51 protein-coding genes (2 of these 51 cut by a window edge) are annotated in these 57,671 nt (G+C 47.9%); 21 read left to right on the forward strand and 30 right to left on the reverse strand.

Annotation, left to right across the window (positions count from 1 at the left end):
- The 6 genes from FW415_RS00245 to FW415_RS00270 all read left to right on the forward strand — a co-directional run.
- On the forward strand, positions 1-250 hold the end of the coding sequence (locus tag FW415_RS00245) for an RNA polymerase sigma factor (protein ID WP_246858865.1). Its footprint begins 998 nt before the window's first position; only the last 250 of its 1,248 coding nucleotides appear in the window; the start codon falls outside the window, past its left edge; the stop codon is at positions 248-250.
- A gap of 318 nt (positions 251-568) precedes the next feature.
- Complete coding sequence (locus tag FW415_RS00250; RefSeq protein ID WP_246858866.1) at positions 569-2,467, forward strand: FG-GAP-like repeat-containing protein; 1,899 nt, start codon at positions 569-571, stop codon at positions 2,465-2,467.
- Between the two features lie 157 nt (positions 2,468-2,624).
- Positions 2,625-3,611 (forward strand): NAD(P)-dependent alcohol dehydrogenase, encoded by a 987-nt coding sequence (locus FW415_RS00255; RefSeq protein WP_148382313.1) that lies wholly within the window; start codon positions 2,625-2,627, stop codon positions 3,609-3,611.
- A 99-nt stretch (positions 3,612-3,710) separates the two neighbouring features.
- Complete coding sequence (locus FW415_RS00260; protein WP_148382314.1) at positions 3,711-4,163, forward strand: AraC family transcriptional regulator; 453 nt, start codon at positions 3,711-3,713, stop codon at positions 4,161-4,163.
- Positions 4,164-4,207: 44 nt separating this feature from the next.
- The gene (locus tag FW415_RS00265) at positions 4,208-4,621 is read left to right on the forward strand and encodes a VOC family protein (protein ID WP_148382315.1); all 414 of its coding nucleotides are present in this window, start codon (positions 4,208-4,210) and stop codon (positions 4,619-4,621) included.
- 5 nt (positions 4,622-4,626) lie between these two features.
- Positions 4,627-5,079 carry a DinB family protein gene (locus tag FW415_RS00270; protein ID WP_148382316.1) on the forward strand — a complete coding sequence of 151 codons (453 nt, stop codon included), beginning with the start codon at positions 4,627-4,629 and terminating at the stop codon, positions 5,077-5,079.
- Positions 5,080-5,099: 20 nt separating this feature from the next.
- On the opposite strand, the gene FW415_RS00275 is transcribed toward FW415_RS00270, so the two are convergent.
- Complete coding sequence (locus tag FW415_RS00275) at positions 5,100-6,092, reverse strand: GlxA family transcriptional regulator (protein WP_148382317.1); 993 nt, start codon at positions 6,090-6,092, stop codon at positions 5,100-5,102.
- A gap of 201 nt (positions 6,093-6,293) precedes the next feature.
- On the opposite strand from FW415_RS00275, the gene FW415_RS00280 reads away from it, so the two are divergent.
- Positions 6,294-6,776, forward strand: coding sequence for an SRPBCC domain-containing protein (locus FW415_RS00280; protein ID WP_148382318.1), 483 nt, complete (start codon positions 6,294-6,296; stop codon positions 6,774-6,776).
- Between the two features lie 10 nt (positions 6,777-6,786).
- Positions 6,787-7,143, forward strand: a complete 357-nt coding sequence (locus FW415_RS00285) for a nuclear transport factor 2 family protein (RefSeq protein WP_148382319.1) — start codon at positions 6,787-6,789, stop codon at positions 7,141-7,143.
- Between the two features lie 168 nt (positions 7,144-7,311).
- Here FW415_RS00285 and FW415_RS00290 read toward each other — a convergent pair whose 3' ends face one another.
- The 11 genes from FW415_RS00290 to FW415_RS00340 form a co-directional block, all read right to left on the reverse strand.
- Positions 7,312-8,838 (reverse strand): alpha/beta hydrolase-fold protein, encoded by a 1,527-nt coding sequence (locus FW415_RS00290; RefSeq protein ID WP_148382320.1) that lies wholly within the window; start codon positions 8,836-8,838, stop codon positions 7,312-7,314.
- Positions 8,839-8,925: 87 nt separating this feature from the next.
- Positions 8,926-9,780, reverse strand: a complete 855-nt coding sequence (locus FW415_RS00295) for an AraC family transcriptional regulator (protein ID WP_148382321.1) — start codon at positions 9,778-9,780, stop codon at positions 8,926-8,928.
- A 302-nt stretch (positions 9,781-10,082) separates the two neighbouring features.
- On the reverse strand, positions 10,083-12,275 hold the full coding sequence (locus tag FW415_RS00300) for a DPP IV N-terminal domain-containing protein (protein ID WP_148382322.1): 2,193 nt from the start codon (positions 12,273-12,275) through the stop codon (positions 10,083-10,085).
- Complete coding sequence (locus FW415_RS00305) at positions 12,256-13,344, reverse strand: thioredoxin family protein (RefSeq protein ID WP_148382323.1); 1,089 nt, start codon at positions 13,342-13,344, stop codon at positions 12,256-12,258. Before FW415_RS00305 ends, FW415_RS00300 begins: the two co-directional genes overlap by 20 nt.
- 2 nt (positions 13,345-13,346) lie before the next feature.
- Positions 13,347-15,623 (reverse strand): zinc-dependent metalloprotease, encoded by a 2,277-nt coding sequence (locus tag FW415_RS00310; protein ID WP_148382324.1) that lies wholly within the window; start codon positions 15,621-15,623, stop codon positions 13,347-13,349.
- Positions 15,624-15,641: 18 nt separating this feature from the next.
- Positions 15,642-18,107 carry a zinc-dependent metalloprotease gene (locus tag FW415_RS00315; RefSeq protein WP_148382325.1) on the reverse strand — a complete coding sequence of 822 codons (2,466 nt, stop codon included), beginning with the start codon at positions 18,105-18,107 and terminating at the stop codon, positions 15,642-15,644.
- Positions 18,108-18,186: 79 nt separating this feature from the next.
- Positions 18,187-19,125 (reverse strand): hypothetical protein, encoded by a 939-nt coding sequence (locus FW415_RS00320; protein WP_148382326.1) that lies wholly within the window; start codon positions 19,123-19,125, stop codon positions 18,187-18,189.
- A gap of 11 nt (positions 19,126-19,136) precedes the next feature.
- Positions 19,137-20,666 carry a RagB/SusD family nutrient uptake outer membrane protein gene (locus FW415_RS00325; RefSeq protein WP_148382327.1) on the reverse strand — a complete coding sequence of 510 codons (1,530 nt, stop codon included), beginning with the start codon at positions 20,664-20,666 and terminating at the stop codon, positions 19,137-19,139.
- Positions 20,667-20,687: 21 nt separating this feature from the next.
- Entirely contained in the window at positions 20,688-24,269 is a 3,582-nt protein-coding gene (locus FW415_RS00330; RefSeq protein WP_210420796.1) for a SusC/RagA family TonB-linked outer membrane protein, read from the reverse strand.
- A 250-nt stretch (positions 24,270-24,519) separates the two neighbouring features.
- Positions 24,520-25,716 carry a FecR family protein gene (locus FW415_RS00335; protein WP_148382328.1) on the reverse strand — a complete coding sequence of 399 codons (1,197 nt, stop codon included), beginning with the start codon at positions 25,714-25,716 and terminating at the stop codon, positions 24,520-24,522.
- 45 nt (positions 25,717-25,761) lie between these two features.
- On the reverse strand, positions 25,762-26,361 hold the full coding sequence (locus FW415_RS00340; RefSeq protein ID WP_148382329.1) for an RNA polymerase sigma factor: 600 nt from the start codon (positions 26,359-26,361) through the stop codon (positions 25,762-25,764).
- 185 nt (positions 26,362-26,546) lie between these two features.
- Here FW415_RS00340 and FW415_RS00345 point away from each other — a divergent pair, with 185 nt between their 5' ends.
- The 9 genes from FW415_RS00345 to FW415_RS00385 all read left to right on the forward strand — a co-directional run bounded on the left by FW415_RS00345 (position 26,547) and on the right by FW415_RS00385 (position 35,106).
- Positions 26,547-26,909: a DUF2200 domain-containing protein gene (locus FW415_RS00345; protein WP_148382330.1), complete on the forward strand. Its 363-nt coding sequence runs from the start codon at positions 26,547-26,549 to the stop codon at positions 26,907-26,909.
- Positions 26,910-26,979: 70 nt separating this feature from the next.
- Positions 26,980-27,609: an RNA polymerase sigma factor gene (locus FW415_RS00350; RefSeq protein WP_148382331.1), complete on the forward strand. Its 630-nt coding sequence runs from the start codon at positions 26,980-26,982 to the stop codon at positions 27,607-27,609.
- An 80-nt stretch (positions 27,610-27,689) separates the two neighbouring features.
- Positions 27,690-28,664 (forward strand): FecR family protein, encoded by a 975-nt coding sequence (locus tag FW415_RS00355; RefSeq protein WP_148382332.1) that lies wholly within the window; start codon positions 27,690-27,692, stop codon positions 28,662-28,664.
- A gap of 78 nt (positions 28,665-28,742) precedes the next feature.
- Positions 28,743-32,117 carry a TonB-dependent receptor gene (locus tag FW415_RS00360; protein WP_168208607.1) on the forward strand — a complete coding sequence of 1,125 codons (3,375 nt, stop codon included), beginning with the start codon at positions 28,743-28,745 and terminating at the stop codon, positions 32,115-32,117.
- 21 nt (positions 32,118-32,138) lie between these two features.
- Entirely contained in the window at positions 32,139-32,978 is an 840-nt protein-coding gene (locus FW415_RS00365; RefSeq protein WP_148382334.1) for a hypothetical protein, read from the forward strand.
- A gap of 216 nt (positions 32,979-33,194) precedes the next feature.
- A complete protein-coding gene (locus tag FW415_RS00370; protein WP_148382335.1) occupies positions 33,195-33,521 on the forward strand; it encodes a helix-turn-helix transcriptional regulator in 327 nt (108 codons plus the stop codon).
- A 4-nt stretch (positions 33,522-33,525) separates the two neighbouring features.
- A complete protein-coding gene (locus FW415_RS00375; RefSeq protein ID WP_148382336.1) occupies positions 33,526-34,011 on the forward strand; it encodes an SRPBCC domain-containing protein in 486 nt (161 codons plus the stop codon).
- An 87-nt stretch (positions 34,012-34,098) separates the two neighbouring features.
- Positions 34,099-34,668, forward strand: coding sequence for a dihydrofolate reductase family protein (locus FW415_RS00380; protein ID WP_148382337.1), 570 nt, complete (start codon positions 34,099-34,101; stop codon positions 34,666-34,668).
- Positions 34,669-34,839: 171 nt separating this feature from the next.
- Positions 34,840-35,106: a DUF86 domain-containing protein gene (locus FW415_RS00385; protein ID WP_148382338.1), complete on the forward strand. Its 267-nt coding sequence runs from the start codon at positions 34,840-34,842 to the stop codon at positions 35,104-35,106.
- 238 nt (positions 35,107-35,344) lie between these two features.
- On the opposite strand, the gene FW415_RS00390 is transcribed toward FW415_RS00385, so the two are convergent.
- Positions 35,345-36,271, reverse strand: a complete 927-nt coding sequence (locus tag FW415_RS00390) for an AraC family transcriptional regulator (protein WP_148382339.1) — start codon at positions 36,269-36,271, stop codon at positions 35,345-35,347.
- Positions 36,272-36,447: 176 nt separating this feature from the next.
- Positions 36,448-37,338: an SDR family oxidoreductase gene (locus FW415_RS00395; RefSeq protein WP_148382340.1), complete on the reverse strand. Its 891-nt coding sequence runs from the start codon at positions 37,336-37,338 to the stop codon at positions 36,448-36,450.
- Between the two features lie 1,174 nt (positions 37,339-38,512).
- Here FW415_RS00395 and FW415_RS00400 point away from each other — a divergent pair.
- The 4 genes from FW415_RS00400 (at position 38,513) to FW415_RS00415 (ending at position 44,290) form a co-directional block, all read left to right on the forward strand.
- The gene (locus tag FW415_RS00400; protein ID WP_148382341.1) at positions 38,513-39,742 is read left to right on the forward strand and encodes a Shedu immune nuclease family protein; all 1,230 of its coding nucleotides are present in this window, start codon (positions 38,513-38,515) and stop codon (positions 39,740-39,742) included.
- A 65-nt stretch (positions 39,743-39,807) separates the two neighbouring features.
- Positions 39,808-42,798, forward strand: coding sequence for a TrlF family AAA-like ATPase (locus tag FW415_RS00405; protein WP_148382342.1), 2,991 nt, complete (start codon positions 39,808-39,810; stop codon positions 42,796-42,798).
- A gap of 145 nt (positions 42,799-42,943) precedes the next feature.
- Positions 42,944-43,531, forward strand: coding sequence for a hypothetical protein (locus FW415_RS00410; protein WP_148382343.1), 588 nt, complete (start codon positions 42,944-42,946; stop codon positions 43,529-43,531).
- A gap of 12 nt (positions 43,532-43,543) precedes the next feature.
- A complete protein-coding gene (locus FW415_RS00415) occupies positions 43,544-44,290 on the forward strand; it encodes a hypothetical protein (protein ID WP_148382344.1) in 747 nt (248 codons plus the stop codon).
- 47 nt (positions 44,291-44,337) lie between these two features.
- On the opposite strand, the gene FW415_RS00420 is transcribed toward FW415_RS00415, so the two are convergent.
- From FW415_RS00420 to traM, 16 genes are all read right to left on the reverse strand, one after another.
- Complete coding sequence (locus FW415_RS00420) at positions 44,338-45,987, reverse strand: hypothetical protein (protein WP_148382345.1); 1,650 nt, start codon at positions 45,985-45,987, stop codon at positions 44,338-44,340.
- A gap of 297 nt (positions 45,988-46,284) precedes the next feature.
- Positions 46,285-46,683 carry a hypothetical protein gene (locus FW415_RS00425; protein ID WP_148382346.1) on the reverse strand — a complete coding sequence of 133 codons (399 nt, stop codon included), beginning with the start codon at positions 46,681-46,683 and terminating at the stop codon, positions 46,285-46,287.
- A gap of 18 nt (positions 46,684-46,701) precedes the next feature.
- A complete protein-coding gene (locus tag FW415_RS00430; protein ID WP_148382347.1) occupies positions 46,702-47,184 on the reverse strand; it encodes a hypothetical protein in 483 nt (160 codons plus the stop codon).
- 20 nt (positions 47,185-47,204) lie between these two features.
- The gene (locus tag FW415_RS00435; RefSeq protein WP_148382348.1) at positions 47,205-48,029 is read right to left on the reverse strand and encodes a PRTRC system ThiF family protein; all 825 of its coding nucleotides are present in this window, start codon (positions 48,027-48,029) and stop codon (positions 47,205-47,207) included.
- Entirely contained in the window at positions 48,026-48,733 is a 708-nt protein-coding gene (locus FW415_RS00440) for a PRTRC system protein B (protein WP_148382349.1), read from the reverse strand. The genes FW415_RS00435 and FW415_RS00440 overlap by 4 nt, the downstream gene beginning before the upstream one ends.
- Positions 48,730-49,830: a hypothetical protein gene (locus FW415_RS00445; RefSeq protein ID WP_148382350.1), complete on the reverse strand. Its 1,101-nt coding sequence runs from the start codon at positions 49,828-49,830 to the stop codon at positions 48,730-48,732. The genes FW415_RS00440 and FW415_RS00445 overlap by 4 nt, the downstream gene beginning before the upstream one ends.
- A 63-nt stretch (positions 49,831-49,893) precedes the next feature.
- Positions 49,894-50,115: a PRTRC system protein C gene (locus tag FW415_RS00450; protein ID WP_148382351.1), complete on the reverse strand. Its 222-nt coding sequence runs from the start codon at positions 50,113-50,115 to the stop codon at positions 49,894-49,896.
- Between the two features lie 21 nt (positions 50,116-50,136).
- Positions 50,137-50,643: a hypothetical protein gene (locus FW415_RS00455; protein WP_148382352.1), complete on the reverse strand. Its 507-nt coding sequence runs from the start codon at positions 50,641-50,643 to the stop codon at positions 50,137-50,139.
- A 103-nt stretch (positions 50,644-50,746) separates the two neighbouring features.
- Positions 50,747-51,130 (reverse strand): single-stranded DNA-binding protein, encoded by a 384-nt coding sequence (locus FW415_RS00460; RefSeq protein WP_148382353.1) that lies wholly within the window; start codon positions 51,128-51,130, stop codon positions 50,747-50,749.
- A gap of 50 nt (positions 51,131-51,180) precedes the next feature.
- Positions 51,181-51,654, reverse strand: a complete 474-nt coding sequence (locus tag FW415_RS00465; protein WP_148382354.1) for a hypothetical protein — start codon at positions 51,652-51,654, stop codon at positions 51,181-51,183.
- Between the two features lie 66 nt (positions 51,655-51,720).
- Positions 51,721-52,662 (reverse strand): ArdC family protein, encoded by a 942-nt coding sequence (locus FW415_RS00470; RefSeq protein ID WP_148382355.1) that lies wholly within the window; start codon positions 52,660-52,662, stop codon positions 51,721-51,723.
- Positions 52,663-53,140: 478 nt separating this feature from the next.
- Positions 53,141-53,641, reverse strand: a complete 501-nt coding sequence (locus FW415_RS00475) for a hypothetical protein (RefSeq protein ID WP_148382356.1) — start codon at positions 53,639-53,641, stop codon at positions 53,141-53,143.
- A 50-nt stretch (positions 53,642-53,691) separates the two neighbouring features.
- Entirely contained in the window at positions 53,692-56,031 is a 2,340-nt protein-coding gene (locus tag FW415_RS00480; RefSeq protein ID WP_148382357.1) for a hypothetical protein, read from the reverse strand.
- Between the two features lie 49 nt (positions 56,032-56,080).
- Entirely contained in the window at positions 56,081-56,680 is a 600-nt protein-coding gene (locus FW415_RS00485) for a hypothetical protein (protein ID WP_148382358.1), read from the reverse strand.
- Between the two features lie 24 nt (positions 56,681-56,704).
- A complete protein-coding gene (locus tag FW415_RS00490; RefSeq protein ID WP_168208608.1) occupies positions 56,705-57,541 on the reverse strand; it encodes a DUF4138 domain-containing protein in 837 nt (278 codons plus the stop codon).
- A 22-nt stretch (positions 57,542-57,563) separates the two neighbouring features.
- Positions 57,564-57,671 carry the 3' end of a conjugative transposon protein TraM gene (gene traM / locus FW415_RS00495; RefSeq protein WP_148382360.1) on the reverse strand. Its footprint extends 1,134 nt past the window's final position, so the window shows 108 of its 1,242 coding nt (coding positions 1,135-1,242); its start codon lies beyond the right edge, outside the window; the stop codon is at positions 57,564-57,566.

The following is a 57,671-nucleotide window of genomic DNA, read 5'->3' on the forward strand; positions in this document are numbered from 1 at the left end:
CGCATTGAACCGGACCTTTGCCTATGCCAAAGTGTACGGAAAGGCAGCTGCGCTCAGAGAAGCGCTGCAACTGCAGCTCGAAGACCTCAGCTATTATCATTCTCTTTTAGGCTACCTGTATACCGGTGATGATACCGGAAAAGCGCTCTCCCATTATGCCAAAGCCATCAGCCTGACAAGATCTCCCGCTGAAAAGAAAACCCTGCAGAAAGAAATGGAGCGGCTTCGCAAAGCCCAAAAAGGCGGGTAAACCTGCATTATCCTGCCGCATTCATCAATAGCTGTGCTTTATCCTCCGACATGCAAAAGACCCGTTGGCGCGTTATTAATTGATAATCAAATCAATAACCCGGAAATCCATGCCCAGATCATTAAATAATATTTAATTTTTTGTTACCTTATGTTTAATTTAGTTAAATAACCTTATTTTAATACTTTATAACACTTAAATTTCACGTTTTTACGGCCGATAGCCAGGATGTGCCGCCCCGAACATGCAAATCTGAAATACCCTGACCATCACGTCCCCGATCCTTCATGTAACCTTCAATTTTAAAACTGATCAAAAATGAAAAACACAAACTCAAAGCGCGGCAGCATGCTGATGTCATGCCGGCACCCATTCGTTGTAATCCTGGCGGCAGCGCTGACCCTTGCGGGATGCCGGGTAAAAGAGCTGAATGACCTGGAAAAGCCCCTGCGGCCGGACGCCCTCCTCTCCTCCGTATCCGCACAGGCATTACCACCGCTGAACGAGATCAAGGTAATGTCCTACAACGTCAGGAAGACCATTGCCGGTGATCCTTTTACGCTGGACCAGCGCAAAAGCTACATCATGCAGATCATTCTCGATGAGGATGTGGACATCTTCGGCATCCAGGAACTGGCGGAAAATGATATGGAAGCCTGGTTCAATGCAGAACTGGCAGCGGCCGGGTATGGCGTGTACAACTCTGGTCCGGCTAACGGCTCCCCCAAATCCATCTGGTACAAGAACTCCCGCTTCACCCGTACCAATGCCGGCTGGTTCACCATGAAAACGCCGGACTACCGCAGCGGCAAATGGGTGGTGCTGCAGGACAAGCTGGTGCCTTCCAACAGCTATTTCGTCTGCAACAGCCACTGGACCACCGAAAGCTCCGCGCAAAGGAATATGAATGCGGACAGTGTGATCGATGCGATCTCCACCAACAACACCCAGAACCTCCCGGTTATTTGTCTTGGTGATTTTAATGCCGTTCCCGGCACTTCCGAGATCAACAAATTGAAAGGCGCCTTCAGTATGGTAGATGCGCTGTTCGAGGGTTCCGGCGAGCCAACTTTCCATGGCTGGGACGGCATCGGCAACAGCAAGCTGGATTACATCATGAGCACCCGGGACCTGGCCTTCACCAGCTCCGATGTGATCACCACCAGCTTCAGCGTTGGCGGGCAAACCCTCTGGCCATCCGACCACTGGGCCATTGTAGCCTCCTACGTTCCCGCTATATTCGGCGGGCCGCATACCGACGCGAACGGCAAAAGCGCCAGCGCCAACACGAATTTCTATTTCGCTGATATCAACGGTGACGGGAAAAACGACAAGATCTACTGGAACCGTACGTTTGACGATGGGAAAACAAGGGTGTTCCTCTCCAATGGCAACGGCACCTTTGCCTCCGGCGCAGTGACCCATGCGGCAGGGGCCTCCACTGTATCCACTACCCGGTACTATTTCGCGGATGTAGACGGCGACGGCAAAGCAGACCAGATCCGCTGGGACCCCACACAAAACTCCGGCCGCACACAGGTGTACCTCGCCACAACGAACGGCAATTTCAGCGCCACCGCCGTCAGCAATCCGGAAGGCACCAGCCAGGGTTCCACCACCATATTCCATTTCGCGGATGTGAACGGCGATGGCAAGGCGGACAAGATCTACTGGAACTCCACCTTCGACAATGGCCATACCCGCGTGTACCTGGCTACTTCCGGCGGCAGCTTCAGCGGGTCCGTTGTGTCAGGCGCAGAGGGAGCCAGCACCACGGCCGGCACCACATTCTATTATGCCGACGTGAACGGAGACGGCAGGGCCGATAAAATACTCTGGCATCCCTCGCTGAACTCCGGCAAAACCATGGTGTACCTGTCCGACGGCGATGGTACGTTTACGGCCTCTTCCGCTTTCAGCAATTCCGGCGCCACCAGCGGCCTGAGCAGCACAAAATTCTATTTCGCGGACGTGAACGGCGATGGCCGGGCGGACAAGATCTACTGGAACCCCGGCAATTATCTGGGAGAGCCCAAGATCTACTATTCCGAAACAACGAATGCCTTTAAAGGTCCCATCTATTCACTGAGAGGTACTTCCCAGAGCGCCAATACGATCTACTATTACTCAGACATCAGCGGCGATGGCAAAGCGGACAAGATCCGCTGGAATTATGGCGAGTACACCGGGGAGCTGAGAAACTATTTCGGTAAATAACTGATCCGTAACACCTCATGCAGCAGCCCTCATTACCGGATATTAAATCTTCCCGGAATGGGGGCTTTTCCGGCCTTCCTGCCAAAGATTTCTTTACATTTAGACGGGCAGCCTGATAAGTGAAGAAAGGTCGCCGCTCACCTAAACGCTAAAGCAAATGAAAGCCGTAATTTGTACCGGATACGGATCTCCCGAAATGCTCCGGCTTACAACAATAGACAAGCCTGTACCGAAAGACAACGAAATATGCATTAAAATATATGCCACCACGGTAACGGCAGCGGACTTCAGGATACGCAGCTTCACCGTTCCGCCGGCATTCTGGCTCCCGGCAAGACTGGCACTGGGCATTATCAAACCCAGAAACCCCGTTTTAGGTGTAGAACTCGCGGGAGAAATTGAATCCACCGGGAAAAATGTGACGCGATTCAAAAAAGGTGACCAGGTCTTTGCCGCCACGCTGAAAAGCGCCGGCGGTTATGCTGACTACAAATGCATGCCTGAAGATGGGCCCATTGCCCTAAAACCGGTGAATGCCACCTTCGAAGAAGCTGCTGCCATTCCCATTGGTGCCAGAACAGCGCTGTACTTCCTCAAAAAAGGGAACATCGGCAAAGGGCAAAGAGTGCTGATCTATGGCGCTTCCGGAAGTGTTGGCACCTACGCCGTACAACTGGCCAAATACTTTGGCGCACATGTTACCGGCGTGTGCAGCAGCGCAAATATTGACCTGGTAGCGTCCCTCGGAGCAGACAAGGTGATAGATTACACAACAGGGGATCTCGCAGACAAACTGGAGACATATGACATGATCTTTCTGGCGGTGGACAAATGCCCCTTTGCTGTCTGCAACAAAGCCCTGGCGGATAATGGTGTGTATGTGAATATTACCTCCCCGCTTAAAACCCCGCAAATGCTCCGGGCCTCCATCACCGGCAAAAAGAAGTTCATCACAGGCGGAGGCCCTTCCGATTCCGCGGAAGACCTGGTAACACTGAAAGAGCTGGTGGAGGCTGGTGTATTGAAACCCGTCATTGACAGGAACTATCCATTGGACCAGATCGTTGCGGCACACCGGTATGTTGACCAGGGGCACAAAAAAGGGAATGTGACGATCACCGTACAAAGTCCCCCCTCAATTTGACGTATTACCCCCGCTTGTTTGTCGCGTTTTCCGAAGAAATTTGACCTGGTTGCGAAGGAGCCGGAGCGAATGCTTCCCCAAAGCATCAAAACGGAAAGTATGACAACAGCGCAATACCCGAAAGTCTATTTATACAGGAGAATTGTTCAGGCAAAGCTTTTCATCGATGCCAACTATGCGGACAAGATCGATCTGCACAACATATCCGGAGAAGCATGCTTCTCAAAATTTCATTTTATACGGCTGTTCAAAAGCATCTACGGAAAAACGCCGCACCAGTACCTGATCGCTGTAAGAATGGAAAAGGCCCTTCAACTGCTGCGGTCAGGCAAACCCGTTTCCGACGCCTGCTTCCTGGTAGGATTCGAAAGCCTGACCTCCTTCAGCGGGCTATTCAAGCGGACCGTCGGCATTTCCCCGTCAACCTACCTGTTCCGGCAACAACAAATAAGATCAGCCATCTCGGAAACTCCCCTTGCATTCGTTCCCGGTTGCTATGCGTATATGCACGGGTGGATGGAGAATAGCAACTTTGGAGAAACGAACGGCTGATCCATTGCCGAAATTTGCCTGTCAAACAACTAAACTGAAAAAATATGATCACAAAAATGAGTATCGCCAATATCCACGTCATTAACCAGGACAGTGCGTACGACTTCTACGTCAATAAACTGGGTTTCAAACTCGTTGATGATATTCCCATGGGGCCGGGCACCCGCTGGCTAACGGTTTCGCCGCCGGAGCAACCTGATCTTCAAATTGTATTGTTCCCCATTACCGTCAGCAAGATGTTTCCCAAAGAAACCGCTGAAACATTGATCGACCTGATAAAAAAAGGCACTTTCGGCTGCGGCGTTCTTCAATGCAACGACATCTTTGCGACCTATGAAGAACTGAAGGCCAAAGGCGTTGAATTCATCAAGCCGCCTACAAAAGAGTTCTATGCTACGGAAGCACTGTTCAAAGATGATTCAGGAAACTATTTTTCATTACAACCAAAAGAGCAATAGCAGTTATGAAAACGATATTTGACAAAGAGACGCGGGAAGACCTGATAAAAAGGATCAACAACCTCCCTGAGCACAATACCGCGCAGTGGGGAAAAATGAACATCTACCAAATGGTCAAACACAACTGCATCTGGAATGCATGGATATTAGGCAAAATTGATATGGGCAGCAAACAGGGCTTCCTGGGATATATCTTTGGCAAGAAGGCCCTGAAAAGCCTTATTGGAGATGAGCGCCCCATGAAGAAAAACATGCCGGCGGGCTCGCAATTCACGGTAAAAGAAAAAAGCGGTGACCTCACGCTGCAGAAAAAGATCTGGGCAGAGCTGCTGGAGGGCTATGAAAATTTCTCCAACCACGGTTTTGTGCATGATTTTTTCGGGAAGATGACAAAGGAAGAGATCGGCTTGCTGGCCTACAAACATACAGATCATCATTTGAGGCAGTTCAATGCCTGATACTGCGGGGTTACGCAGCGTTAGTGCATAGCGTTCATTTTATTGTACCGGCCTCTGTATTCCAGCGGAGACATTCCCGTGATCTTTCTGAACACCTCCCGGAATGCCTTCACATCGGAATACCCCACTTCATACATGACCTCGTTAACGGTTTTGCGGCTGGTTTCAAACGCCCGTTTCGCCACCTCGATCTTTACCCGCTGTGAATATTCAACCGGGGTATTCCCCGTGGCTTTAACGAATCTTCTGTCGAAGTTCCTTCTGCCTACGGAAAACCGGGAGGACAAATGGTCCACCGATATTTTTTCATGCAGCCGGCTTTCAATATAGGCCTGTGCTTCCTTTACCATTTCATCGCCATGCTGCTTCTGGCCGGTGAATATGGAAAAGGCAGACTGGCTCTGGCGGTCCATTTCTATCTGGAATATTTTCGCACAAAAAATAGCGGTCTGCCGGTCGTAATACTTTTCCACCAGATAGATCATCAGGTTCAGGAAAGAATAGGCGCCGCCATTGGTGTAAATCCCGTTCTCATCCGTGATCAGCTGGTCTGCCTGCAGATTGACCTTCGGGAACAGCTGCCTGAAAGTCTCCTCGGCGGACCAGTGCGTGGAACACATTTTACCGTCCAGCAAACCTGTTGAGGCCAGCATAAATGCGCCGGTGCATATACTGGCTATTTCCGCGCCGCCCTTATATTGTTCCTCCACCCATGCTATCAGCATTTTATTGCCGCTGACGGCTTCCCGGAACCCGCGGTTCAGCGAAGGGATAATAATGAGATCGGTTTTGGCGATAGCGGAAACATGGACCTGCGGTTTTACGGAAAACAGGCCATCATAGAAATCCGCTTTCTCCGAAATACCGGCCAGCTGAATCTTAAACAAGCCTCCTTCACCACTCTTCTCCCGGTATCCGTTGGCCTGCGTAAATATCTCATAAGCGCCTACGATGGAGGCTACGCTGCTCAGGTTGCTTTGTCCGTCCGGGACGATGATGGAAAGATGTTTCATGGCATATTATTTTAAATACTGTTTCGGCTGAACAGGCAGTTTTCCGGTGCGGCAAACCGTTATAACAAATATAGCGCATTAGCCTTGTCCGGATCAACCCATTATAAAGTCCATTTAGCACCCCGTATAATTCCGTTCAAGACAATAGTTTTGGTGAACAAAATATTCATTGTGAAAAACAAACACTTAATCCAGCATATTATGAACAACAATCTCAATTTCACCTGGGTCTTGGACCAGTCTCCAAAAGAGGTATTCGATGCCATCAATAATGTTCCGGCCTGGTGGTCGGATGACTTCAAAGGTGCTTCACAACAGCTGAACGATGAATTTGAAGTCCGCTTCAGGGACCTGCATATCTCCCGGCAAAAGCTGACGGAAGTGATCCCCGACCAGAAGATCGTTTGGCTGGTTACCGAGAGCCATCTGAGTTTTTTAGACGACAAGGATGAATGGACCGGAACAACGATCATTTTTGACATCACCCGGCAGGGCGGCAAGACGCAGCTTCACTTTACCCACATCGGGTTAACGCCCGAGGTGGAATGTTATGACGCCTGTACCAACGGATGGCTGCACTTTCTGCAATACAGCCTGTTCAGCCTGATCACTACCGGCAAGGGGCATCCCAATCTGCCTGAAGGGGAGATGGTCACCAACAGCACCCTTCATCTGTCCAATTAAATGTAAAGGTATGACGACACAGGAGATCGCAGCAAGATTCAACGCGCTTGCCCAACAGGAAAAATGGTTCGAGATACAGGACGAACTTTTTGCGGCCGATGTAAAGAGCATAGACCCTCAGGAGTCTCCTTATTTCGGCTACGCAGAGGGCAGAGCTGCTGTTCGCAAAAAGGGTGAGGACTGGGTAAAAAAGGTGCGGGAATTTCACGGCGCTTCCACAACCCGTCCGGTGGTAGCCGGCAATCATTTTGCGGTAGGGAGGAATGTGGACATTACGGTGGAAGGCTTCGGAAGGATACAAATGGATGAGATCATGCTCTATGAAGTGAAAGACGGGCAGATCATATCGGAGCAGTTCTTTTATTGAGATCATGCTTGTTCCGTATATGCATGGGGGAAGACCACCGCTCCCGGGCGAATGAACAATCGCCTGACCAGGGGAAATACGCCCCAGGTCAGGCAAACCTGTTTTTCTACTGGTGGAGCTATCAACCCGGACAGCCGCACCGGAATACTATGTAGCCGTGAATTGAATTCAGTCAAGCCCGTCTACCAGCTTCAAATATTCGTTTGCTACTGTATTTGTTTCATTTAGCGCCAGTGCTTTTCGAAGGTACAGGCGGGCATTAGCCATGTCTTTCAGGAGATAATAACCCTTTCCCAAACATGCGTAGATCTTCTCATGGCTCCAGTGAATTTCATCAATCGTATATTTTCGCATTTCCATATACCGTATCAGGTAGCCGATGCCCTCCTTCACATTATATCCTTTATCAATAAGATACCTTCCTGCGAGAAAGTATATATCCATATTTCTCCCGCCCTGACTATTTGGAACTTCGGCAAATTGAACAGCCTGCTGAAGGTTCTCCCATGCCCTTGCATGATTGTCCTGCGCTATCTCGGACGCGATTCTCCAGTAGCATTCAGACAGCACAAAATATTCCCATCCCTCCATTTCCGTTTTGGACAGAATATTCCCGATCGTCGAACGGTAATATTGTTCCGCACGTTCAACAAGGCCAATCTGGGCGCAATATGTTCCAAAACTCCGCGTATCATATCCCTTCAGCTTGCCAGTATCGAAATAGTTCAGGATTTTCAGCAGACTTGCAGTATCCTTCCGGCTGACAGCAAGCTGCGCGAATTTCCCGTACCAGGAATGATTCCTCTCTACCTCCATCCCGTAAATGTCCTTCACCCGGGACGCAACACCTTTGAAAGCCTCCCATGCATTCCTCTCCGGATCAACATCCATACCTGGATTAAAAAATTGTGAAATGAACTCCAGGCCGGGCTGAATGGCCAACGTTAGCATATTGGTATGGTTTCCCCGCGGAATACTGTCATATTTTGAGAAAAAATGAAGGCTGTCCAACCCTTTGAGTTGATCCAATATGTTGCGGGCATATAAGTGACGGCGGGCCATATCCTGCTCACCGACAGCGACATAATAAAAGGTATGGGCACGGCTGTAGTACCGGATACTGTGTTCATCAAGCGTAAAGGTAGGGACAGGAGACTGCCCCTCCAGAGACTTTGTGAAGTCCAGGCCAGCCATTTCCGGCGCCAGCAATATATACCCATTGAATATTCCAGGCTCATGCTGAACCAGATAATTTGCATAACTCGCCGCATAGGAATGTCCTATGTACGCATTAAATCCGGACGTGTGGTATTTGCGGGTTACCGTAGTGATGATCTCCTCTTTCAGGCAACGGAGGAATCGCCTGCCTGTTTCAGTAAGCTGCCCTGTTCGATATATAAACCCGATCCTGTCCATATCGGCCATGATCGTCACCACGATCATATTGGGTATTGCATACCGGGCGGTTTTGAAATAGCGGAGCTGCGACGCAATATATGGGCCATCGATCATACCATATTTAAGGGCATATAATACCGGCAGGTGTGTATCGGCATCCCAATTTTCAGGGAGCGTCACCTGATAATTTATTGAATCCTCAAGAAAAGCGGAATACAATTTTTCGGTGATTGGAACCTGCGCCGTAGCTGATACAACAGAGAACAACGCGGTGATGAATATAAACTGGCGGACCATAACCTGATAGTTTAAAAATCGGATGACATAAAATTCTCTGCAAAGAGACAGAATCTGCCTATCCGGAAATTGTACTTTTCGGACAGTTCACTGTAGATCTTTGATGAACTTGAATATTACATGATCATCCGCCAGCTTGTCGATGGAGCTGAAGAGCTTTCGGGGATTGTCTCCGGTCATCTCTTTGTAAATTCTGATAAAATAGGATTGGTCGGAAAAGTTGCTTTTATACCCAATTTCCGTGAGAGAGCGGAACCGGCTGGAGAACATCCTGTTTTGCATGGCGTGACGGAACCTTGCAATTTTCCGGAAGTTGGCGGGTGGGAGGCCCAGATTTTTATGGAAGAACCGGTGAAACGACCGGGGAGTCATGGAGATATGCTCCGCGATGAAAGGAATTGAATGTTCGCTGTCAAAATCCGTCAGCATCGCCAATGCCCGTAACAGCAAGTCTTCCCCCTCCAATGGCCGGTAGCGGGACAGCAGGTAGGTTTCCAGGATGTCGATCCGTTCATCTTCAGCACCTGTACTATAGAATGCATCCAGGAAGGCTTTACAACCAATATCGTCAGACCAGTCTGTAAAGACCTGCGAGGTATCCCGGGCGACTTCAGAGAAGGGGCGCGAGATAAACGGATTAAGTCCCAGGGGCTTAAACGCGATCGTAATCTTATCCAGAATGCCGGACAATTCAATACGCAACGGGCGGTCATACCGTCCCTGGAGGACCATCAGGTGCTTATTCGCAGAGCCCCCTCGCACAATAATGGAATCCACGTCAATTTCGCAAGTGACATCCCGGTGAATATTCAGGGAATGAAGCATATGGGGGAACGCATAGTACGAACTTCTGAAGTCAGCAGAACCCGTCTTCAGAAAATAGTAATACTCAATGTATTTCCTTAGCAGAGGATGCTTCGGATAATGCGTTTTTACCTCCATCTTGCCATAAAGTTACATGAATCTCCCAAAGACAGACCATGCAGATCAGGCGCGTAGCGTGCTGTTAGCGTTGAAATAAAAGCTATGACTATAAAAGTTCATTGAACATTATTCAGAAGAACCGGTCTGGAAAGCGAAGACAGGGAGAGCAGGCGAAAAAGCACAAGCCGGTCGATATAGAGCTGGTGGCTGCTTCCGAAGCACGCCCCTGCGTACATGTAGTCATCGGCAATTCCAAAAGAACGCTGCTTTCCAGATACCGCCGGATTAGTGGGCGTATTTGCAAAGAATGCTGCTTTCCCCTACAGATGCTCCTTAAAATAATTCCGCAACCGTTGCTGGAAGTAGCTTTTGAAATCCCCCTCATAAGTGTGGCTTTGCCCCGGCAATACGAGCATGTCAAACTCCTTTCCTTCATGGATCAACGCATTGACCAGCCGGTAGGTATTCCCCGGATGCACGTTCGCATCCACCTCGCCTGTGACCAGCAGCAAATGTCCCCTTAACCCCGCAGCCAGGTCCTGATTGAGTTGCACGTTAAAGCGGAACGCCGTGTCAATTCCCTGATAGGTCTCTCCCCATGTGCGGTTGTATATGCGGTTATCGTGATTACCGGAGGATGCTACCGCCACTTTATAAAAATCGGGGTACTTGCAAAGAGCGGCCACGGCCATCATTCCTCCGCCGGAATGCCCGAAGACGCCGATGCGGGTGGTATCCATGAACGCATACCTGGCTGCCAGCTGCCGCAGGCCTGCCTGGTCGTCCTCCAGCGCATAATCCCTCAGGTTGCCATAACCGTAAGTATAATACGCTTTGGACCGGTAAGGCGACCCTCCCCTGTGGCCCATGCATACCACCACAAAGCCGCATTGCGCGAGCGAGGTATTATTATACCGGTCCAATACGGTAAACTCCGACCAGACCGTTTCCGTCTGCGGGCCGGGATATACCTGCGAAATAACGGGATACTTTCTGGTACTATCAAAATCGAAAGGCTTCCACATCAACCCGTAAATATCTGTTACACCGTCCGCGGCTTTGACCCGGAACATCTCCGGCGCCTTCCAGCCGTAAGCGTATAACCTGCTCATATCCGGCTTCCAGGCCTCCATCACCTCCCGGCCGTCCGCCCGGCGCACAATAGTACGGGGAGGCATGTCAATGCGGGAATAGGTATCCACAAAACATGTTCCCCCGGGGGCCATGAATACGTGATGGGTGGCATTTTCCGGTGTCAGCAAAGTGAGCTTCTTCCCCGAAAACTGAACGCTGTAAACGAATGCATAGTAGGGATTGATCCCCGGCTGGCGACCATAACCATAGAAAAAAAGTTTCTCCGCGGTGGTATCAATCTTTACTATCCTGCCGGCTGTCCACTCCCCGCTGGTCACAGCTCCCTTCAGCTTGCCCGTTCCATCGTACAGGTAATAATGGCCCCACCCTGTACGGTCAGACCACCAGAGTATCCTGTTCCCATCCTGCAGGATGGATGCTTTAAAAAGGTCTTCGTTGATGAACGGCCTGCTTGTTTCATGGATCAGGTTTTTTACCTCCGCAGTGGCCGGATCAACGGAACACAATTCCATTTCATCGCAGGTACGTTTTTTACGAAGAAAGAATATTTTCCGGCCGGCATGCAATACGGTTATCTCCTGGTCTTTCCATTTTTCCGTATGGATGCGAACGAGACTTTTCGAGGAGGTATCCCCAATGAACAATTCGTATTGCGTCACTTCCTTGTCGCCCGGAAGCTCATACTTATAGGTCTCCAGCCGCGGACGGGGATTGAACAAGGTATGCACCACAGACATCGTACCCACACGGCGGCGGTCCTTACGCAATACATAAAAACGCGGTGTTCCCTTGATCCACACCGCTTCCGAAGGAGCGTCGCGTACGGACGAGGTGTCGTCATCATTAATACCGAAAGAGTAATATAACGATGCATCATGGCTCAATTGAAATTCGGAGCTATCCGCACATCTGCGCAAAAACAGGTTATGCGAACGGGCGAAGAGCTGCCATTTCCGGTCAGGTGACAACCCGTTGCGCCAGTCGTTATATTTCGGCGCACCGGCTACTACAGGCTCCAGTTCCCCCGATGAAAATGCATAAAGATAGCGGTCACCGCTATAGGTCACCATAATACCCTTGTCATTTCCGATGCCCGGCCCGCTGATCCTGACCGCCGCTGTATCGATGACCTCTTTCCTAAGCAAGGCGAGCTTTTCTGCGATCACCGGCAGATCAGACATATTTCGCTTTGTTTTCGTAGCCGGATCAATAAAATAGTAGTTACGCTCCGAACTGTCTGATGCCACGAACCAGAACTTATCCTGACCATCGATAAAGAATGGCACGATCCCCAGGGAGCCAAACTGCCTGCCAAGATTGGGTGCATCGAAATACCGCGCCGGATCTTCAGTCTGGGCAAAAAGCCAGCCAGGCAACAGGAGGGCCGGCAGGCAATATTTACAGATATGTTTTAACATGTGAAACCAGATGTGGGTTTTTCGAATGAGCGGCCACGGCCTGCATGATCTCCATCCAGCGCGGGGCGGCGTTCCGCTTGTAAGCGGGGAACATTGACAGGAAATCGAATGTGATATCCATATTCCTGCTATCGAAACCTGCGATATTGTCCGCCATCAGGTCCAGCACTTTAATGGAATCTTTTTCACAGGCAGCCTGAGCAATGTCCATCATTACCAGCAAGTCCTTTTTATCCGGCGTTTGTGTACCATTGATCAGTTGACGATACCGGTCAAATGCTGCTTTATTCCAGGTAAAGCTCTTCTGGTAGTATCCCCTCAGGCAATACCCCGCCAGCTTGAGAAACACGCCGGATATCTTTTTATCCACCACATCCTTTCCCTGCACGGCCGCAAAATCCTTCCAATGCTCCAGCAGGTAGTTGAAGTGCTCACTGTGCATGTCTGACAGCTCACGGGAATAGTTATTCTCCCCGAACATGAACCAGTTCTCTTTACCGGCCCGTTCCTTCCTGTCAAGCATCGAAAAATACTCGTGCGCCAACTCCTTCCCGCGGGCAATCTCTTTCATCTTCAGCGCTTCCCGGATATAATCGCGCATCAGCTGGTGGGACCGGTCTCCTTCCTGATATCGGCGCAGCATCTCCGCAATACGGTTAGCAGGGTCCATGCCTTCCCGTATCTTCTCCATGAATGGAGCCGCTTCCATGCCGCCAACGAATTTGTAGACCTGGTTGCCATCACCATCCAGCAGCAGGTAAGTGGGATAGGCCCCTACGTCGTAGCGTGTTTTTATGGCAGGCCCCTCACCTTTTTCCATATCCATTTTCAGGTTGATGAAATGACTGTTGAAAAAATCGGCTACGCTGTCCTGCGTGAACACTTCTTTTGACATGTATTTGCAGGGGCCGCACCAGGTTGTGTAACAGTCTACAAAGATCATTTTTCCTGTTGCCTTTGCTTTGTCCATTAAAGCAGGCAGGTTATCGTGCGCAAAAGCGATCTCCCTGTGCTGGGCCGAGGCGGCGTAAGCACTGAGCAGCGCTAAAAGTCCAACTATCCTTTTCATTATTACACTTTTATCTTACTGAAAAATTCTTTCTCCGCTTTCATTTGCATCAGGCGGTAATTCTCGCGTGTCAGCAAATCCGTATGTTCCCGGCCAAGCGCTGCTATCTTTTTCACGATGCTGGTCAGGTAATAGTGCAGCAACGTATTGGCGTCACTTAAGCCGCTACTGATATTGCTTTTAAACGCTGTTTGTGAAAGGTTGTAAACAAAATTCAGCTGCGTGGACCTTTCCGCAGGCGTAAGCGCCAGGTTTTTATCGAAGGATTTGAACACCGCTTTGTCGATGAATGCAAACAGTGCTTCAGGATTCAATGCCTCTTTACCCGTTATTGTCTCCTGCTGCGCCAATGCGCCCAATACTTCCATGCTCATCAGGCGGTTCAGAACGTTTTCCCGGAGGCGCACGATCCATTCATCCGCATCGAATATGTGACCATCGGGTGTCAGGCGTACGTTCATCCAGGCCGGCACACCACTGAATACGTAAGTGGAAAGGAAAGCCATGGCCTTCCGTTGTTGCGCGGCAGGTACAAAAACCGGCCCGCTCCTGCGTTCGGATACTCCGCCGATCTGCGAAAGCACATCATTGACATACTTGCTGTACTCACGCTGGGCGGCCCCGTAAAGCGAACCGCCCGCATTGAACAGGTTTTCCGTACCGTCCAGCTGTGCGGAAATTTCGGCCAGCTTCGGATAAATGCTTTCCAGGTTTTTGATGCCAAGGATGGCAGCTTCCGTCAGGTCCGCGGAAAGGTCTGCATGGCGGGCAAACGGGTCATCCTTGCTCTCCGGCAGCCATTCGTACATCTTCTTCGTATTTTCCGGTCCGTAGGCCCATTGAATTGCCGCGATATCATCCACGCCTATCCTGGGTATCAGGGCTTCCACAGGCACCTGATCACCGGGTTGCGCCAGGTAATTAAATTCCAGGTCGTCCATAATGGAAGCGCTCATGCCGTTCGTTTTCAACGCGGCGGCATTTCGCAACTGCTCCGGGGTATAGCGGGTACTTCCGCCCAGGTTCTCCCGCAGCCCCAGCACTTCCCCCATACCGCGCATTACTTTCCAGCGCATGATGGCGCCGGCAATATGCCGGTCTTTGATATTCTTTACAATACGGCCGTCCACTGCGCCGCACTGTACCAGGTATTTGAGCATCAGATCGTCTTTGATGCCTTCGGTGAGATTCATGCGGGCGGTAATGATCTCTCCCGTTTCCGGGTTATCAACCGTTGCGGTCAATATATTTGTATAAGCATTGCCCCAATACACGACCACTTTGCCCGGCGCCAGCTCCAGGTCATTACTGATGCTTACTTCCAGTATATCCCGGTAGCCGGCTGCATGGAAAGCTTCGTTCCACGCCAGGATGCCTTCTTTAATATAACTCCGGTAAAATGCCGGGGTAAGGGGGTCTATCACCACTTTCAGGCGGTGCGCTTTTGCTCTTTTGCCGGCCGGGTGGATGTTCCACTTCCGGATGAATTCGGTTTTGCGGGCCGCATAGGCCACCCTGCCATAGTCGGTAAAGCTGAACGTTTCAAAACCGGTTTCTCCTTCTGCTATTTTACGGGGCATTTTGTCACCGGACAATTCGGTGAACAGCAGTTCAACTTCGTAGCTGGCGTTATGTGCCTTTTTCGGGCCGTTGGTACTTCCCATATAGTCCGTTTGCGAACGCTCCACGATAAACCGGACACCATTGTCTTCCGGTGAGATCCGCTGCACGAATGACCGCTGCGGATCGGGGTGACTGAGGTACGAAAGCCCTTCAAAACTGAACCAGTCTCCCGCTTCGGTGATCTGCCGCGTTATGTCTATGATATAAGTGTTTTTCTTACTGCCCAGCGCTTCGATCCGGTAACCGTAATTCACCGGCTCCTTCGTGGACTTTTTAATGACTGGTTCCATATCACCGTTCACGTTCCCGGAAGCCCCTTCACTGAAAATCGGGCGGGTAACGTCCAGATGGTCATTAATACCCTTGCTGAACCGGATGATACCGGACGATTTGGCAATAGCAGAGGCCCCCCTGCGCACATACCCCATTACCAGGATATCTTTATTCAGGCTTTGGGCGGGAATTTCCAGGAAGTAGCTCTTTCCGCGCTGATAGACGGGGAAATCGCCGCTGATCGTTTTCATTTCCTTCGTATGAAACTTGTCGAAGGGCGCCGGGCCTTTCGGCATATTCTGTGCCGGGCCTTTCGGCATATCCTGCGCCGAAGCATTAAACATGGCGACACAAGCCGCTATCATCAATATTCTGCTATACATCTTTTCCTTGTGTTATATTTATTTAATGGCTATTAACTCCATAGCCGTTCCTGTTTCCCAAATGCTGACTATATCTGAAAGCGACTGCAGGTGCGCTTTCGTAAGCACATCCGGAGCAAGAGGCAACGCTACGTTACAGCGGGCCTGTACTTTTCTGATCAACATCGCCAGTTGGAGCGACACATCTTTGGAAAACCCGGCTTTCGATTCCGCACTGGAGATCATACCGGCCAGGAAGGTCCGCTGCAGCATGCGGTGGAAAGCATCCACAGGTTTGCCGGACGGCAGTTTTCCATATACATCCTCATATAATTCTTCAAAGAAACGGGATACAGGATAGCTGTCCTTACCGGCAATGACTTCGTTCTGCAACATCCGGTTGTACGACAGGAACAATTTTGAAAAACCCACCGCGAAGGGTTCCGCTCCATCCCGTCCGAATTCAAACCCGGCCTTCTTCATGATCTTTGGCGGGAACAGCCATTCAGGATAATAAAACAGGTGCTCTTTCAGGAAGCTGATGGCCTCCAGCTCCTGTTCGCGGCTTACCGGAACAACAAGCGGCATGTTTTCGGCCGGTAATGCATCCCCATTGTTATAGCGGCCACCCACAATACGCCAGGCATGATCAAGATAGTTATGATAGCGCCCAAGTATGCTGCGGTATTGCCGCCCGTAGAAGTCTTCATCCGCTCCCATCAAAGTCATCCACTCATCGAAATGCAACATGGTCTTGCGCAGATTTTTCATCCCCAGCCGGCCGGCCTTTACGGCATTGTTACCAACATCCTCTGACTGACAGCGGGGATCGAGCCGGTCTGTTTCCTTGCCGAACAGCAGGCGCGGGTCTTTCCGTTTGTCGCTCACCCAAACCTTCAGCGAATCGGCCTCCTGTTTGGGGGAGCCAAACTGCGGCATCCAGCGGTACCCCCATTCGATGGCGAAAATGTCATACACACCGATATCCGGCAACAAAAGCTCAGGGGGCATTTTATCCTCCGGCTGCACCACGTAGTTAAAGCGCATGTAATCCATCACGGACGCCCCGAACCCGTTCTTTTTTACGAAAGCGGGATTTCGGATGCTATCTACATCATACGTAGCGCTGCCGGCGAAATTGTGCCGCAGGCCCAAGGCATGGCCCACTTCATGGGTAACCACATTTTTAACGAGGCGCCCCATGACCTCGCGGCTGAGCGGGAACTGCCGGGCCTCCGGGTCGATGGTGGCGCACATCGCAAAATACCAGCGCTGTATCAGGTCCATGATATTATGAAATACCGCAACACGGGAACTGATGATCTCGCCGGAACGCGGGTCGCATACGGATGGCCCGTAAGCGTTCGGGATAGGTGAAGCTTTATAGGAGATATAGGAATAACGGACATCTTCCAGCGAATAGGTGCTGTCATCCGCCGCAGGTTCGGGTTTTGCCGTAATGGCGTTTTTAAAGCCGGCTTTCTCAAAAGCCCTTCTCCATTCATTGACCCCATCGATAAAATACGGTACGAGATAGTCCGGAGTGTCCCTGTCTATAAAAAAGATAATGGGCTTGGCGGGCTCCACCAGTTCACCGGCAAGATACCGCTGCACGTCCTCCGGCCTGGGCTGCAGATCCCAGCGGGTAGCCAGCTGCACATGGCGCGGATGGTCCGGGTAGTTGTCCAGGTCCCGCACGCTCGTTGTGAAGTAACCTACTCTTTCGTCCATAAAACGTTGCTTCATGGGTGTTTCCGGCAACAATATCCAGGAAGCGCCTACTTCCCAGGCCGTTGCCTCGCCGGGTTGCTTCAGGCCTTTTTCCGCGACCGGCAACCCAGGCCCATTTTTTGCAGGCGGTACTGCGCCGGGGCCATAGCTTTTCACTGACCGGAAATTGATATTGCCGGGGAAACAGGTCACGCTTTTCACAAACGATTTGTCCGCCTGCAGCTCCCCGATGCCCAGCTCGTCCTTCGCACCGCGCAGTGAAAAGAGGTCCGCATCACCTTTGAAAGCATCCGTAAAATCTATCAGCACCGAGTATTCAGACTTCGCCTTTACGTCAAAAGATAATAATACGGGCAACAGCGATGCCGTAGCGGGCCTGTAGAAAGCAGTAGTGGTATCGCTGGCGTTCAGGAACATCGGCTGTACAAGCGTCAGGCGGTTGCCGGAAGCTTTCTGAAAACGGAATACCGACTCGTACACCGCGTCTCCGGAGTAGCCAAAACGTTTGCCCGCCGAGCGTTCTCTTTGAGCGGAACCTTGTACGATGGTAATGGCGGCCAGTACATCACGGCCTTCCAGTGAATCCGGAACTTCCATCAGGTAACGGTTATCCTGTACATAGATGTTGCACATCCCTTCATATCGCTGCGCGTCCGGCTTAAGATATGATGTCAGTGACGGCAACTCCTCTTTCCCGCTATTTCCCTGCGCCCGCACAACGGCGGACACAGGGATTAGCATGGCGGAAAGCAAAAAAACACGTAGTATATTCATGGTTTCAATTTCTGTAAATGCAAAGCATGGCCTGGATGCAACCCGTCTCCCGGTTGCATATCTATCCTGAAAAAAACTGTTATCGCGCGATAGCGGCGTTGCCGATCTCCTGCAGGTCTACATTATAATTCGTAATAAAATAATTGCGCACCAGGTTGTAGCGCTGCCTGATCTTGCCACTGGTATCTTTAGCAGGATGCAATATCCCCACGAACGATTTTGCAGTACCGGGCGGAGTGGCATTGAGCACCGATTCCGGATAACCTGTCATGGCCAGGATATATTGCTGCCAGTCCGCCTGTGCGGTGGCTGCCCAGTAATCGGTCAGCGAACCGGCGGCATAGGCAGCGGCCTGGCTGGTAAAGGAAGTAGCGTAGTTGGTGATCTTCGTAAAATCGCCGGTAGCGGGAATAGGTGTGCGGTTAAAGATCTGCTGCATGAAAATCGTATTCACTTTCCATACAAAAGCACCTGAATCCTGCGGTGTCATTGTTTCCACCGCAGCATTCCCAAAGCTCACGCTAATGTTGTCATAACTGTACCATGCCGCCACAGCCTTCTCACGCAGATAAAAGGTGATAGGCGTAGTAGAAAAATCGTAGCCGAGGGAAGTGGAATCCACAGCGGAACAAAGCAGTACCTTGGCCGGCAGAAATTCCTCCAGGAATTTATCGGAATAGAAACGGAACCAGAGACGATCTATCACTTCCAGCTGTTTTGCGATGTATTGTTCTTCAGCCGGTTCAACGAGAAAGCCGGTCACCCAGCGTTTAAATGCCGAATCATACCGGGCGTTCGTCCATCCGCCGGGCGTCCAGTAGGCATCGCGGTCATTGAATTTGTACAGCAGGTAACAGCCGTATTTATCGTAATAACTTTTAATCGTCCCGTCAAAAGCGTTATTGCCCTGAGGCAGGGTATAAGCTTTGCTGTCGCCGGAAGGTGCAAGCGCTTCTTCTTTGTTGCAGGCGATAGCCAGCAGCGAAAATACAGTGAGGATATATAATGTCTGTTTCATGAAATACAATATTAGCGGGGATTAGGTACCAGATTATTATTCCTGTTGATGGCCGTTACAGGGATAGGCAGCGCATACAACGGGCTATTGGCCGGCAATGTAAAAACCATGCTTCCGCCGTCCGCGTCAATGAACGTATGCGTAACGGATAATCCGAGGCGCTTGATGTCCGCCCAGCGGGAAGACTCTTCCAGGCTCATTTCCCGCCGGCGTTCGTCCAGGCAAAATTGCAGCAGCTCATCCGCGTCCGTAAAGGCGACTGGCACGTAAGCCGTATTACGGGTATCATAACGGCTGGAACGCAGCGTGTTCAGATCATTCAGCGCTTTTACCCTGTCTGCATCCTGACCGGAGCGCCTAAATCTCCGGGCGAGGGCTTCCGCACGCGTGATGTACACTTCACCGGTGCGTATGCCGTTATCTCCCGCGGCGGCGTTAACGCCGATCTTCAGGCTGCGGCCGGGAAACTCCGCCCCGCTGATCGTGTACTTTGAAAAATTAAGCACATACCGCAGGTCGCCTTTATCAGCCAGCCCATCCCCTTTTTCAAACATGTTCCTTAACTCATCGGACACGGCGTAAGGTGCATGAAACCCGGTATAACTGCCGGGACCTGGCAGATAAGTCGTAATACCCTTGGAATTGAACCCAAATTGCCACAATACTTCGCTGCTGGTGGTCTGATCATAGATCCCCGCAGGGTTAATGCTGGTATTGGAAATCACATAATTCCTCAACTGCGTCAGCTGCGGACGGTCGGCAATAACAAGGTCAGCATATGCAATGGCTTTATCGATATCTTCATCCAGCCCACGGTAGAGGTAGAAGCGGGACAACATGGCATAAGCCGCGATGTGGCCAACCCGGTAAGGCGTTGTTGCCGTGTAGTTATCTTTTAACAGCGCAGCACCATCCAGCAGGTCTTTTTCCACCTGGTTAAAAGTCTGGCGTAACGAACTGCGGCCAATATGCTCATCGCTCACCTGCATCGTCAGGATCAGCGGCAAACCCATCGCCGTTTCAGGATTTACGCCTGCACCGGTATAAGGCAGGCAATATAATTGCGCCAGCCGCAGGTAGTAATATCCCCGCAGGAATAAGGCTTGTGCCACCAAAGCATTCCTTGCCTCCGCTGTACCGCTCACATTCGCGGCGTAATCGATCACAATGTTGCATCCTTTGATCTTTCCATAGCAGGCCTTCCAGCTGTCCAATGCCGTCGCCGCAGTACCGGTAGCACCTTCCAGCTCCAAAGGATCAAAGGCGAAAATGCCCTTGCCGTTCTCATAATAAGTACCGTAGGCGGTATTGATGGTCCCATTCGTATTCCTGGGCATTCCATAGCTCCGGATATCATCGGTAAGCATATCCGAAAACCAGTCAGGCTTCAGGCTGTATGGATAAGCATCGCTGATCATCAGGGAATAAAGGTCTTCGGTGGAGGATGGCCTGATCTCATCGGGACTGGTTTCCTCCAGGAATTTTTTACAGGAAGTCGCCAGCAGGCAAACCGACAACAGGTATATTAATATCTTGTTCATTTTTTGATCCTCTTTAAACGGTTAAAAACTGGCTGACAAAGACAGGGTGTATGTTCTCGTACGCGGCTGCTGACCGGTAGCCACTTCCGGGTCCCTGCCCTTATAATCCCTGCTCACGATAGAGAAGAGCTGGGACACGCCGCCGCCAACGCTGATGTTGCGGCATTTCAGCCTCGTGGCCAGGTGTTCGGGCATGCTATAGTTCACGGACAGATTGTTGCATTGCAGTGAAGATGCATCCACTACACGGGCGCTGCTGTTATTGTACATTTCGTAATACTGCGTGTAAGTACGGTTGTTCGGCAGCTGAACGCTTTGCAGCGTGTAGTCCGGCAGGCCGGGCAAGCTGGCGGTCTTGTTGGAAGGTGTCCACCTGTTTACCAGTTCCGCCGGCAGGTTTTCGTACTCTGTTGGCAATTTGCCGGTGGTGGTATTGTAAACCGGCAGCAGGAAGCGTTTGCCGCCTACCTGGAGGTTCAGGCCGGTTATAAGGCTAAAGCGTTTATAGCGGAAGGTCATGCTTAATCCCGCAGTAAAGTCGGGGTCCAGTTTTCCCATGTATTGCATATAGGAAGTCGGATCGTTCAGCGAATCGCCGGCTTCTTTCACCGTGGTATTGAACATGGGATAACCATTCTCGGGATCAATGCCGGTAAAATCGAAGGCCCAGAAACCGGATACCGGGTATCCGGATTTATAGTAAGTACCGCTGGTAGCGGTCCTCCAGTTGATCATCTGGGTACCGGTCCTTTGTATTTCGTTGAAGTTCTTCGAAGTATTCACGCCAACGTTCCAGGTGAAGTCTTTGGTACGGACGGGGGTAAAGCTGGCGGTGATCTCGATGCCGCGGTTCAGCATGTCGCCCCCGTTTACGGGCATGGTTTCCACGCCATATTCCACCGGCACGTTCAGGTTGCTGATCAGATCCCGGCCTTTTTTCATGTAGTAGTCCACCGTAGTTTGCACTCTGCCGTGAAACAGGCTCAGGTCAATCCCCAGGTTCACGGAGGTGTTCCTTTCCCAGCGCAGGTCTGCATACGGCAGTTTGCTCAGGGTGAGCATATCTTCTCCCGTGAACTGGTCCACGATATTGCTCTGCGCGCCGGTAGGAATGCGCACGATCAGATCGGGGCTTACATTGGCCACGATGTTACGCTGGTAGCCAAAGCTGGCGCGCAGGCTCAGATCTGCCAGCCAGTTGCTCCTGTCGAACCATTTCTCCCGGGCTGCATTCCAGCGCAGGCCGCCGGCCCAGACCGGGTTGAATTTTTCGCCGGTATATTGCCCGAAACGGTTGGATGCATCGGAACGTACGCTGGCATTCAGTACATAGCGGTTGTCATAAGCATAGTTCACGGTGGCATACAGCCCCATGTTGTTGGTCAGGCGATCGGCATTTCGCTGCGACGCCTGCATCTCGGTATATAAAGTATTGGCCGTTTTTTGTGCAGTATAGGTCAGCGGCACCGTAGCAAACGATTTGCCCCGGGTATGCATGTATCCGTACAGGGTACCGGAAGCGCCCGTGGTACGGCTACTGCTCGCTTCCTGCCCTCCCATGACGGTCAGCGCATGTTTGCCTGCAAATACTTTTGAATAGGAAAGGCTGTTCCGCCAGTTCCAGGAGCTTACCGTATTGCGATCCGAATTCAGCTCTCCTCCAACCGGCAGGCGGCTGTTGATATAAAGCACATCTGTAGGCTTCGCGGTGCCATAATCATAGTTGCGTTTACCGGCTATATGGGCACTTCGCTCCGTGGCATAGGACGAACCTTCCATCACGCTGGTATTATATCCGAACATCGTCTGAAAACGCAGGCCCGGTAATATGTCGTAGTTCACATCTATGCTGGTATTGGCCGACAGGGTGTTGTTATGAAGACCGTTATTGTCTCTCTCGTTGATAAAATTGTATTTAAAACCCGCGGCGTTGGTGTAGTACGACAGATTGCCGGATTCATCATACGCTTCAAGCGCGCGGTTGATCCTGGCAGCATAGCTATACGGGTTCACCAGGTAAAAACCGCTCACTTTTTTCTGGGAACCGGACAGCCGCACAGATACATTCAATTTGTTCGTGAGCCGCGAAGTAATGCTCACATTGCCGGTATATCCTTTACTGTCATTTCCGATTGCCGTTCCTTTGGTGGAATTGTAGCCGATAGAAGCATAGTAGCGGGTGTTGGCATTGCCACCGGAGATACTCAGATTATGATTAATACTGAAAGGCATGCGGAACAACAGATCGAACCAATCGCTGTTCACCGTTTCCAGCCGGGCTACCCTGCGCTCGAATTCATCGGCGGTAATGCGCCTGTTCAGGTAGTCGGACAAAGCGCCGGCATATCCGGCATTGTTATTCATGTTATTGGAGATCAAACCGCGTTCGTAAATCTCTTTGGATACGGCTACCCGTTCTTTGGAGTTCATCATTTCCAAACGGTCGTAAGTAACTTTTTCAGTAATGCTGGTGTTCATACTATAGCTGACCGTTGCCGGGCCAACCTTTCCTTTTTTGGTGTTGATAACGATCACCCCGTTGGCGGCCCTTACACCGTAAATTGCTGTAGCGGAAGCATCCTTTAAAACGGTAATGTCTTCGATATCGTTGGGGTTCAGCCAGCCGATGGAAGTGCCTACGAAATCGCGGATATAGTCGAAGTTATCGGTCGTAATTTCTCCCAACGCATTTAAAGTGGAAGCTTTGAATGGCAGCGGATCTTCCTGGATCACACCGTCCACCACCCACACCGGCTCCTGTGTGCCGAGTAATGTGGACGTGCCGCGCACCCTGGTTTTCTGGCGGGTGCCGGTGAGACCGGAGTTATTGGTGATCACAACGCCGGCGAGTTTTCCCTGCAACGCCTGTTCAATCGTGTTGATACCGTTCAGATACAATTCGTCTGCTTTAATAGAACTGACCGCACCGGCAACGCTGGATTTTTTCAACGTCTGGTAACCTGTTACCACGGTCTCTCCCAGGGAGGTTACATTTAATTGCAGCATGATGGTCAATTCGCCTGATGCGGTTTTGGTAAGCTGGCTGCCGGTAATGGTCCGGGATTCGCCGACGCTCATGCCTGCTGCTTTACCAACGTGCATTTCCAGTCCGGAGTATCCTACATAACTGAAAACAAGCACATCATCGTCCGCCGCATCAATAATAAAGCGGCCGTGCGTGTCCGTAAATACGATACGGTTTTTGCCTTTCACTGACACCCTGGCATCAGCAAGCGGTGAACCAATATTGTTCATGACCACGCCTTTGACAGGACCTTTATCCTGTGGCACGAGCGGGAACAGTACCTTGGGCCGGGCGGTTACGACGACTGTATTCCCCTGTATCTCGTAAGTAAAGGGCTGGTCCCGGAGCAAGGCGGACAGCGCTTCGCGCAGGTTCACACTTTTCAGCCGTACGTTTACGGGACGGGCGGAACTGATATCCGCATCGTCATAAAAAAATACATAACCGGTTTGTTTTTTAATGGCATCGAAAACCTGTTCGAGCTTGACGGATTGCCCGCTGTAGTTGATCATCTGGGCCTTCGTAGCAGCGCTAAGCTGCATGAATGCCCCGATTAAAAAGATCGTTGTTAGCTTCATAACTAACATAATTTTGGTTGATAACGACGGCCATCGCATCCCATGAACGGGAAACTTGCCGCAAAACGCCTGAATTTGCATACTTTTGCAGTGTTTAGGTTGATATTTAAGCAGAATTATCCCTGTAAGAGATCGATCTTGAACAGACCGGGGCCGGATGCAAACTGATCCCCGGTTTTTTTTGATCTGCGCTCTTTTGCTCCGGTTAACGGAACATCTCTAAAGTCGTTTTTTGTACCCTCCTGGCTAGTTAATACCTGATGGTGATTTGTTTTTGGTTGTCGATAGTATAATTGATCCGCGTAACGCGTAATAAAGCCAATACCTGTTGCAGGCTGAGCGTGCGTTCTATGTCGCCGGAGAAAGTGCGTTCCGGCATCTTGCCCTCAAAGCGCACTTCCACATCGTACCAGCGCGCCACTTCCCGCATCACCTCCTGCAAGCTGGCTTTCCGGAAATGGAACAGACCGTTCCGCCAGGCATTCACTTCATCGAAATCAGCTTCCGTTACGGTCATGCCCCCCTGATTGCTGACCGTCACCTGTTGTCCCGGTTCCAGTACTGTACCCGGCCTGTTGCTGCCGGAGCGCACCCGTACCGCACCTTCGAGCAACGCCGTTCTGATCATGCCGTCTTCGTTGTAAGCATTCACATTAAAATGCGTGCCCAGCACTTCTACTTCAGCCCGGCCGTCGACATCTACGAAAAATGGCTTTCCGGCAGCTTTCGCCACTTCGAAATATGCTTCGCCCCGTATCCTTACTTTTCTTTCCTTACCGGTAAATACCACGGGATAGGTAACTGAGCTGCCGGCGTTCAGCCATATTTTGCTGCCATCCTGCAATAACAAATGGTAGGTCCTTCCATTGGGCGTGGCGATCGTATTATAAAAGATCTCATTTCCGGTTGCTGTGGCGCCGGTGTAGGAAATCCGTCCCTTGCCCAGTTTCAGATTAGCCCCGTTATCCCCGTCAATTTCGCCGGATGGCAGGCTGTCGAGCAACACCGTGCTGCCGTCCGCACGGGTCAGGATAGCCCCCTCCCTGCCAGGCTGTACGTCTATGGCAGGCGTAACATGCGCCAGTTGGGGACCGGCCGCCGGTTTCCGCAGCAACAGGAAGGCGCTGGCCGCAAGCACCAGCAATATTGCCGCGGCAGCCACTTTATAGCGGCCTAGCACCGCAAGCAGACCACGCGGCCGTGAGGCTGCACGACGGTCCAGCGACAGGATGTTATGAGCGATATCCCGGTAAGGCGCAGGATCAGCCGGCAGGTTTTCGTTGGCCGCCAGAAACGCTTCTCCCGCTTCCCCGGCCATTGCATCTCCGGAATGCGCATGGAGATACGCCATCAACTCGGCGGCCTCTTCGTCAGTGATCAAATTATCCGCATGGCGGTCCAATAAATAGGCAAGTCGTTGCTGTTCCATAGCTGTTTGTACTATCATTAACCTTTGAAAATGAAAAAGGGGGGTATTGGCAGGAAAAAAAATTTAAAATAATAAAATGGCCGGCAGGAGTTTGCCTGCATCCCGGAGTTTCTTACGGATCTTTTGCAGGGCGATGGCCAGTGTTTTCTTTACATAATCGGGAGAAAGTCCCAGTATTTGCGCTATTTCGGCTATGCGCCGGCCCTGCTCACGGCTGAGGCGATAAATGGCATACTGCCGGGGCGACAGGTCCCCCAGGGCTTCCTGTATGATACGCGCGGTTTCTCCCAGCACGAGGCGTTGTTCCGCATGCAGGCCGGAGGTGGCTTCAGCGGGACCAGCGGATTGCCAGCCGTCATGCAACCGGCTGCGGAGATGATTCTTTTTTATTAAACGATAGCATTCATTAATGATAATGCGCCTTACCCAGCCGCCCGGGTTTTCTATGCCCGGTATGCTGTCACGGTTGAGCCAGATACGCATAAAAGCCTCCTGCAGCACCTCTGCCGCATCAGCTTCCGATTTAACGAGCCGAAGGATCGCCCCGCTCAACAGGTGCATAAAGTGCTGGTAAATCGTATTGAAAGCATCTTCTTCCCCCTCTGCCATCCGGTCAAAAAGCCCCCTTTCTTCCCATGGCTCGTATGTTCCCTTAAAGGCCATTCACATAACTTTGGTTGCGTTCGGGTACAATAATACCCAAAAACCTTTGCTTTACCATTTCCGGAGTCGCCGCTTCCTTATCCGGCTGAAAATTCTTGTAACGGGTAGTTAATAAAAAACCGGCAGGAAAGGCAAATTATGCAAAAAGGCGTAGTAATTTAGCACATACCATCAAACCGCGAAATATGAAAACGACCCCGGCGCACGATCAGCGCATCGCAAAAATGATCTTCGCATCAGTCTATCCGTTGTATATCGAAAAGGTGGAGAAGAAAGGCAGAACAAAAGAAGAACTGCACCAGGTCATACAATGGTTAACCGGTTTCGATAACAAACAGCTGCAACAACTGATAGCAGAAAGAGTAACGTTTGAAACATTCTTCCAGCGTGCAACACTAAACCCCAATGCACACCTCATCACAGGATTAATTTGCGGCTACCGGGTAGAGGAGATCGAAAACCCGTTAACCCAACAAGCCAGGTATCTGGACAAATTAGTGGATGAACTGGCGAAGGGCAGGAAGATGGAAAAGATCCTTCGGGGCTGATAGCTGACCGCTTAACTTTAAGTTAACCTGTCCGGGCTATCTTCGCATCATCATTCTTTCATCATCAAACATGTATCCAACTGATACTTTTTCATCTTTTACTGATGCGGAGCTGGTCAGCCTGATGCAATCAGGCCATGAAAAAGCATTTGCAGCAATATATGACCGCTATTGGGAGCGGCTCTACGCAGATGCCGGAAAGCGGCTGGGGAATATCATGGCAACACAGGATATTGTGCAGGATATCATGGAAAGTATCTGGATAAAGCGGCAAACCCTGACTACCCAAAACGGGTCACTGGCCCCCTACCTGTTTACCATATTGAAATATCGCATCATAGATACGCTGGCGCATACTCGCAAACAGGAAGTCTGTTACCACGCTTTCGGCCAGTTGCTGGCTTTGCAGGAACAGCGCATACTGGAAGGGCTTATCTCCAAAGAATTACAGGCGCATATCGATCATGAGATATCGGCAATGGCCGATAACATGCAGAAAGTGATACGGCTCAGCCGCGAAGAAGGGAACTCAGTGGCCGAAATAGCACGCTTGTTATCCTTATCCGAGCAAACCGTCCGCAACCTGCTATCGCAGGCCGTTAAAAGGCTGAGGATCTGCGTGGAACAGTTTTACAGCGACCAGCCCTCACAAGCCCCGCCCGCTTTCATGGCCGCCGCGATCGTCTTCCTCGGCCTGTAATGATTGTTTACAATTTGGTAACATACTTCAGCGGTATAAAACCCTCTTTTTTAAAGTAATAGTACTGAACACGTACTATTATGAATTTCTTTCAGCAAATATTCAGGCGTTATCAGCAGCATAATTCGGGCCAGCAGGAAAAGGAGCTGGTAGACCGCTGGTATGATGCTACCGGTAATACTCCGCGCCCTGACTGGATGAGCGCGGAACATACCCGGCAGCTAAAGGAAAGTACCTGGCAGCGGATAACGGCCAACCTCGGACTGGAAACTACCACCACCCGGGCCAGGGGAATGCGCCGGATACCTCCCATAGTCAAATACGCGGCAGCGGCGGCGATCACCGGTCTGGGAATATGGGGGATAATGCAATACTTCTCCCAAACATCCCGTCAGCACACGCAACACTCCGTATTCACAACATATACGGCCAAGCCTGGCACGCAAAAGCATATAACATTGCCGGACGGAACAGAGATATGGCTGAATAACGGCTCTTCCCTGCGGGTAAAAAGCCCCTCCACCCCCGATACCTCCCGTGAAGTATGGCTCACGGAAGGCGAAGCCTATTTCCAGGTAGCAAAGGACCGGAACAGACCGTTTATCGTACATGTGGATGCTTTGACAACCCGGGTGCTGGGCACTGCATTCAACATCCAGGCATACCGGGAACTTTCAAAGTTACAGGTAAGCGTAACAGCAGGACAGGTACAGGTTGGATATCATCAGAACGTGCTGGACACGCTTACGCGAAACATGCAACTGGACTACCATCCGGCTTCCGGGGAATTTTCCGTTGTACATAAAGAAATGCCGGGAAAAAGCAGCTGGCGGGATGGGCGTTTTGTGCTGGACAGGGCAGATTTCAGCGAACTTGCCCTGCGGCTCAGGTTGAGATACGGTCTTTTGCTGATCAGCGAAAATGAACGCATCAGGCACACGGCCTTTTCTGCCGGCTTCCAGCCGGATGCCTCACTACAAAGTGTGCTGGAAACTTTATGCACACTATACAATACCCGCTATACCATCAAAAAAGATACGCTTATTATTCACTAAAAAAACTGTCCCGTTGGAGCGGGACAGCAGGATCGCCATTTGGAGATGGCAATTGTTCTATTTAAACAGTATAAAAGTATGAAAAAAACTGTACAGCGTTGTACCGGGAAACGGTGCGCCGGCAGCAAGTCCCTGCTGCTGGCAATGGGGTTACTGCTTTCCTGTATCGGAAGCTACGCACAAGGCGGGTCAAACAAAAAGATATCAGCGGATTTTCCGGCTGGCTCTTTGATTCAACGGCTGAAAACGCTGCAACAAAAAACCGGCGTTACCATCGCATTTGATGAAAAGGAAATCGGCAGCACCCGGTTGCCGGCCGCAAAATTCAGCAACGCCGGACTGAAAGAAGTCATGCAGCAAACACTGGCCAACACTCCCTTCAGCTGGAAACTGGCCGGGGCGTCCGTGGTAGTGACCGCGCAACCAGTTGCCGCCTCCGCTTCCGCCGTTCCGGTTGACCCCGGTATCATAGCCGGCAAAATAATCGATGGCAAAGGCACGATACTGCCGTTCGCCACTATCAGGATCATACAAACCGGGAAAGCGGTATTAAGTACCGCGGATGGCCTTTACAAGTTCAGCCTGCCGCCGGGTACCTATACCATTGAGGCCAGCTACACCGGTTACCAGTCAAAACGCATTACAGGCATAGCCGTGCAATCCGGCAAGGCAACCACTTTGGATATCGTATTGCCGCAATCCACCAAAACGCTGGGCACGGTAGTGATATCGTCTACCTACAACAGGGCATCTGTTGAGGGGCACTATACCCGGCAGAAGAACGCCGCCACTGTAACGGACGGCATCAGCGCCGAACAGATTGCCCGCACACCGGACAATGATATGGGGCAGGCCCTCAGAAGAGTGTCAGGCTTGACAACGGTTGACAATAAGACCGTTATCGTACGCGGCATGTCTGACCGCTACAACCAGGCCATGCTGGACGGCGTGGTGATTCCCAGCACATCCATGAACAAAAGGAATTTCTCTTTCGACATCATTCCGGTGGAGATGGTGAGCAATGTAGTGGTGAATAAAACCGCTACACCGGATATCAGCTCGGAATTCTCCGGCGGCCAGGTTTCCATCAATACCCTGGACATTCCGGCACAGAACTTTACCATCATCACCATCGGCACAGGCGGCAACAGCCAGACCACCGGCAAGGATTTCTACCGGCTCGGAGAACGGCATAACAGCGAATATTTCGGTTTCTTCGACAAGTCTGCCAGGAAACCTGAAGGTTTGCTGCCCTGGTACTGGAATAACGAAGCTGCACAACTGGATGCTCCTCCCGGCACCAGCGATGATCCGCGGCTGAACGACTGGAGCCTGAACCACGAGCGCCCGGACCTGAAATACAACGACCTCGATGCGATAGAGCAATCCAGGAAGTTGAGTAACGCCGCCCTGAAAACGGTGAAGTACACCGGGGCGCCCAATCAGAATTACCGGGTGGCGCTGGGCCGTCTCTACAAACTGAAGAATGATATGCAGTTCGGCTTTACCGCCAGTGCCAATCTCCGCAATGAGCAGAACATCGTTCATTTCAATAATGTCCGTGGACAGGAATTTACCAAAAGCTATATAGATAGTACAAAATACGGACAGAACGGAGCAGGGACTTCTTACCGCTTCAACAGCAGCAGCGGATTAGTGGGCAACCTGGGGCTTCAGGGAAAAAACTTCAAAGTGGCGCTAAAAAATATGTACGCCCGTACCTATAGCGACAACTACAATGAGTCCGTACGCCTGGACTACAGGGACGAAACGAACCCGATGCGGAAAGAATTGTACCAGTTGCCGGAAGCCATGTCTCTCCAGCAACACCAGCTCACCGGCGAATACCAGCTGCCCGGAGGCATCCGGTTCGACGGCCTTTTGGCCTACAACAAGATCAGGCAGGAGATACTGGACGAAAGGAAGTTGCAATACCGGCTTACCGCCCAGATTGGCAATGAATACTATTTCCAAAGCCCCAGTTTGCTGACCCATTCCGGATGGTCCAACAATACCGTGGCGCTGGACTCCAGGATGTGGACCGGCATCAATGAACAGGACTATAACTGGGCGGCCAATTTTTCGAGGCCATTCGGCATAGGAACTGCACTGACAACGGTTGTCAAACTCGGTTATCAGGGCTGGACGAAAAAGCGCGTGCTCGATGTATTCCGGATGCTGCCGATGACAAGATCCGCAAAACCCGGCGAGATCCTGGAAAATATCCAGATGCCCTATGAAGTGCTGATGGACCCCGCCAATGTAGGAGCAGGTACCAACCAGGCTTACTACTATGCAGAGAATATCGGTGGAAGGGTCTTCAGCGGCGACATGAACAATCACTCCATGTACCTGATGGCCGATCAGAAACTGTTTGATAAACTGAGGCTGGTGTATGGCGCAAGACTGGAATACTACGACCTGAGCAACCGGCAGGCTGAATTGTTGAAACGCCGGTATGGCAACGACATCCCTGATTACCTGGATTTCCAGGAAGAGACCAGAGAGCAGGACTGGCAATTACTGCCGTCCATCAACGCGACCTACAGCCTCACCAATACATTGAATCTCCGGGCCAGCTATTCCAAAACCGCTATACGGCCGGATTTCCGGGAAACCTCCTTCTTCGGTTTTTATGATTACGAACTGGATGCCAGCGTATCCGGGCAGGATGTAGTGTCTACCATGGTAGATAACGTGGACCTCCGCCTGGAATGGTACCCCAGTCCCGGCGAGATCATTTCACTGACCGGGTACTATAAGTATCTCGATAAACCGATCGAACTGGTCAATCATCCTTCCTTTCAGGATGGCAACTATTACGTTTATGCCAACATGGCTGCCGCCAGGAACTACGGCCTCGAAATGGAACTGCGCAAGAACCTTTCCTTCATTGCCGACAGGTCATGGCTGGCGGACCTGTTCATCTATGCGAACGGAACGCTGCTGAAGTCGCAGGTCGACTATGAAGGGCCCTGGGAGTTCAGAACAGTGGATGGCAAAATTGAAAGATACAAGGAACGGGTTCCGGGAATGGACCGCCCGCTGATCGGACAGTCGCCCTGGCTCCTGAACCTTGGCATCGGCTATTGGGGAGAGTATTTCGGCGCAACCGCCAGTTACAATCACCGGGGATACCGCTCCAATCTGATCATGAAAGACCCGAACGCCATTGAATTTGAACTGGCTCCCAGGCTGCTGGATCTCCAGTTGTATGGAAGGTTCCTGAAGAAAAAGCTGGAAGTCAAGATCAATGCGGCCAACCTGTTGAATGAATGGACCCGCTACTATGTGAACGCAAAAGCATACGAGTATGTGAACAACAGCAGCGGTGAACTCAAATACAACCTGATAAAAGGCAATAACGGTTACAAAAAAGAAGATGGCGACCTGATCATGTATCGCAGGCAGGAAGGCCTCCGCTTCAGCATCTCTGCTACTTACAAGTTTTAGTCATTGTTAAAATTCCGATCTATGTACAACAACATAAAAAATACTTTCCGTTCCCTGCTGCTGGCAGCTGCATTGGGCGCATGCCAGAAAGCGGAACCGGTGGAAACCTGGACAGATTTTGTAGATGTATCCTTTGATGCAAGCCGGGTAGCGCTGGCCAATAATGGACAAGGCATCTTTATCGCCGCAAAATATAACGGGCATCCTATCAAGTGGGACCTCAGTCAGAAAAAGATCAGGGTAGTGGAAGGAGAAGGAAAGTTTGAGTTTTATGATATCCGGACGGGGGAAACCGTGGCCGAGAAGACGATTGACGTAAAATCCGGAACAGCTGATGAATACATCCTGTTTCAACCTACGCTTGCATCGCCCGTCAGCTTTATCGACCCCAGGGCCCTGGATAACGAAACCGCTCCGCCGCCGGGGCATATAAAGCTGAAAATCTCCAATTATGCGCAGGACCTGATCCCTTTCAGCAAGGTAGATGTAAAAATGTCTGTTGTGTATTACGATCAGGACTTTAATGAGATCAGGCACGAAGTGGGTATGATACGTGATATCGGAAATTCCGTAGATGAGGGAGATTACCACATTCTCCCGAATGGCGTTCCTGACGGGATCAGCGATTACGCGTACGTATTCGAATTTATGGACAGTGAAACCGGCGCACCGCTGCTCAACCATGGCGGCACGTCCTACTCCAACTACGGGTTCATGCCGGTATATCTTTCCCCTGCGCCTGAAAAGCATATCTTTTCCGTGTACCTGAACTCCATAAAAGCCTGGGGAGAAACGCCGGTCTTTATCAGGAAGGGAGAAGATTTTTATGAGATAGCGGCAAATGTGCTTTTCCACCTGTAATATCCCGCCATTAAACGGTCGGCGGTGTATCTGAACACGGATCACCGCAAAATGGCCGGCTTCTTCCTTTACCGGAAGGAGCCGGCCATTTGACAAACAGCACTCCCATCTTCGGAATATTCTATCGACTCCCCCCACTCCGGCAAAAAATATTTGAGCATTTACTTGCGCAAGTAAATACTTGCACATATATTTGCAAGAAATCACTTGCGCATTATGGCACCAACAAGAGACGTTTTTCAGGCAATAGCAGATCCAACCCGCAGGCAAATTATAGGTATGCTGGCCGGGAAGTCACTAAACGTCAACGCTATTGCCCAGGAGTTTGATATGACCCGGCAAGCAGTTTCATTGCATATACAATTCCTTAACGATTGCGGGCTTATTGTCATCAAACAACAAGGTAGAGAAAGGTATTGCGAAGCCAGGCTTGAAAGATTAAATGAAGTGACGGACTGGGTAGATCAATACCGGAAATATTGGGACAATAAACTTGATTCACTGGAAGGTTATCTGGCTAAAATTCAAAAAAAGAAAAAATAGAAAGATGGAAAAATACAACACATTCAAACAAGAAGAGAACACCCTCATACATACCAGAATGCTTGATGCTCCAAGGGATCTGGTTTGGGAAGTATGGACGAACCCGGAACATATAAAAGAATGGTGGGGGCCAAATGGCTTTTCGTTAACTACAAAATCAATGAATGTAGAACCAGGCAAAATCTGGGACTTTATTATGCACGGTATGGGACGGGATTGGGATAACAAAATTGAGTATGTAGAAGTGAAAAAGCCTTCCCTTTTGTCTTATAAACATTCCGGTGCAGAAAACGAAGACTACAATTTCACAGTTTCTGTTTTCTTTGAAGAAGTTGAAGGAAAAACATTATTGACAATGAAGTCGGTATTCAAGTCAAAAGCAATTATTGAAGAATTAAACAGAAAGGTAAATGCCATTGAAGGTGGCAAGCAAACTTTAAACAGACTTGGAAACTATCTTGCTGCATTAGTCAATAATGATAAAGTGTGACGAAAAAAGTTAGCCGGTAATGAAGGTTACAAATTAGCGATCAATATAAAAGACAGTAAAAATATAGACAACATTAAAAAGAAAAACATGAGAAAAATAATTTCATTTATGCACATATCGCTTGACGGGTTTGTAGCAGGGCCGAACGGAGAACTGGACTGGGCTAAAGTTGATGACGAAATTTTTGATTACGTCGGTAAACAGACAAGCGCAGGCGACACTGCAATATATGGACGGGTAACTTATCAGATGATGGAAAATTACTGGCCTACCGCGGGGGACAAGCCAACAGCGACCAGGCACGAGATCGAACATTCAAAGTGGTATAACAAAATTCAAAAAGTTGTTTTATCAAAAACAATGAAAGATGCAGATTTGGCTAACACAAAATTTATCAGCGGCAACCTTTCGGACAGCATAAATGAAGTAAAACAACAGGCAGGTAATGACATCTTGCTTTTTGGCAGCCCGACGGCAACACATTCCCTTATGCAACTGAACTTAATCGACGGCTACTGGCTATTTGTCAATCCTATTATTCTTGGACAAGGCATTCCATTGTTTACAGACATCAAAGACAAAATAAAACTGAAGCTATTGGCTACCCGGCAGTTTGCTTGCGGGGTAACAGAGCTGAATTATACTGTGGAAAAATAATAGCAAGGAACAGCTAACAAAATATTTGTAACGCAGGGCTGGACATTAGCTCGGTGTTCCCCGAAAAATTGTATTCTGAAAATAGTTTCACTTCGAACTGATGGGTAAATGAAGCTGTCTATTTATCTACATGATAAACAGTGATTTAGGTGAGAATAAAAAGGACAAGCCATGACCTTTGATGCTTATGAGGCCGATTCAAAAACAAAAGATGCAGTAGAAAGAAATTTTGAAATCATAGGAGAGGCTTCGTCAAGGATTCCCGATAGCTTTAAGAATATACATCCTGGAATTGAATGGAGAATCATCAAGGATTTTCGAAATTTTATTATTCATGAATATTTTGGGATAAATAATCTGATCGTATGGGATATTATCCAACACCGGTTGCCGGATTTATTGAAAGAAATTAATGGCTTACTGTCTGAGGAAGCTTAATTATTTCGTTTAATGTCAAAGACGAGGTTGCGAATGCTTATGTAGGAGCGATCAGATAGAACTTCCTGAAATCAGCAGCTTGCATATCTTGATCTCAAACTCATCATTCTCTATGCATTAATCAACTCTTGTGCAAACTTCTCCCTGTGGAATCCATTCTGTTCGCTACTTATTTCCGTATTGCACAAAAGTCCTTAAATAGCAGTTTTTAATATTACTGGTGAAGATCAGCCGATAACTAATTAAACGAATGGCGAAACTCCAGCGGCGAAAGACTGGTCTTGGTTTTAAAGAGTTTGCTGAACGACTGCAAGTGTTCAAATCCTAGCTCATAGGCAATTTCGCTGACCGAAAGATTGGTGGTTGACAGCTTTTCTTTAGCTAGATCGATCAGCTTGTTGTGCAGATGTTGCTGTGTGCTTTGGCCGGTTAAAGATTTGAGCAGACTACTCAGGTAACCCGGGGAGATATTTAACGCTTCGGCAATGTGAACTACACTGGGCAGGCCTTGTTTGGCCAGACTGCCGTTATTAAAATAGTTTGAGAGATAATCTTCCAGCCTCGTCAGCAACTCGTGGCTGGCGATTTTCCGGGTGATGAACTGTCGCTGGTAAAACCTTTCCGAATAGGTCAGTAAGAGTTCCAGCTGTGCGATGATCACGTTTTGACTAAACTGGTCGATATTGGCGTTGTACTCCTGTTGGATCTGGTTCGCAATGTTGGTGATCAGCGTTTCTTCCCTATTGGAAAGGTACAGCGCTTCATAGACCGAATAGCTGAAAAACTCATACTGTTTGATGGCTTTAGCGAGCGGTGTGTTCCATAAAAAATCGGGGTGGATCAGGATCATCCAGCCTTCGGGGCGTTTTACCTCAGCCATATCGACTACGCTATCGATACCGAATAATTGTCCCGGTGACATAAAGAATAAAACACCTTCGTCAAAATCACCAGCCTGCTGCCCGTATTTGAACTTAGTGTGCTGCGCCTTTTTAAGAGAAATGGAATAAAAATCATAGATCAGGCTGAACGGAATTTCGGCGATGGGCAGTGTAATGTCGTCCATGTGAACAACGCTGATCAGCGGGTGCGCCGGCTTAGGCAGACCTGCTGCCCGGTGATATTCACTGATCGTACTGAAGCGAAAAAGCTGGTGGCTGTTCATAGACAAATTAAATGTAGTTATTTTTTATAATAGACCTCAGCAAATTCTCTTGCAAAATCGATCACCGCCATAATTCCCCATCAGCAGGCCAGTCTCCCCCGTCAGCAAGCTAATATTTCTGTCAGCGGTTTGCTGATGTTACCTAAGGAACCGGTTACAATGATTTTCATAGCCCACTATTTGGTATAAATGCCGTTCTCGATATCAGCAAGCAAGGTTGAGTGTGTTGGATGCCAGTTCAAACCTTCCTGTGTCAATTTACTCGACGCCGTGCAGTCGATCGCAGCCATATGTGAGAACCAGCCAAAATGTTCCCCCGCAGCTTCGGGAGCTATTGATTTTACCGGGAGATTCAGTTGTTTGCCTATGGCTTCGGCAATTGTTTTGACTGTAATAGCTTCTTCTGCAGAACCATGATAACGAGCACATGGTGCAGCGTTTTCTAAAGCCAGCCGGTATAAATTGGCGGCATCCAGCCGGTGCACTGCGTTCCATCGGTTGAGTCCTCCCCCTATATAGGCAGAAACACCTTTTTCACGGGCAATATTGATCAATATCGGTATGAAGCCATGCTTATCATCATCGCCATGCACTGATGGCGATAAACGGATGACTGCTGCACGGACACCCAGCGCTGCTACGGCATCTGCTGTTTGCTCGGAAGCACGCGGCCAGGCAGGGCTGAACGGTGGGATAATATCTTCGGTAGCCAGTCTGCCTGGGCTGACCAGCGCTGTGCCGGAAGTAACGATCAAAGGCCGGCCGGAACCGGCCAGCACTTCGCCGATGGTTTCGATGGCTATTTTATCCACCTCGCATACTTCCTTGAATCGGGTAAAGTCATGGATAAATCCGGCATGAATCACGCCATCGGACTGAGCGGCACCGCTCCGAAGGCTTTCCAGGTCTTCCAGGTCACCGCGATGGACTTCGGCACCAGCTTCGACGAGCTTTTTGGCTGATGCATTCGAGCGCGCCAGTCCTAATACCTGATGGCCAGCACTAATTAATTCCTGCACAATGGCAGTACCAATGAAGCCCGTGGCTCCTGTGATAAATACACGCATAATTGATCTTATTCTTGTTGATACAAAGATCACTTACACTCGTCAAACCGATTTATCCAAATCTGCTTTTGGTTTAGCCGAAATCGTTATTAATGATTTAAGGCATCCGACTCAGGATATCAATGCGGAAATTACATTAATGCAAGGCATGAGTGAGGTCTTTACGGGGTAGAAACGTCTAAAAGCTTATTGACAATTCTTTTCTGGATTCGAACCCAATGCCACTTTATAACAATGATTTATCAAATCGCATAAAACAGCACAGGCTGTAAATAATACCTGTGGTTATAGAATATAGTTTAACTCAGTACGAAACTTTAGAAAAGGTGATACTTACTTTAATCCCCGCTATTTCACATAAATCCAGGTCATTCCGGAACGCTTACCCCAACTTCGTAAATCGAAGACAAAGTCTGCACACTTAGGGAAAATGTAAATAACAGCAAGCTGCGGTAAGGGATTGGAACTGTAAATAAACTGGCTGGATTCGAACTGCTATCGCCTTGTACTTGAACAAATTAGAAGAGCTGCGAGTATTAGCAAAAAAACTGAAGCCCGCTATAGTAACAGGCTTCAGTTTTATGTCGGGATGGCAAGATTCTACCAAACCTCTCAAAACCAGTTATATATCAACAACTTAGTGTTTAAACATTAAACTCAAGTCGCCTTATAGGTCGCATCAAAGAAACTGACTTAAAGGTACTGAATTTAATGAGTACTTCTTTCTGAAAATGCATTATGGTAAATGACTTCACTTAAAGCTAAGAATGCCTAATCCCATGCGGTTCATTTCCCTTGCTTTTTTCTCTGTGTAAAGAAGTTTTGAAAGTAATAGTGTAGGCGTTGAAATCGTAAGGGGTTAGGCCGGACGGGACCGCATAGATATTCTTAAACCCTCGCCTGGCGTGTGTTGTACATTATGATCCATCTCACGTAACCCCGTACGTAACTTCAAAATGCTACAGAATGTAAAGAATTGCTCTATAAGATCGGTATTTATTTTAAAAATTTTACTTGGCGCACCATATAGATATAATATTTGCATATTTTATCTAAATAAAAAACAGGACCTTTTTCGAAGTATTACAATTATAGTATCTTCTATGCTTTACCTTGATAATTAATCAATTAAGGTGTATATTACAGTAAATAACTATACCTTAATTCCATTCCAATGGTAAAAAATGTCAAATCTGCCACTAAGAAAAGGGCTACAAGGACTGCTCCAAAAAAAAAGGCTTCAAAAGGTTTTGTTGTGATTAATAACAGATCTTATGGTAAAAACTTGCAAGGTCTTAAGGTGTATTTTGAAGGCAGGAAGCCCAGTTCTTTAAAAAAAGATGGTAGCATTAGCTTTGGTAAAAATATTTTAGAGTTGCTAACAAAACACTTTGATAGATTCCGGTGGATTCTGACAGAGGACACTAATAGTATTCATAAAAGATATGGAATAGCAGAAGTAAGAACATCTGTTCGGACCATAAGTAAGATGTACAATGAGTCATTCTTACGTGGAAAAGACCTTAAATTAGATATAATAGAAAGATCATTTTCCCAACTTTATCCTGATGCTTTCAATTTTGGAAGGGCGATTAACTATAAGGCAGGTATGTTATCAGATATTCTCAAAGAAGATATCCTAAACAGCTTGTCTGCCGATGATAAGGATGCACTGAATAGGTTTATACCCGGTTATGTTGCAAAAGAGTCAGTATCGGTCGCAAGTGTTCTAAATGCAACGACACAGATTGTGACTTTAAAGGAACTGGCAACGGAACTTAGAACAGAAATTACTAAATCTCACAGCGAGAACTGGTGGCAGCAATATATTCATAAAAATATCCTAATCATCCAGCAGGGGTATATACAGGCCATCGATAAAATGAATATTGCTATCGGTAGTACGAAATTTCCAGATTTTTCTTTGATAACACATGATAGCTTCTTGGACATACTAGAAATAAAGAAACCAGATACCGGGTTAATAAAAGAAGATTCCAGCCGAAATAACTTTTACTGGGAAACCGAAATTTCTAAAGCTATAATTCAGGTAGAGAACTACATTGAAAATGTATCAAAACATGCCGATACAATTAGAGGCCATATAAAAGACAACTATGGAATTGAACTAAAGGTGCTGCGACCAAGGGGTATTATACTGGCCGGGAGGGCAGGGAACTTTAGCACTCAAAAGCAAAAAGACGATTTCAGACTGTTGACTTTAGCTTCAAGGAATCTCATTTTTATTACCTATGATGAGTTGATTACTCGGTTGGATAACTACATTGAAGTGCTAGAAAAACATTCTGTTAAGCCAAGGAGATCTAAAGAAACGAAGAAAAGGACAGTTGCTAAGAAAGCTGGAGCAAAAAAGATTCTACCACGCAATAAAGTAGAAAAGTGACCATGCATCAAATCCTTAAGTTTTTTAAACAATAGCAGTATAAACAGTATTTTCAAATTTCATCAATGAGTGTAATCCCTAACGCTAACAATCAAGTTGATGCAGGTTCCATCTGGCATCGATGGGACCCACATATTCACGCACCCGGTACGGTTCTAAACGACCAATATACTGGCGCCGATCCGTGGGAAGACTTTCTAACCAAAATTGAACAAAGCAACCCTTCTATTCGTGCTATTGGAATAACGGATTATTATTCAGTTAATTGCTATGAGGACGTTCTCAAACGAAAGAATGCTGGACGTATTAAAAATGTGGAGTTTATCTTTCCAAATGTGGAGTTGCGGCTTACAAATGGAGTGCCAGGAAAATCTGCAATCAATCTTCATCTTTTAGTATCGCCAGACAATCCCCATCACCTCGCCGAGATTAGACGTTTTTTAGGCAATATAACCTTCAAAACAGGAGACGCTATCTTTAGATGTGAGAAAAATGATCTTATCCGACTTGGTCGGTATCATGGCGGACCGCAACTAAGTGAAAAATCTGCTCTTGAAATCGGCACTAACCAGTTTAAAGTTGACTTCCAAAACTTGATCACCTTAATAAAAGAAGACACGTGGGCAAAAGAGAATATTCTTTTAGCCGTTTCAGGAAGTTCAAAGGATGGGACTTCAAGCTTACAGGACAAAGACAGTTCCTTTGGAGCCACACGGAAATCCATTGAGAAGAATTGCCATATTATTTTTTCCAGCCAACCGAGTCAAAGGAAATTCTGGTTAGGGCAAGGACCCGCCAGCGATCAGGTACTTGAAACAGAATACAACGGCAGAAAACCCTGTATTCATGGATCAGATGCACACCGTCTAGAAATGGTGGGAGCGGTTGTCGAGGATCGATATACCTGGATTAAGGGGGGGCTCTCCTTTGAATCATTACGTCAAATCTGCCTTGAGCCGGAGCATCGGGTAATTGTCCAAAAGGAGGCTCCAATCCACGGTATAGATTCACATGTCATCACTAGCTTCCGCGCAGACAATGCTCCTTGGTTTCAACCTTCAGCTATTCCTTTAAATGCAGGCTTAATTGCTATCATTGGCGCTCGTGGATCAGGCAAGACAGCATTAGCTGATCTTATCGCATTAGGAGGTCATGCTATCCAGCACCAAGTTTCCGGCGCATCATTTATAAATCGCGCTAAAGATTATCTTAATGAAACAGTGGTTAACTTGGATTGGAGAGTTGGGGAAAGTGAAAAAAAGCGGGTTGCAGATTATCATTACGACGACATTATGAATCCGGAGAGAGTGCAGTATCTCTCACAACAGTTTGTAGAACGACTATGTTCATCGGAAGGGATTACAGACGAATTAATGAAAGAGATAGAAAGAGTTATCTTTTCCGCACATGCAGCTGAAGAAAAGCTGGGACACACAGATTTCGCCGCACTGTTGAAGGCTAGGGCAGAGCTGCCATGCAGAAAGAAAGCCGATGCACAGCTTCTAATTCAGGATGCATCTTTAGCCTACCAGGTTGAAAACACTAAAAGGTCCAATCTTCCACAACTAAAAGCAGATGCTCAGAAAAAGCAGGTGATGATCGGAAACGATAAAACCAGTCGGCTGAATTTGGTCAATCAAAGACAGACTGCAACAATGCAGGAATATTCAGATGTAGCATTAGCGTTCGCGACGGTCGAAAAGAGTTTAGAATTAGCACAAAAGCAGGAACAGTCCATAAAGCTTTTGCTACAACAAATCACAAGTGCCAGAACATCAGTGTTCCCCAACTACACCAATAAATTGAAGTTAGAGCATTTCGGTGTTAAATTGTCCGATGCAGAATGGCTATTATTTAGCGTGGATTTTACTGGTGATGTTGATACTCTACTGCAACAAAAACTACAGAAAGTGAAATCGGATATATTGCGAATTCGAGGAAATGTACCTCCCGCCCAACCACCATTTTCAACGGCTTCATTTATCCCATCGGGTTCTCAATTGACTGCACAAAGCTATAGCTTACTGAATAATGAGCTTTTACGTTTAAAGCATTTTATCGGAGTTGACACGGAAAATGGAAAAAAATACACCCTCTTAACGGACAAAATTCAGAAAGCAGAGACTGATTTAGCAGGATTGCAAGCTGCGATTCTCGATGCCGAGGGAGCCGACCAGAGAATAGTTCAGATTAATAACAGAAGAAAAGATGCATACAAAGAAGTCTTTGAGGCTCTTATTGAGGAGCAGCAAATTTTGGAAGAATTATATCGACCTTTACAAGCGAACTTGAGTAAACAGACAGGATCATTAGGAAAGTTATCTTTTGTAGTTCAAAGAACAGCTGATATCAATGTCTGGGCTGAAGAAGGAGAAAGCCTTTTAGACCTGCGGAAAAATGGTTCGTTTAGAGGGAAGGGAGAGCTATTAAGGATTGCAGCGTCTTTATTGAAACATGTTTGGGAGAATGGAAGTGCTATGGAAGTTGCAGAAGCGCATGCAAAATTTCTGGACAAGTATAGAGAAAGCTTTATTGAACATTGCCCTATAGATTCCGCTCAGAAAGACGAACGAAGGCGTTGGGCTAAAGCTATTTCCGAATGGCTGTATAGCACTGGTCATATTTCTATTAGCTATGGTGTACAATATGAAGGTGTTGACATACAACAGTTGTCACCTGGCACAAGAGGCATAGTACTATTATTGTTATACTTGGCTATTGATCAGGAAGATGTACGCCCATTAATAATTGATCAGCCTGAAGAAAATCTTGATCCGAAGTCAATCTTCGAAGAGTTAGTTCCATTATTTCGAAAAGCAAAATTACGACGTCAAATAATTATTGTCACCCACAATGCAAATTTAGTAGTAAATACCGATGCAGACCAAGTAATAGTAGCTAGTCGTGGTGCCCACCGATCAGGTCAACTTCCAATTCTAAGTTATGTGAGTGGAGGACTGGAAGATCGGAAGATACGACAGCATGTCTGCGGAATTCTTGAAGGAGGGGAGGTAGCTTTTAAAGAGCGTGCTAAACGCTTGAGAGTAGTACTTTAGATGTTCATTATAGGATATACTATTCAAGTCGTGATAATGACGTTGTTTCATTTAGCCGCTTGCTACATAGGGTACTGGAAGGTTCATTTGCGCCACGTGCAAACTTTCGCATAATGTTTTGTTACTGTTTGGCCTAAACAATAATATGATGAAAACAAAAAACATTGAGGACTTTTTATTGACAGGAACAGTCACTGTCGGACAAGCACGAAAGTGGATCAAAGTAAAAGACGAGGCTGCCAAAAGTGACTTAATTAAACTTATATACCATAGGTTTAGCAATCGGTATGTTAAACACCTTCATCACATTGACAGTGGCTTTCTTAAAATGGCGGTTTCCTGCTTAATGATAGAAACTTTAGAGTCATTTCGACAAGGAAAGAAGGATACAAAAGGTAAAGGTGTAGGTCAAAAGATGTTCAAAGATTTTTTTACAACCGAAGAGAAGTTGTTTCCTGGGTTTAAAGATATTGCGCCAGATTTTTATTCAAGTATTCGTTGTGGCATTATGCATCAAGCAGAAACAACAAATGCATGGAGGGTCTTAAGAAAAGGCGATTTGCTTGATAAAGAGAATAGAACTATTAATTCCACAAAGTTTGTGGAAGCATTAGACAAAGCTTTGGGTAATTACGTTGACAGCTTAAAAGCAAGCGACTTTAGTGCGGTGATTTGGAAGAATGCAATTTTTAAGATCGAGGATGTTTGCAAAAACTGCAAAGTAATCCGATAACTGCAAAGTCAAATGCTCACAATTCAAGAAAGAATTTCATTCAATGGTCTTAGGACAGATTTTTACAAGAGTGCCAGAATGCTCTATTTGCAAGATCAATTATGGACTGGATCAATGCTTTTTGGTTACGCAATTGAATCAATTTTAAAACAAACGCTTTTAGAACTCGGAAATAAAAAACATAAACTTCAGCATTCACATGATTTAAAGTTGCTTTTTAATTCTTGTAAAGAGAAAGGAGTGTTCAACGACGTTAATGTCCCCGACGATTTCATTGACTTCTCGAATAGCCTTTTTCAAATGAGGTATCCGTCAACGGTTATTAAAGAGTCGCACAAAGCTTACGACAGAAACAGTATAATTGGATTGCAAAAGACATACTTATTTTGCTATGACGACCTATTTCAGCAGCTTGATGAATCTCTTTACAAATTTACAGTTGATCATTACTCGTCAAGTATCTTAAAAATCTTTGCTGGCATAAACGATTCTGATAAGCTATATGGACTTTACTTTAATTGCCCTGTCTTAAAAAAGTACGACAAATATAAAAAAATGACGCATAGTTTCTTTCCGGAAAATAAAAGCGCGTTGAAGCTACTAGAAAATGATGCGAATTATTTTTGGACAGATGGAAGTAATTATAACATCTATGCAGGACTTGAATATTATTCGCAATCAGAAGAACTTTCGAGGTTTAAATTTCCCGGCAAGGTTCATAGAGACAAAAATGGAAATATTACTGCATTTGAATTCTAAAGAACAACGGCTAACATGGTTGCTCACTGAATTGTCGGGTAGAAATTTCAGGTAAGATTGTAGATTTTAGCTAAGCCACTGAAGATTTCAGTTGTGTTGTCTTGATAAACACTGTTGTAGCCTACACTCCATGTTTCAAAGCTGACCATAGCGGAGAAAAAGTCTTTATGCCGTTCCTTATTGTCGTAGTTCTTTTTAGTTCTTCTGACGTAACGATGATAGTCACATATCAGGTTTCGTAATAATGAACGATCCTTTTTTAAAAGCAGGATGTTTTCCAGAAAGAAGTCGAGATGTATCAGTGTTACATTTTCAATAGATTGAAATTTGTTGACCGTGCTTTGCGGAAGATTCGGACAATTGGCGATTACATAATCGTTAACAGCTTGTTTGCTGAGGTGGTGATCGGTGTAAACGATTATGGGATAGATGCGCAGCTTGCTTATCGGTGTTTTCAAATTATATGCAGAGGTTGCGTATTCTGCTAAAAATTCAATGTTTCGATTCAACTGTGCTACGCCCTTCGAGCTACCGGAAACATTTTTATCTATAAAATCTTTGAATCCGTCTATGTCTTTGGCAGAAGTGATCCGATTATTCAAGGCTGCGGATTTTACCTCAATCATGAATACATCCTTCTCGTTGACTATTAAGGTGACATCCGGCTTTGTTCTATCGTCAGATGGAAGCACCCTAATCCCTTTTGTCTCAAGCGACTTCAGCAGTCTATAGCTAAGAAATGATTCAATATATTCTTTACCCCATATTCCCTTCAGAACATGAACGGAATTTACTTTGGATAGATACTTCTCAAAAAGCCTGTTCTTGACTAAATAGTAATCCCAACTCTTGGTCGTTATCAGATCAAAGTCGGTAGTGCCAATGAGATATAGGTGATCGTCATTCAGCTTTAAAAACGGAGCGGTAAAGAGACGCTCGTAGGTAATGCCAGGACAATGAACAGTTGCATCTGTTACGAGGTCAAGCCTGCATAGAAGCGGGTATTTGACATCTTTGTTGCCAATAACAACAATGGGTACATCGTTTTTTATCGCTTTCTGATAGGCAATTTCCAGATTCATGAACAATAGTGCGATTTCATACATTGATGAAAGACCAGTAAACGAAACAACTTCCTGCTCGAAAGCGGGATAGTCATTTCCAAACTTCTCCTTCAAGAATTGGATGTAGATTAGTTGCTTGATGCCCCCAATCCGCGCGTATGCATGCACATTTTCTGCGTTGAGTTCTTGCATCATTTCCACAGTCCACGCGTCAATATGTCTGAGTTTTTGATTGCCGAGACCTGCGTAGGGGAACTGATGTTCGTTGTAGATGAGAATGGTGTTCAGGATATCTCTATAAAAAGCAGCTCCAAAAACATCGCTTGCTGCAGCTGTACATGGCTGGTTTAACAGATCCGCCATAATCTTTAGAACCACAGTTTTATTCGTAATTCGAATCGCAGATCCATCATCCAGTCGCGTGTCACGCTGCGGGGGCAGAAATTGAATTAGTTTTTCTGCGAACGAATGTTGGTGGTTGCGTGACATATGCTGGCATACCAGTTTTATGGAGATAAGCATACGAAGAACCATATCCCTGTCCCACTTTAGCAGTCTGGAAACATCCTTTTGCGGGGTGGGGTCGGGATAGAACTGAGAATAAACAAGCACAGAGGAAATTACTTGCTGCATAAATATTGAAAATTTCACTCATGAACATATCGCTGGAATTCGTGAATCAGGAAATATACACCCCGGATATGATTCCTGAATTGACTATTATTATATAGATCACGGCCATACATAAAAATAAACAATCCGGCAGATATTTGTTACTAAAAAGCATGATACCGCTAGATTGTATAGTTAATAGTCCGCCAAGTACAACTGTAATATACCTGGTGTAGTACCCCATAGCGAATATCTAATGGCTGTTCACCAACTTTGTATGAGCATACAAAACCCACGCGGCGAAGCCGCGCGATTTTTTCATTTCACCCCATATCGTTGCCGGAGCTGCCCGACCCTGATTTCCAGCGCGTCTTCCTCCTGTTGTAAAAATTCATCAGCAAATATCAAATTAGAGGCTATAATGAAAGCCTTCCGCTTTTCCGCCTTGTTGGTAGCCTTCTTTACGGCTGTGGCGAAACGCTGTTCCGGAGACCGGGTTTTGGGTATTCTTGTCTCTGCCTGTGACCAATATACCGTGAGGTTTTCTAAGCCCAGACGTGCGCACAGGCGATGCTCTATCCGTGCAAGCCGTTGCGCAAATTCCGGATCGGCGAAATGATCTCCGGTGATGCTTCCTAAATAATAGTCCCCACGCCTGCCATGCCGGGATAAAGCAACCTGTGAAGCACCATAAAACTTAAAATTTCCTATTGCCATGGTAAAACTGTAAGCTGGTTAAAATAGGCGTAGCTGACCGCTGCTGTGTGATGGATAATCCGCATCCAATCTCTCACAGATGGATTTCCATTCCGGGTGATCGAACTGGCGGTAGTTGTAGATTTCGCCAGCCGTTTTGTACTTCCGAAAGATGTATCGGAAGTAGCCCTTCTCCCTCTCTATTTCCTCGTCAGTGGGATAAATTGCCGCCACGAGTTTACTATATCCTTTATGTTTTAATGATCTCCTAACGGTACCGTAGCCGTCAGGTGATAAGACAAGGCAGGTAACGAACGAAAAGTCGTTCTGGTTGTTAGTTGATGTTTTTCTGAACTTACCATAGGTTGCGCGAAAGCCCCAACCTCGTACAAACTGTTTTCCCTGAACGACCTCCACACCGTTCCTTCTCCTACGTTGCCGGGATCGCTTCGGTTTATAGGAAATAAAAATCAAGGGAAACATATCTTGTATTATCTGTGGATATTGATAACGCTGTTCCATAATTCTTGTTTGATGGCAACCTACTCCACCCTTAACGCCGTATGCCTAAACCTTTCCAGATTAATAAACACGCCCCGAACATCAGTCATTGCCCTGCGGATCAAATCGCGCAGCAACTGGCACCCATCTGCCGCTATAGCGGGATTGATGAACAGGTCTTGTTTTTCAAGGGCTTCTACGAGTGAGCAGCTCGGCGTGTTTTGTTCCGAAGGGCGTTGCGCTTTCAGCACTTTTCCAAACTCTTTAATGACCGTGGGCAGGCGGGGAACGGGTTTGTAAAGATTGGATTTCGGCTGTTTAACATCATAAACCGTTGAAAGGATGACCTGCCCGGTGGTTTCGGCGTTGCCCAAATCCATCCAGTAGATTGGCTGGTCACGGTGCCAGCGGAATTTCTCATGAAAATGGGAGAGCATTTCTCCTATCTCAAAACGTGCTTTAATGGTATCTACACAACTGATGGTAATGGTGGCGGTTGCGGCTTCTACTTCGTTCAAATAATCGGCGGTAGCTTTCTCGTAGCGACAGGGGATTCCTTTCCAGTTTAATCCCATTGCCCGGTTAATGCGGCTGATTAAAGTAGGGGCTTTATCCAGCCCTATTTCAGCATCAAAGAAAAGCTGACGGGCTACGTTAGCGGCACTGATCGTATCCCTGTCTATCAGCCTGACCTGAAAGCCCGGATGCCCGGAGGCTTGCAGCGCACGGTGCAGGCGGGAAAGTCCACTGACCAGAAAGGAACCGGTAGCCCCCGCTCCTATTACATTGACACTGATTGGATTCGTAGGCCGGATCAGGGCTTCGTGTGCAAAATGCATTTTGGGTAGTGTTATCGTTTTTTTCATAATAGTTTCTTTAAAGTGACTGACTGTTTGCGCAAGGCTTCCACTGGAAACCGGGCATCCGTATCTATGAGTTTTTTCCAACAGCTAACTATATTACCAGTGAGTGGCGAACGCCCCATATTGCTGTGGGAAAAATAGCTGCTGAAGAAATATTTCTCCCATTTGTACATAAACGTTTCCAGCGATACGGTTTCGGGAATATCAATTTTCACGGTTCCCATACAAACGTCTCCTTTGGCGTTGGTGTTGAAAAAAGGTGCGTGGTATAAAACCGTCATAGTATCCGGCTTTGTTTCGGTACGCAGGGCAAAAATGCGGAGACTCTTCCGGCTGGCTACCCACAACAAAGGTGGTGTCCATGCTTTGCCGGAGGGAATTTTCAGGTTTTCAGAAAAGTAGAGCTGTCGTTGTATTGCCGGAGTGTGCCAGATTGCGCTGCCTTCATCTTTCGCGGAGAGGTGCAATACCTGATCGGGCATTATCCCTTTCGGGAGCAGGAAATGCGAAGGGTTGTCAGTATTGGACAGGATGCGGCCAAGCGAACTCGCCTCGGCAGCACCCAATGGATGGGCATTGATGGGGCGTCCGCTCGGTGACGGATCATAGCTTTCAACATGGTATTGGTCTTTTTGCTGGTGGCAGTAGATGGCCAGAAATTTGACTGGTGTAAAATCTTCATTAAAGGTGTCGGCTATACAATTCATAATACACTATTTAAGAGATAAGCAAAATCATCGGCAAGTTCAAAAAATTGCTTTTCGAACTCCAAGTTGATGGACAGTTCTGGTGTGGGTTTATTGTGCATGCATTCCGCATAAGGATATTCCTGCACGGAATACTCTTGCAGTACGGCTTCTATATAACCCTTGCCATAGTCGAACAGCTTTCCCGAAAGGCTCCAGCAAAACGACACATACCGTTCCCAATAGACCATGTTTGATTCCAGTTCGTCTGTATCTCCATACTCAAGGTAGCTGCGAATGTCTGCTTTGCTGCTGGCCACTTTTATCCGCTTCCCGGGATATTGCTGATGCATCGTAAATGCCTGTTGTGCAACTTCCATTATGGCAGCTTCTGCGGGATCGCCCGGTAGCCCTTGTTCGATGCGGAAGGCAAAATCTGTCCGGTTGATTTTGGAACGCAGTCGGGTTAATAATTGTTTGCCTTGGGTTTCAATCTGTTTCAATTCTCCTATCACCTGGTCTATTTCTTCCGGATCGTCCATTTCCCGGAGGGAATTTTCCATATAATCATGCATTTCACCAATAATGGTTCCTCCTTCATAGTGGGGTACACCAGCGTGGTATAGGTGTCTGGCTATAGAAAGAAGGAGGTTTGCCGCTGCCTTTCGTCCTGATTCCATGAGTTGCTGGATGGGTTGTAGCGGGATAAAAAACAAGTGGTTACAATAAGGGTCAAAATATTTCCGGGAAACCAGCGTAAGGGGTTTACCCCGCTGTTTTACCAACCGAAGTTCAATCCCCCGCGCATTGGCTTCTGTCTCTGCACATCTAAAGGTTTCTGCGATATTACGCGGATAGGGAAGTGCTGAAAGGTGAATCCTATTAATGCCCCATGCTTCGCAGAAATAGTCCAATGAACGCACGAAGGTTTTTTGTGTTGTTTGGATGTTAAAAAGTGAACCGCTTCCCACCCAAAGGGATGGGAAACGGTAATTTAAAAAACCACGTTCAGAAACGGCAGTGGTGCGCTGTACTGTGGACGCTCCCGAAGTGCTGCTGCGTCCGGAAGCTTGTTGATTGCGGTTGCGAATTGTCCAAGCTGTTGATACATGTTCCATAGCGTTGTTTTTTTGGGTGAGCGGGAACGCCGTCTGCGGCGTGTGGTCTTGTTGTTCATGGTACTATCCTTTGGTGCCAAGGGTGGAGCGGAATTTATACACGGAGCAATCCCCCTCTATAAACGGGCCTTCCACATTGGCGGTGGTCAAAATCGGGTAAGTCATGGCGTACAAATCCATTACTTCTTCCGGTGAAAGTGTGCTGTCCGGGTCATTCAGGATGATTGGTTTTTCTCCCTGCTGTTCAAAATGAAACGCCCGTTCCATGGTAGTTACTGTTAACATGATGTATAGATTTTAAATTAATTAAAACAAGGAAAGTCGGTCATCCATCGCGCGGATTTCTTCTCCGCGCTGTTCGATGGCCTCTTTAAACTGTGGGTACTCCGCCAGCTTTGGAAGCTGTGCGAGTGCTTCACCATATTTTTTTAGCGAAACCAGTTCATCCACCTTTTTTAGTTGGGCTTCGTATTTCCTGATAGCCGGATCAACCGGAGCCGTTTCTGTTTTAGTGGGAGCAGGACGGTTCACTTTTGTGGCCTGTTTAACGGCTTGCTCATACTGTCCCGCATTGGTAAAGAATGCCTGTGTGCTGCGGATCGGTGTAACGATGGCACCAAAGAACTTTTCATCCAGTTCGGCGGCAGTAGCTTTGAAATTCAATGTAGGAAGGGTCTCTGCTTTCTTTTTGTCCAGACTGGATTTCATGCTTACGATCACTACAATGCAACCTGCATCGTCTTTTCTAACCGTGATGTTCATAATGCGTTCCTCAATTGTATTTGCTAACAGTGAGAAAAAATTAGTATTCATGATCTTTGTTTTAAATGATGGAATGAACCGGCAAAGCGTTAACCAATGCGGTGGCTGCCGCTTTGCCGGAAGGGTCATTCATGCGCGTGATGGCGCAGAGGGCTTAGAAGGGAAGATCATCTACTGTGTTCTCTGCGGGTTGATTTGCCTCTGCTGGTTTGGCTGATGTGGCCGCGCCTTTGCTGCCATGCAGTTGGATGGAGGCCGCACGGAAAGAAACATTGCCCTGCGGTTCTCCTTTTCTGTTTACCCACACATTGGCACCGGTTATGTGGCCTTCTACCTGCACCAATTTGCCGGTGGTAATGTGCGGTGCTACGGCGGTACGGTTCCAATAACTGCAATCGAAATAGACTGTTTCCTGCTTCCACTCTTTCTGTTTGTTCGTATAGCCTCGGTTAATGGCGATGGTGAAATTCACCACTTTAGCCCCTGATTTAAATTCATGCACCCGTGCATTGCTTACGATGTTTCCTATGAGTTCCATGTTTTCTAATTTTATGATTGTTAGTGAATGTTGATGAAATGGTATGCGGTTTACTGCTTCTTGTTTCCGGCATCATCTGAGTGGCCGGGCTGTTGTAAAAAGCCCTGTTCGGCGATATTGGACAGCCACTGGTTTGAAAAAATGGCGTGGTCGCGCTGAACTTGTATGATGCAGCCGATAATCCTTTTTTCATGAATAACGATACTGTTCTGTTCCACGCCCATTCCGTCCATAAGGAAATAGGTAGGATAGATTTGCAAGCCGGAATAATCCTCAGGTGTAGTACGGCTGTCGATCACCAGAAAACACATTTCCGGGTCGCGCATGGCATCGCCATTCTGGCTGTAATAATGTGCGAGACTGTACAGGTCGGCACTGCCTTTTGGGGTGGTAATATTGGTGTCCACCAACTCCATGACCAGCGGCATAAATCCTTCGTTAGTGATCCGTAACCGATCTGACTCTTTCAGTTTTTCAAGCAATTGCGCGAATATGCGGGTTGCTTTTTCGTCTAACTTTTCCATATCGAATTTTTTAAATGATGAAATGAATATTCCTGCGCCGTGCGCACAGCTCAGGAATATTGTTGTCTATGCAAGCGATACTACTTGTGTGGTTTCTATAGTGTCATCCTCCGGAACGGCATGGATGTTAAGAATGTAGTTCACGGCCTTTTGAGCGTGTCCGGCGGCTTTCATCAAAAGTGTTTTATCGTTTTTGAGGGCGCGGAGCCAGCTTTGCAGATAGGCCACGGTATTGGTTATTACTTTCTGTTCAATGCCACATACCCCGCACAGGTAGGCGGCGGCTAGTTCGGCGGTGAGTTCTTCCCGGCTGTAATTTGCTCCGCCGAATCCATCGTGTTCTATCAACTCTTTACGGTTGAGCCGGGAGGGGTGGCCGGTGCTGTGTGCCAGTTCATGAAACAGGGTGGCGTAACATTCTTCTGCGCTGTGGAACAGTTCGCGGTTGGGCATGCCTACGGTATCGGTGGCACACCGGTAGTATGCACGATCTCCATTCCAGTAAACCCCGGGCGCATGGGGCATATCGTTAACCACCTGTTCGCAGCGGTCAATTTCCGGCACGGTGCTGGCGGGTTGCTCCGGCAGCTTAAATTCAATGCCTTCCGTTTGTGCGATGTTAAACACGGTGTATTGGCGCAATACCATGCGGGGGCGTGGCTTTGTTTCTTCTTCTGGCTGATCGTTATTGTCCTGTTTGGCGGTGAGTTTTGACCAGAATACAATTGGCGTTCCTTTTTCGCCTTTCCGAATGCTTCCCCCTGCTGCCTGCGCCTGCCGGAAAGTGAGATAATAGGGATGCGGATAGCCGTAAGCGGCTGCATGAAAATTCAGCCAAAACACATTCCAGCCGTGGTAGGTTTGCCGGGTGATGATGTTCATCGGCAATACGCCGTTCGTCCATCCTCTGCGCCAAACAATATTTCCATTATTCAATTGCTCGATCACAAAATCGGTGATGCGCTGGTAGATGTCATTGGTAACGCTGCTGCTTGTCTGCTTTTTCATTGGTCTGTTTTTTAGTGATGAACTAAAGGCGACCGGCGTAATACGGTGGGGGACTTGCTTCGATCAGGCTTAGCTTTATTTCCCTTATCTTTTTTTTAGTGTCCCACCCACAGTGTTTTTCCGGCCTTGCCGATAGGCGTATTCCTGGAAGCGCGGGCCGGTGGAGAACGACGTGCGAAAAAAAATACTACCTCAAGCGCCTCGTCCGGAGGACACCAACGACCGCAGAGTGTGGAGATTTTTTTTAAGCGTTGTTCGGAGCCTAAGAGCCAGATCTTCGCCGTGCAGCGGCGAGGCCGAAAAAACTATATTTTTAATCGTATCCCGGATCATTGATGGGGCACAAAAAAGCCCCGCTCTTTCGAGCGAGGCCTGTAGTTAGTGCGCCTATGCGCACCACTATCCCCACATAACCCTGTTCCTGGCCGGTTGCGCTCCCGCATTGCCGGCGTCCGCTTCGGGTTTATCTTACATCCCTTTATTTTTTCCTTCTGCGACCCTTTTCCGGGGCTTGCCCAACATTGGTTCTCTTCGCGTTTCGTTGAACAGGCATCGTTGTACGCTCTTTTAGATTTTTTACCGTTTCCAACAGGTATTTATCCTGAGACCAGCTATAAGGTTTTGCTGCAGTCCACGAAAGCTCCATTTCTCCTGCATGTTTTTTCCATTCGGGTTGATGCAGGTTAACTGTTAGGTAAATACCATCCGGCAATACATCCGGTACGCCCTGCAACAAGCGTTTGCCTGCTATGAAGCTTCCTTTTCTATTGGAGAGTACTGCATAGGTGATGTGTCGATCTGCCTGCATCTTTTCCGCTGTTTCCTTCACAAACAGCCGGTTGTCCAATTCCATTAAATGTGCATAAGCCTCGGGGAACGTCCTGAAATGCGAAGTGCTGTGAACAATGCGCTGCACGTCCTCCTTTTTGTTTTTGTCCATAATCTCGTAGCGGGATGTTACACTGTATTCTTTTTGCATATCCGAAGGATGAATGGGGAATGTGAAAATTGATTTACCGATAGAGCTGCTTACCTCTTACCCATGCTCTTTTGCGGGCCTTTTTCGGGCTTTATCGCAGGTTGCTTACGAGGTTTACGCTTTACAGGTTCAGTCTCATCCTTCACTTTTTTTTTACTTTCCGGCGGACTCTCCTTTTGGGTATGGTGGGTGTCAATAATACTACCGGATGGTTGCGTACTTGTATTACCACTTGAAAAGCTCCGGTGTGTAATGGGCTGACCATCAACCGGAGCTTTTTGGCTGGCCCTGCGAAACGTCTCGTGCTTAAAGCTGTCGGTGAATGCCATTGGTTTGCCTTTGGCATCGTAGAGGGCAAAATCCTTGTAGGTGGGATCAGCCGCTACCTTTAGCGTTTTGTGTTTATCGTTCTCTTTCGGCGTTACGGTAACAAACTTCCCCTTTTCCAGTTCCCTTACCATGGTATCAACCATTTCCTGGCGTTCTGACTCCACAAAATTGTACTTGCCAAAAACTGCAGCCGGATCATAGCCGTAATTCGCATCAAACCGGTTATAGAGGTGGTTGCCGTTTTCCGTTTTGGGGACTATGCCGTTTTTATCTGGCTGAAAATTCAGGGAAATCCATGCTTTCATTTCCACGTTGTCCTTATACTTCACTTGATGCACGAAGTTGCCCAGCAAGAGGAAGCCCATTTTGGTAGTGGACAACCGCTCTTTTCTGGGAAAAAATTGCGCAAGGATCATGTCTTCCCGGATCTTATCCTGGACGGCTTTATCTGCCTCCGTCAGGGGAAAATCAATCTTCGGGTTAAACTTCACCATCAATTGATGGAAAAGGGCGGGATCTTTTTGCGCCACCTCCTTCATGGCAGCATTAACTTTCTGGCTGTGTGCTGCTTCCTCCTGTGCCAGCGCTATCGCATCCGGACTTCCCTGGCTGTTGACCGGAGGGTTGGTGATAAGGTTGACAATGCCCTTAACATCCACATGCTTTGATTTTTTCGGAAGAACGATACCCCTGTCTATTGCGGCATACACGCCGTTGAAGTAGTGTTTGTCTTTCTCCTCATTAAAAGTATAATCCGGAAACATTTGAATGGTGGTCAACTCTCCGTTAGCCTTTTCAAAATTTTGTTTTTCGGTAAGCTGGAAATTTTCACGGGTAGCCAGCTTTTCTTTCAGCGCTTCATTGAGACGCTCACCAAATCCACTGTATTTTAGTTCAGTGGCATGATACTCGTAATTTTCAATCTGCTTCAGGTCCATACAACACGTATTAGTTGTTAAAGAAATACACCCAAGGGGGTGTGTTATTGCACGTTTATTTTTTCCTTCGGTGGCAAAGGGTTGGTGACGCAGTTGGCGGAGTTCCACATGCCGTTTATTCCCCCGCCTTTGGGTTACCTGATTGCGGTGTCCCGGGTCCTGGCGCTGCTCTGCTTGTTTCTGCTTTTGGTACGTATGGTGGTACAGCCATTTGTCGGGATACAAATGCGCGTACTGCTTTCCGTTTTGATACGCCAGGTGAATGCTTCCTTCTACGGGATCGGTCCGTGCCACTACGGCTGATCGAGCAAAATGGCGTGCAGGTAATACGGCGGGTCTGCCCATTTGCAGTTGCTCATCGATCTCCTTCTGTTCTTTGGGTGGAATCTCAAAGAGGGCGTGCCGGTTAATGATGGCCAACGGGGCATACGGTGTATCAACGCGTATAAGGGGCTGGTTCAGTTTGTCGTCTGGATCAGCTTTCATGTCAACGCTCATCCAGGCGTTCTGGTCTTTTACATACACCCAGTTCCCGGTAAGGACGGCATCGCTTTGCCCAATGGTTATTTTATCGTCACTGGGGATATAACAGGCATTGATGTATTCTTTGCCTATTTGTTGCTGCAGCGCAAATAGCTTTCCCGGAAGCTGGAAGTCTGTAATAGGCACCACCATCCCAAGTAGATAGTGAAACATTTCGGGGTCTTCTTTCCGGAACTTTTCCAGTTCCCGTACTACCTCTTTGCGGAAAATATCCCGCCGGCGACTAAATGCCTCCAAGCGCTCGTTGGGAAGTATTTGAGGCGCATTGGAAAGTTTGTCTTTAAACTCCTGGGAAATAAGGGTATCCTCCGGAGATAGTTTCTTGGGGATCGCCCGTATAACGTTCCGCCCATCATAGGAATAGCTGTCAGTTTTGGGGTTACGGCTGAAGTCCAGATGATGAAACAGTATTGACGTGGAATTGTCCTCCTGCTGGTGAATGGACTCTAAACGTACGGAGAACTTCTCCGCTGCCTGCAATACCATGTGGAAGATCAGTTCTACTCTTAGCCCATCAAAGGAAAATTCAATTTCCTTTAGTTCGGCCATTAAGTTGTCAACATTTCGCTGCATATTCATACCACCACACTATCTGTTAAAGAATAGAAAGCTATTTTTTTGCAATGCACTATCGGGGTTTACGCCCCTGCTGTTGTTGGTTCGCGGGTACCTGTTGATAGAACCGCTTTGTCCGATGGCGCTGGACTTGTTGCTGCTGAACCTCCCCTTGTTTCTTTTGTTGCTGCTGACTTTTCTCTTGTTTGTTTTGCTCCAATTGTTGCGTTGCCTGCGGTTCCTGTTGCTGCTGTGGTTGGCCAGACGGATCTTTTTTTTCGCCGGGGGCGGCATAATTCAACGTTGGTGGAGGCGGTGATTTTTCCGTCAACCTTGAGAGGAACCGGATGACGCTCCCGATAGCGCGGAAAGGAGCCATCAGGATTGCTGCTAACCGCGGAAAGCCTAATTTGTACAAACCCGGATACAGTTTCCTTCGGGTATTGTTGTAGGTGGCTTTCATCAGCCGCAATGCGATCTTTTCTTGCCGATTTAGCCGTTCACCCTTAAAACTCTGGAGCATGTCCTTGTACACATCAGTTTTAGCCTGCAGAAAATCACGGTCGCGGAATATGCTTGCTCCGTTGCCTTCTACCAGCTTTCTTTGTCGCTCCAGCCAGACATCCTCCATTTTGTCCACCCGGTTCTCTTGCAATTGATTTGAATTGTTCATCAGGCACCGTTTTATGGTAAAAGTTTAATGTACAAGGGGCCGGCTTCGCAGGAGCTTGTGGCCGCGAATCCGGAGCGTCAGGCCGCGATCCCCGTTTTTTTCACCTACCTGCAAGTGCAGGATTTTGCTGTCTGTTATTGTGAACAAAGGAAATACAGCTACCCACACACTCTTTTGATGCGCTTCCACCTCCGTAGGCATGTACAGCGCATGGGGGGAGAGTTCCTGAATGCGTTCGGAACTGCGTTTCTGTTTGCGCCTGTCGCGGATGAATATGCGCAGTCCATCCGGGCAGTACGGGATGCCGGATTGGTTGTACATTCCAAACCGGAAATACAACATTCCCTGCTGTACATAGATGCCCGTTAAAGCAAGGTTCACCTCGCCCGCCTTGTCTCTTGGTCGATGGTACAAAGCGGGAAGTTCAGCGATCATCCTTGCGGTTTGGTCGATACTCGTGCGGGGAGGTTCGTTTCCTGGAAAACGAACGACTGCTGAAGGCAGTGTTTGTGGATCAGTAGTGGTAAAATCATGTTTTGTAGTGGATGGATAGTCGTCGTACACAATATGGAATTCGTACAGTCTCCCGTCAGCGGTTATTACACATAGGTTGCTCGGTTGAAAGTCCCGCTGAAGCGCTTTGAGCCGCAACACATTTTCTCCCCGCAGGAAGGGTTCCATCTGAACGGCGGCGGTGCCCAGGTCTGCATCCTCAATGCTGGCGGGGAAGATAAGTATCGTGGTAGCTTGTTCTGATACGGGTATAAAGCTGTCGAAAGAAGGTTGGGACTGTGCATTCCCGTTAAAGAAACTCAGAACCGGAAAAAAGAACAGGGTATAAAAAATGATGCGTTGTTTCATGTCATTAAATTTTATGTGAGGATTATCGAACACTGTCATCTATCAGAAGTACAGGATGGCCGTTTTTCAGGGTGCTTTTTATAAGCCTGGCTTTCCGGGCAAACAACCCTTTAGCGGTTTCGATACCAGC

The sequence above is a fragment of the Chitinophaga sp. XS-30 genome, from assembly GCF_008086345.1.
GTDB lineage: Bacteria > Bacteroidota > Bacteroidia > Chitinophagales > Chitinophagaceae > Chitinophaga.

Excerpts from the sequence above, each read along its gene's own strand:
- FW415_RS00250 (WP_246858866.1), top strand. The coding sequence starts at position 569 with ATGAAAAACACAAACTCAAAGCGCGGCAGCATGCTGATGTCATGCCGG.
- FW415_RS00255 (WP_148382313.1), top strand. The coding sequence starts at position 2,625 with ATGAAAGCCGTAATTTGTACCGGATACGGATCTCCCGAAATGCTCCGG.
- FW415_RS00260 (WP_148382314.1), top strand. The coding sequence starts at position 3,711 with ATGACAACAGCGCAATACCCGAAAGTCTATTTATACAGGAGAATTGTT.
- FW415_RS00265 (WP_148382315.1), top strand. The coding sequence starts at position 4,208 with ATGATCACAAAAATGAGTATCGCCAATATCCACGTCATTAACCAGGAC.
- FW415_RS00270 (WP_148382316.1), top strand. The coding sequence starts at position 4,627 with ATGAAAACGATATTTGACAAAGAGACGCGGGAAGACCTGATAAAAAGG.
- FW415_RS00275 (WP_148382317.1), bottom strand. The coding sequence starts at position 6,092 with ATGAAACATCTTTCCATCATCGTCCCGGACGGACAAAGCAACCTGAGC.
- FW415_RS00280 (WP_148382318.1), top strand. The coding sequence starts at position 6,294 with ATGAACAACAATCTCAATTTCACCTGGGTCTTGGACCAGTCTCCAAAA.
- FW415_RS00285 (WP_148382319.1), top strand. The coding sequence starts at position 6,787 with ATGACGACACAGGAGATCGCAGCAAGATTCAACGCGCTTGCCCAACAG.
- FW415_RS00290 (WP_148382320.1), bottom strand. The coding sequence starts at position 8,838 with ATGGTCCGCCAGTTTATATTCATCACCGCGTTGTTCTCTGTTGTATCA.
- FW415_RS00295 (WP_148382321.1), bottom strand. The coding sequence starts at position 9,780 with ATGGAGGTAAAAACGCATTATCCGAAGCATCCTCTGCTAAGGAAATAC.
- FW415_RS00300 (WP_148382322.1), bottom strand. The coding sequence starts at position 12,275 with ATGTTAAAACATATCTGTAAATATTGCCTGCCGGCCCTCCTGTTGCCT.
- FW415_RS00305 (WP_148382323.1), bottom strand. The coding sequence starts at position 13,344 with ATGAAAAGGATAGTTGGACTTTTAGCGCTGCTCAGTGCTTACGCCGCC.
- FW415_RS00310 (WP_148382324.1), bottom strand. The coding sequence starts at position 15,623 with ATGTATAGCAGAATATTGATGATAGCGGCTTGTGTCGCCATGTTTAAT.
- FW415_RS00315 (WP_148382325.1), bottom strand. The coding sequence starts at position 18,107 with ATGAATATACTACGTGTTTTTTTGCTTTCCGCCATGCTAATCCCTGTG.
- FW415_RS00320 (WP_148382326.1), bottom strand. The coding sequence starts at position 19,125 with ATGAAACAGACATTATATATCCTCACTGTATTTTCGCTGCTGGCTATC.
- FW415_RS00325 (WP_148382327.1), bottom strand. The coding sequence starts at position 20,666 with ATGAACAAGATATTAATATACCTGTTGTCGGTTTGCCTGCTGGCGACT.
- FW415_RS00330 (WP_210420796.1), bottom strand. The coding sequence starts at position 24,269 with ATGAAGCTAACAACGATCTTTTTAATCGGGGCATTCATGCAGCTTAGC.
- FW415_RS00335 (WP_148382328.1), bottom strand. The coding sequence starts at position 25,716 with ATGATAGTACAAACAGCTATGGAACAGCAACGACTTGCCTATTTATTG.
- FW415_RS00340 (WP_148382329.1), bottom strand. The coding sequence starts at position 26,361 with ATGGCCTTTAAGGGAACATACGAGCCATGGGAAGAAAGGGGGCTTTTT.
- FW415_RS00345 (WP_148382330.1), top strand. The coding sequence starts at position 26,547 with ATGAAAACGACCCCGGCGCACGATCAGCGCATCGCAAAAATGATCTTC.
- FW415_RS00350 (WP_148382331.1), top strand. The coding sequence starts at position 26,980 with ATGTATCCAACTGATACTTTTTCATCTTTTACTGATGCGGAGCTGGTC.
- FW415_RS00355 (WP_148382332.1), top strand. The coding sequence starts at position 27,690 with ATGAATTTCTTTCAGCAAATATTCAGGCGTTATCAGCAGCATAATTCG.
- FW415_RS00360 (WP_168208607.1), top strand. The coding sequence starts at position 28,743 with ATGAAAAAAACTGTACAGCGTTGTACCGGGAAACGGTGCGCCGGCAGC.
- FW415_RS00365 (WP_148382334.1), top strand. The coding sequence starts at position 32,139 with ATGTACAACAACATAAAAAATACTTTCCGTTCCCTGCTGCTGGCAGCT.
- FW415_RS00370 (WP_148382335.1), top strand. The coding sequence starts at position 33,195 with ATGGCACCAACAAGAGACGTTTTTCAGGCAATAGCAGATCCAACCCGC.
- FW415_RS00375 (WP_148382336.1), top strand. The coding sequence starts at position 33,526 with ATGGAAAAATACAACACATTCAAACAAGAAGAGAACACCCTCATACAT.
- FW415_RS00380 (WP_148382337.1), top strand. The coding sequence starts at position 34,099 with ATGAGAAAAATAATTTCATTTATGCACATATCGCTTGACGGGTTTGTA.
- FW415_RS00385 (WP_148382338.1), top strand. The coding sequence starts at position 34,840 with ATGACCTTTGATGCTTATGAGGCCGATTCAAAAACAAAAGATGCAGTA.
- FW415_RS00390 (WP_148382339.1), bottom strand. The coding sequence starts at position 36,271 with ATGAACAGCCACCAGCTTTTTCGCTTCAGTACGATCAGTGAATATCAC.
- FW415_RS00395 (WP_148382340.1), bottom strand. The coding sequence starts at position 37,338 with ATGCGTGTATTTATCACAGGAGCCACGGGCTTCATTGGTACTGCCATT.
- FW415_RS00400 (WP_148382341.1), top strand. The coding sequence starts at position 38,513 with ATGGTAAAAAATGTCAAATCTGCCACTAAGAAAAGGGCTACAAGGACT.
- FW415_RS00405 (WP_148382342.1), top strand. The coding sequence starts at position 39,808 with ATGAGTGTAATCCCTAACGCTAACAATCAAGTTGATGCAGGTTCCATC.
- FW415_RS00410 (WP_148382343.1), top strand. The coding sequence starts at position 42,944 with ATGATGAAAACAAAAAACATTGAGGACTTTTTATTGACAGGAACAGTC.
- FW415_RS00415 (WP_148382344.1), top strand. The coding sequence starts at position 43,544 with ATGCTCACAATTCAAGAAAGAATTTCATTCAATGGTCTTAGGACAGAT.
- FW415_RS00420 (WP_148382345.1), bottom strand. The coding sequence starts at position 45,987 with ATGCAGCAAGTAATTTCCTCTGTGCTTGTTTATTCTCAGTTCTATCCC.
- FW415_RS00425 (WP_148382346.1), bottom strand. The coding sequence starts at position 46,683 with ATGGCAATAGGAAATTTTAAGTTTTATGGTGCTTCACAGGTTGCTTTA.
- FW415_RS00430 (WP_148382347.1), bottom strand. The coding sequence starts at position 47,184 with ATGGAACAGCGTTATCAATATCCACAGATAATACAAGATATGTTTCCC.
- FW415_RS00435 (WP_148382348.1), bottom strand. The coding sequence starts at position 48,029 with ATGAAAAAAACGATAACACTACCCAAAATGCATTTTGCACACGAAGCC.
- FW415_RS00440 (WP_148382349.1), bottom strand. The coding sequence starts at position 48,733 with ATGAATTGTATAGCCGACACCTTTAATGAAGATTTTACACCAGTCAAA.
- FW415_RS00445 (WP_148382350.1), bottom strand. The coding sequence starts at position 49,830 with ATGGAACATGTATCAACAGCTTGGACAATTCGCAACCGCAATCAACAA.
- FW415_RS00450 (WP_148382351.1), bottom strand. The coding sequence starts at position 50,115 with ATGTTAACAGTAACTACCATGGAACGGGCGTTTCATTTTGAACAGCAG.
- FW415_RS00455 (WP_148382352.1), bottom strand. The coding sequence starts at position 50,643 with ATGAATACTAATTTTTTCTCACTGTTAGCAAATACAATTGAGGAACGC.
- FW415_RS00460 (WP_148382353.1), bottom strand. The coding sequence starts at position 51,130 with ATGGAACTCATAGGAAACATCGTAAGCAATGCACGGGTGCATGAATTT.
- FW415_RS00465 (WP_148382354.1), bottom strand. The coding sequence starts at position 51,654 with ATGGAAAAGTTAGACGAAAAAGCAACCCGCATATTCGCGCAATTGCTT.
- FW415_RS00470 (WP_148382355.1), bottom strand. The coding sequence starts at position 52,662 with ATGAAAAAGCAGACAAGCAGCAGCGTTACCAATGACATCTACCAGCGC.
- FW415_RS00475 (WP_148382356.1), bottom strand. The coding sequence starts at position 53,641 with ATGCAAAAAGAATACAGTGTAACATCCCGCTACGAGATTATGGACAAA.
- FW415_RS00480 (WP_148382357.1), bottom strand. The coding sequence starts at position 56,031 with ATGAATATGCAGCGAAATGTTGACAACTTAATGGCCGAACTAAAGGAA.
- FW415_RS00485 (WP_148382358.1), bottom strand. The coding sequence starts at position 56,680 with ATGAACAATTCAAATCAATTGCAAGAGAACCGGGTGGACAAAATGGAG.
- FW415_RS00490 (WP_168208608.1), bottom strand. The coding sequence starts at position 57,541 with ATGAAACAACGCATCATTTTTTATACCCTGTTCTTTTTTCCGGTTCTG.